44 protein-coding genes, 1 pseudogene and 1 riboswitch (2 of these 46 cut by a window edge) are annotated in these 57,671 nt (G+C 72.2%); of the genes and pseudogenes, 24 read left to right on the forward strand and 21 right to left on the reverse strand.

All coding sequences use genetic code 11. The features are described 5' to 3' along the window. From G448_RS0106665 to G448_RS15465, 3 genes are all read right to left on the reverse strand, one after another. Positions 1-716, reverse strand: the 5' portion of a protein-coding gene (locus tag G448_RS0106665) for an MFS transporter (RefSeq protein WP_026407359.1). The gene continues 580 nt to the left of window position 1, outside the view; 716 of the gene's 1,296 nt are visible here — the first part of the coding sequence; it begins with the start codon at positions 714-716; the stop codon falls past the left edge of the window. Positions 717-769: 53 nt separating this feature from the next. Continuing rightward, positions 770-1,153, reverse strand: coding sequence for an L-rhamnose mutarotase (locus tag G448_RS0106670; protein WP_026407360.1), 384 nt, complete (start codon positions 1,151-1,153; stop codon positions 770-772). A 323-nt stretch (positions 1,154-1,476) separates the two neighbouring features. After that, on the reverse strand, positions 1,477-1,989 hold the full coding sequence (locus G448_RS15465; protein ID WP_051268694.1) for a flavodoxin: 513 nt from the start codon (positions 1,987-1,989) through the stop codon (positions 1,477-1,479). A gap of 306 nt (positions 1,990-2,295) precedes the next feature. Between G448_RS15465 and G448_RS15470 the strand changes: the two genes are divergently transcribed. Beyond that, positions 2,296-3,339: a LacI family DNA-binding transcriptional regulator gene (locus G448_RS15470; protein WP_051268696.1), complete on the forward strand. Its 1,044-nt coding sequence runs from the start codon at positions 2,296-2,298 to the stop codon at positions 3,337-3,339. Positions 3,340-4,494: 1,155 nt separating this feature from the next. Further along, positions 4,495-4,950, forward strand: a complete 456-nt coding sequence (locus G448_RS17000; protein ID WP_245572223.1) for a hypothetical protein — start codon at positions 4,495-4,497, stop codon at positions 4,948-4,950. 220 nt (positions 4,951-5,170) lie between these two features. Here G448_RS17000 and G448_RS0106695 read toward each other — a convergent pair whose 3' ends face one another. After that, the gene (locus G448_RS0106695; protein WP_026407361.1) at positions 5,171-5,683 is read right to left on the reverse strand and encodes a SprT-like domain-containing protein; all 513 of its coding nucleotides are present in this window, start codon (positions 5,681-5,683) and stop codon (positions 5,171-5,173) included. 315 nt (positions 5,684-5,998) lie between these two features. Between G448_RS0106695 and G448_RS15480 the strand changes: the two genes are divergently transcribed. Both G448_RS15480 and G448_RS0106705 read left to right on the forward strand, forming a co-directional pair. Further along, a complete protein-coding gene (locus G448_RS15480; RefSeq protein ID WP_315560784.1) occupies positions 5,999-7,021 on the forward strand; it encodes a hypothetical protein in 1,023 nt (340 codons plus the stop codon). Between the two features lie 222 nt (positions 7,022-7,243). After that, positions 7,244-8,770 (forward strand): phospholipase D-like domain-containing protein, encoded by a 1,527-nt coding sequence (locus tag G448_RS0106705; RefSeq protein WP_026407362.1) that lies wholly within the window; start codon positions 7,244-7,246, stop codon positions 8,768-8,770. A gap of 69 nt (positions 8,771-8,839) precedes the next feature. On the opposite strand, the gene G448_RS0106710 is transcribed toward G448_RS0106705, so the two are convergent. Beyond that, a complete protein-coding gene (locus G448_RS0106710) occupies positions 8,840-10,156 on the reverse strand; it encodes a serpin family protein (protein WP_245572225.1) in 1,317 nt (438 codons plus the stop codon). 322 nt (positions 10,157-10,478) lie between these two features. On the opposite strand from G448_RS0106710, the gene G448_RS17005 reads away from it, so the two are divergent. Continuing rightward, positions 10,479-11,648 carry a glycosyltransferase gene (locus G448_RS17005; protein WP_051268700.1) on the forward strand — a complete coding sequence of 390 codons (1,170 nt, stop codon included), beginning with the start codon at positions 10,479-10,481 and terminating at the stop codon, positions 11,646-11,648. Positions 11,649-11,736: 88 nt separating this feature from the next. Then, entirely contained in the window at positions 11,737-13,086 is a 1,350-nt protein-coding gene (locus G448_RS0106720; protein WP_026407364.1) for an IS1096 element passenger TnpR family protein, read from the forward strand. A gap of 50 nt (positions 13,087-13,136) precedes the next feature. On the opposite strand, the gene G448_RS0106725 is transcribed toward G448_RS0106720, so the two are convergent. Then, positions 13,137-18,251, reverse strand: a complete 5,115-nt coding sequence (locus G448_RS0106725; protein ID WP_034494634.1) for a DUF3418 domain-containing protein — start codon at positions 18,249-18,251, stop codon at positions 13,137-13,139. Between the two features lie 240 nt (positions 18,252-18,491). Beyond that, positions 18,492-19,142 carry a CPBP family intramembrane glutamic endopeptidase gene (locus G448_RS18365; protein WP_169720828.1) on the reverse strand — a complete coding sequence of 217 codons (651 nt, stop codon included), beginning with the start codon at positions 19,140-19,142 and terminating at the stop codon, positions 18,492-18,494. Between the two features lie 1,007 nt (positions 19,143-20,149). On the opposite strand from G448_RS18365, the pseudogene G448_RS18745 reads away from it, so the two are divergent. Next, positions 20,150-20,424: pseudogene (locus tag G448_RS18745) on the forward strand (transposase); the annotation flags it as partial. Between the two features lie 355 nt (positions 20,425-20,779). On the opposite strand, the gene G448_RS15495 reads toward G448_RS18745, so the two are convergent. Both G448_RS15495 and erm read right to left on the reverse strand, forming a co-directional pair. Then, positions 20,780-21,232 (reverse strand): helix-turn-helix transcriptional regulator, encoded by a 453-nt coding sequence (locus G448_RS15495; RefSeq protein ID WP_084436433.1) that lies wholly within the window; start codon positions 21,230-21,232, stop codon positions 20,780-20,782. Beyond that, complete coding sequence (gene erm, locus G448_RS17485; RefSeq protein ID WP_084436435.1) at positions 21,229-22,047, reverse strand: 23S ribosomal RNA methyltransferase Erm; 819 nt, start codon at positions 22,045-22,047, stop codon at positions 21,229-21,231. The genes G448_RS15495 and erm overlap by 4 nt, the downstream gene beginning before the upstream one ends. Before the next feature lie 624 nt (positions 22,048-22,671). Between erm and G448_RS15500 the strand changes: the two genes are divergently transcribed. Continuing rightward, entirely contained in the window at positions 22,672-23,688 is a 1,017-nt protein-coding gene (locus G448_RS15500) for a potassium channel family protein (RefSeq protein ID WP_342663533.1), read from the forward strand. 309 nt (positions 23,689-23,997) lie between these two features. Beyond that, a complete protein-coding gene (locus tag G448_RS0106755; protein WP_245572226.1) occupies positions 23,998-25,209 on the forward strand; it encodes a PfkB family carbohydrate kinase in 1,212 nt (403 codons plus the stop codon). Positions 25,210-25,623: 414 nt separating this feature from the next. On the opposite strand, the gene G448_RS0106760 is transcribed toward G448_RS0106755, so the two are convergent. Next, positions 25,624-26,448: an alpha/beta hydrolase family protein gene (locus tag G448_RS0106760; protein ID WP_026407370.1), complete on the reverse strand. Its 825-nt coding sequence runs from the start codon at positions 26,446-26,448 to the stop codon at positions 25,624-25,626. Positions 26,449-26,626: 178 nt separating this feature from the next. Then, positions 26,627-26,713: riboswitch (SAM riboswitch) on the forward strand. Between the two features lie 4 nt (positions 26,714-26,717). Here G448_RS0106760 and G448_RS0106765 point away from each other — a divergent pair. Beyond that, on the forward strand, positions 26,718-27,824 hold the full coding sequence (locus G448_RS0106765) for a methylenetetrahydrofolate reductase (RefSeq protein WP_026407406.1): 1,107 nt from the start codon (positions 26,718-26,720) through the stop codon (positions 27,822-27,824). Positions 27,825-27,919: 95 nt separating this feature from the next. Continuing rightward, the gene (gene metE, locus G448_RS0106770) at positions 27,920-30,355 is read left to right on the forward strand and encodes a 5-methyltetrahydropteroyltriglutamate--homocysteine S-methyltransferase (RefSeq protein ID WP_211227973.1); all 2,436 of its coding nucleotides are present in this window, start codon (positions 27,920-27,922) and stop codon (positions 30,353-30,355) included. A 189-nt stretch (positions 30,356-30,544) separates the two neighbouring features. Here the strand turns inward: metE and G448_RS0106775 are convergent, their stop codons facing one another. From G448_RS0106775 to G448_RS0106795, 5 genes are all read right to left on the reverse strand, one after another. Continuing rightward, positions 30,545-31,507 carry a hypothetical protein gene (locus G448_RS0106775; RefSeq protein WP_026407372.1) on the reverse strand — a complete coding sequence of 321 codons (963 nt, stop codon included), beginning with the start codon at positions 31,505-31,507 and terminating at the stop codon, positions 30,545-30,547. A gap of 329 nt (positions 31,508-31,836) precedes the next feature. After that, complete coding sequence (locus G448_RS0106780; protein WP_211227975.1) at positions 31,837-32,754, reverse strand: copper homeostasis protein CutC; 918 nt, start codon at positions 32,752-32,754, stop codon at positions 31,837-31,839. Between the two features lie 117 nt (positions 32,755-32,871). Next, the gene (locus tag G448_RS0106785; protein ID WP_026407374.1) at positions 32,872-33,111 is read right to left on the reverse strand and encodes a hypothetical protein; all 240 of its coding nucleotides are present in this window, start codon (positions 33,109-33,111) and stop codon (positions 32,872-32,874) included. 402 nt (positions 33,112-33,513) lie between these two features. Beyond that, complete coding sequence (locus G448_RS0106790) at positions 33,514-34,734, reverse strand: AGE family epimerase/isomerase (RefSeq protein ID WP_026407375.1); 1,221 nt, start codon at positions 34,732-34,734, stop codon at positions 33,514-33,516. A 9-nt stretch (positions 34,735-34,743) separates the two neighbouring features. Further along, complete coding sequence (locus G448_RS0106795; protein ID WP_026407376.1) at positions 34,744-35,565, reverse strand: DeoR/GlpR family DNA-binding transcription regulator; 822 nt, start codon at positions 35,563-35,565, stop codon at positions 34,744-34,746. A gap of 167 nt (positions 35,566-35,732) precedes the next feature. Here G448_RS0106795 and G448_RS0106800 point away from each other — a divergent pair, with 167 nt between their 5' ends. From G448_RS0106800 to cydC, 7 genes are all read left to right on the forward strand, one after another. After that, positions 35,733-36,998, forward strand: coding sequence for an ABC transporter substrate-binding protein (locus G448_RS0106800; protein ID WP_026407377.1), 1,266 nt, complete (start codon positions 35,733-35,735; stop codon positions 36,996-36,998). Next, entirely contained in the window at positions 36,985-37,962 is a 978-nt protein-coding gene (locus G448_RS0106805; protein ID WP_026407378.1) for a carbohydrate ABC transporter permease, read from the forward strand. The genes G448_RS0106800 and G448_RS0106805 overlap by 14 nt, the downstream gene beginning before the upstream one ends. Before the next feature lie 2 nt (positions 37,963-37,964). Next, a complete protein-coding gene (locus G448_RS0106810) occupies positions 37,965-38,816 on the forward strand; it encodes a carbohydrate ABC transporter permease (RefSeq protein ID WP_245572227.1) in 852 nt (283 codons plus the stop codon). Between the two features lie 33 nt (positions 38,817-38,849). After that, positions 38,850-39,710 carry a ketose-bisphosphate aldolase gene (locus tag G448_RS0106815; protein WP_026407380.1) on the forward strand — a complete coding sequence of 287 codons (861 nt, stop codon included), beginning with the start codon at positions 38,850-38,852 and terminating at the stop codon, positions 39,708-39,710. A 12-nt stretch (positions 39,711-39,722) separates the two neighbouring features. Further along, positions 39,723-40,952 carry an ADP-dependent glucokinase/phosphofructokinase gene (locus tag G448_RS0106820; protein ID WP_026407381.1) on the forward strand — a complete coding sequence of 410 codons (1,230 nt, stop codon included), beginning with the start codon at positions 39,723-39,725 and terminating at the stop codon, positions 40,950-40,952. A 205-nt stretch (positions 40,953-41,157) separates the two neighbouring features. After that, the gene (locus G448_RS15505) at positions 41,158-43,215 is read left to right on the forward strand and encodes an ATP-binding cassette domain-containing protein (protein ID WP_051268703.1); all 2,058 of its coding nucleotides are present in this window, start codon (positions 41,158-41,160) and stop codon (positions 43,213-43,215) included. A 3-nt stretch (positions 43,216-43,218) separates the two neighbouring features. Further along, complete coding sequence (cydC, locus tag G448_RS0106830) at positions 43,219-45,048, forward strand: thiol reductant ABC exporter subunit CydC (protein WP_342663534.1); 1,830 nt, start codon at positions 43,219-43,221, stop codon at positions 45,046-45,048. 150 nt (positions 45,049-45,198) lie between these two features. On the opposite strand, the gene G448_RS0106835 is transcribed toward cydC, so the two are convergent. Next, complete coding sequence (locus tag G448_RS0106835) at positions 45,199-46,116, reverse strand: cation diffusion facilitator family transporter (protein ID WP_026407383.1); 918 nt, start codon at positions 46,114-46,116, stop codon at positions 45,199-45,201. A 249-nt stretch (positions 46,117-46,365) separates the two neighbouring features. Between G448_RS0106835 and G448_RS0106840 the strand changes: the two genes are divergently transcribed. Further along, positions 46,366-47,190, forward strand: a complete 825-nt coding sequence (locus G448_RS0106840; protein WP_026407384.1) for a trimeric intracellular cation channel family protein — start codon at positions 46,366-46,368, stop codon at positions 47,188-47,190. 92 nt (positions 47,191-47,282) lie between these two features. Here G448_RS0106840 and G448_RS0106850 read toward each other — a convergent pair whose 3' ends face one another. The 5 genes from G448_RS0106850 to G448_RS0106870 form a co-directional block, all read right to left on the reverse strand. Then, entirely contained in the window at positions 47,283-47,603 is a 321-nt protein-coding gene (locus G448_RS0106850; RefSeq protein WP_026407385.1) for a hypothetical protein, read from the reverse strand. Positions 47,604-47,692: 89 nt separating this feature from the next. After that, positions 47,693-48,907 carry an App1 family protein phosphatidate phosphatase gene (locus G448_RS0106855; RefSeq protein WP_026407386.1) on the reverse strand — a complete coding sequence of 405 codons (1,215 nt, stop codon included), beginning with the start codon at positions 48,905-48,907 and terminating at the stop codon, positions 47,693-47,695. A gap of 9 nt (positions 48,908-48,916) precedes the next feature. Next, complete coding sequence (locus G448_RS0106860) at positions 48,917-50,263, reverse strand: glycosyltransferase 87 family protein (RefSeq protein WP_026407387.1); 1,347 nt, start codon at positions 50,261-50,263, stop codon at positions 48,917-48,919. 169 nt (positions 50,264-50,432) lie between these two features. Beyond that, positions 50,433-51,710 (reverse strand): MFS transporter, encoded by a 1,278-nt coding sequence (locus G448_RS0106865; protein ID WP_026407388.1) that lies wholly within the window; start codon positions 51,708-51,710, stop codon positions 50,433-50,435. A gap of 135 nt (positions 51,711-51,845) precedes the next feature. Next, positions 51,846-53,099 (reverse strand): variant leucine-rich repeat-containing protein, encoded by a 1,254-nt coding sequence (locus G448_RS0106870; RefSeq protein ID WP_026407389.1) that lies wholly within the window; start codon positions 53,097-53,099, stop codon positions 51,846-51,848. A gap of 217 nt (positions 53,100-53,316) precedes the next feature. Between G448_RS0106870 and G448_RS0106875 the strand changes: the two genes are divergently transcribed. From G448_RS0106875 to G448_RS0106895, 5 genes are all read left to right on the forward strand, one after another. Beyond that, entirely contained in the window at positions 53,317-54,090 is a 774-nt protein-coding gene (locus G448_RS0106875) for a PP2C family protein-serine/threonine phosphatase (protein WP_026407390.1), read from the forward strand. A 74-nt stretch (positions 54,091-54,164) separates the two neighbouring features. Further along, positions 54,165-55,562 (forward strand): FHA domain-containing protein, encoded by a 1,398-nt coding sequence (locus G448_RS0106880; RefSeq protein WP_245572228.1) that lies wholly within the window; start codon positions 54,165-54,167, stop codon positions 55,560-55,562. A gap of 111 nt (positions 55,563-55,673) precedes the next feature. Further along, positions 55,674-56,516, forward strand: a complete 843-nt coding sequence (locus tag G448_RS15510; protein WP_051268707.1) for a hypothetical protein — start codon at positions 55,674-55,676, stop codon at positions 56,514-56,516. Between the two features lie 46 nt (positions 56,517-56,562). Next, positions 56,563-57,480: an LmeA family phospholipid-binding protein gene (locus G448_RS15515; RefSeq protein WP_245572229.1), complete on the forward strand. Its 918-nt coding sequence runs from the start codon at positions 56,563-56,565 to the stop codon at positions 57,478-57,480. A 103-nt stretch (positions 57,481-57,583) separates the two neighbouring features. Beyond that, positions 57,584-57,671: the 5' end (the start) of an AAA family ATPase gene (locus G448_RS0106895; RefSeq protein WP_051268710.1), read on the forward strand. Its footprint extends 1,169 nt past the window's final position; 88 of the gene's 1,257 nt are visible here — the first part of the coding sequence; it begins with the start codon at positions 57,584-57,586; its stop codon lies off the right edge, out of view.

Consider the following 57,671-nt stretch of genomic DNA (forward strand, 5'->3'; position numbering starts at 1 on the left):
GTGTAGATGACCGCGAGGAAGGCGAGGGCCGTGATGTTGACGCGGCGGTTGAAGAGCTTGCGGAAGGACGCCCACATCGACGGCGGCTCGGCGCCCGCGCCGCCCTTGGCGCTCTCCCATGTCGCGGACTCCTCCAGGCCCTGGCGGATGTACCAGGTGGCCAGGGCGATGACGACGAGGTGGGCGAAGACGATGCGGCTGCCGAGCAGTCCCAGCGGGGTCAGGGCGGCGGCGAGGCCGAAGCCGATGAAGGGGCCGCACGACCAGGCCAGCTGGGTGGCTCCGATGTGCTTGCCCCGCTGCGCCGTGGGCGCGAACTCGGCGATGTAGGTCCAGCCGGCGGGAACCGAGGCGCCCACCGCCAGACCGATGATGACGAACCCCGTGAAGAGCATCGGCAGGTTCATGGTGAACACGACGATGAGACCGCCCAGGGCGTAGAGGAGCAGGTCGTAGGTGTAGATGAACTTGCGGCCGTACTTGTCGCACAGCGGCCCGCCGATGAGGGCCCCGATGGCCGCTCCGAAGGCATTGGCGCTGAAGGCGGCCAGGAGGCCCGCGATGGTGCCGTCGTCGTCGGGGAAGTAGGCGGCGCCCCAGAAGCCGAGGGACGTGGCGATGGCGATGATGGATCCGGAGTCGATGTAGTTCGACATGGCGACCGCTGCGGTCGCCTTCCAGCCGGTCAGTGGTTTCCGGGCCGAGTTGCGGGCCATGCTCTCCTCCTTGGGAGTCGTGGGTGATGGATGCGGGTGGTGGGCCGGCGGCGTCAGGCCAGGTGGAAGTACTGGGGCAGGACGGCGGCCTTCCCGCCGTCGGGCTGGATGAAGTACTGGGCCATCTCCGCCTGCCAGCGGGCGTTGACCTCCTCGCGCTCCATGGCGGCCATGGCCGCGGCGACGTCGTCGGACTCGAAGTAGCCCACCACCAGGCCGTCCTCGGGGCGCAGGAAGAGGGAGTATCTGCGCCAGCCGGTGCGGGTGAGCGCCTCGCGCATCTCCTCCCAGACGCGCTGGTGGACCTCGACGTACTCCATGAGGCGCTCGGGACGCACCCGGAGCAGGAAGCAGCAGCGCTGCCGGGAGCGGGCGGGCGTGGTCTCCAGCAGCCGGGCGAGGTCGGCGGGAGTGGCGGTCGGGGCGGGGTCGGTCATTGAACGTCCTTGTCCAGGTTGTGCGCTGCCGTATGGCGGGGAGGCACGAGAGGTGATGTGCTGCGCGATGTGCGTTATGAATCGTTTCAACATCGACGCGAGAAAAGGTAGCCCGCTCGAGGGCTGGCGTCAAGGGCGAGGGGTGGGTCGGCAAGAGGGTCGGCGGCGCTGCTCGGCCCCGGGCCGCGGGCACTGCCCGACCATCCGACCATGAGGCCCCCGCATGCGCGGGGGCGGCGGAACCCCCAACATGGACCGCATCCAACACGCCATGAGGCCCCCGCATGCGCGGGGGCGGCCGGGCGGGCCCGGGCGGCGTCGGGCTACAGGTCGATGCCGAGCCGCCTCAGCCAGCGGGACACTCCGGCGGCGTCGATGCTCGTTTCGAGGCGGGTCCCCGGCTTCCAGTCGCCCGTGCTCGTCAGGGAGGAGAGGTCGCGCGCGCTGGGACCGACCCCCGAGGAGAACGATGTGCAGAACGGGACCACGACCTTGCCCGAGAAGTCGTTCTTCCGCACGAAGTCCCCCAGGACCCAGGAGGCCTCGCCCCACCAGATGGGATAGCCGATCAGGACTGTGCTGTAGCCGGCGAAGCCATCGGGGGCGGGGCTCACGAGCTCGACGTGGCGCCGACTGCGATCGATGTGCTCCTGCGAGACCCGGCTGCGGGGGTCGTTGTAGTTCAGATCGGGCTCGCTGTAGGCGGTGGCGGGCGCGAGCGCGAAGGCGTCGGCGCCGAGCGCCCGGATAATGGTCTTGGCCACCCTGCGGGTGTGCCCATGGGCGGAGTAGTAGACGACGAGCGTTGACGCTCCCGCCGCGTTCCGAGCGGTCATTGTGCGGACCTTTCTGGCGGACCTGATGGGGTGATATGCAGTCGACACTATCGATATCGCCGTGCGGCATGGTCGTTTTCACTTTCGTTCTCGCCGGAGCCGGACCGATCTCGGCGCGGAACTGAACCGATCTCGGCGCGGAACTGAACCGATCTCGGCGCGGAACTGAACCGATCTCGAGCCGGAACCGCCGCTCCCCGTCCCGTCTCTGCTCCGCCCCGTGCCCGCCGCCTCCTGCGGACGGTCGTCCCCGAAGACCGTTATCCTGGGCCCGGGATCAGTTGATGAGAGGGGAAGAGGGGCATCGTGGCGCATCCCTCGGTTCGCGACGTCGCCGAGAAGGCCGGCGTCTCCGTGGGCACGGTTTCGCATGTGCTCAACCACCCGGAGCGCGTGGCCCCCGCCACTCTGAGGCACGTGCGCACGGCGATCGACGAGCTCGGCTTCGTGCGTTCCGAGACCGCCCGACGCCTGCGGCACGGCGGCTCCTCACTGGTCGGGGTGCTCGTCCACGACATCTCCAACCCGTTCTTCACCGAGGCGGCCCGTGGTATCGAGGATCGCCTGCGCGAGGACGACCGGGTCCCCATGCTGGGCTCGACCGACTCCGATCCCGATCGCGAGCGCGAGCTCATGGGCCTGCTGGCCGGCCTGGACGTGCGCGGCGTCATCGTGACGCCCTCGACCTCCACGCTCGACAACCTCGAGGTCCTGGCCGGGCGCGGCATCCGGGTCGTCCTCATGGACCATCCGCCGATCTCGGCCGAGCTGCCCACCGTCTCCGGCGACGACGTCGCGGGCGCGCGCGCCGCCGTCGCCCACCTGATCGGGCTCGGCCACCGTCGCATCGGCTTCGTCAACGGACCGCTGTCGGTGCGTCAGTCCGTCGATCGCCGCGACGGCGTGCTGGCGGCACTGTCCGATGCCGGTCTTGATCCCGCCGAGGCCCTCCGGGAGATCGAGGCGATCAGCGGGGGCCATGGATACACGGCGGACGCCGGGGCGGCGGGGGCCGCGTCGCTCCTTCGGGCCTCCGCCCCGCCGACGGCGCTGTTCTGCGCCAACGACCAGCTCGCCATCGGCGCCATGCGCGAGATCCGTCGTCGTGGACTGTCCATTCCCGGGGACGTGGCCATCGTCGGTTACGACGACGTGACCATCGCCTCCGAGCTCATCACCCCGCTGACCAGCGTTCACGTGCCCATGCGCGACATTGGCCGTGCTGCCGCTGACCTCCTGCTCGCCGACGCCCCCGAGACGCGGCACGTGGCCTTCGCCCCCGAGCTCGTCGTGCGTGCCTCCACGGTGGGCGTGTCGGGTGGAGGGGGACCGATCTCGACGCGGAATTGAACCGATTTCGGTGCGGAACCGGACCGATCTCGGCGTGCGGCGCAGTGACCCGAGCCGCTCGGTGCCGTAAGGTGGATGCGTCGTGCGCACCGGAACGCCCCGGTGCCCTGTCGAAGGAGCCCCGTCGTGTCGGAGTCTCAGCAACCGCAGGCCAACACCCCCTCAACTCGGAAGTCGGACGCGGTTCCGCCCTCGTCGGCGCCCGCTGCCCAGGGCGGGCAGCCGGGGCGGACGGAGGAGTCCCAGGTGTCCGACCTCTCGTACTCCATGGAGACCGTCACAGTGGATCCCCGTGCGCTGGGCGTGGCGGGCGGCGCAGGGCGGCCGCAGGGGACGTCGCCCGCGCAGCCAGCCCCCTTCGCCCAACCGGCTTCCGAGCAGGGCTCGACGCCGTATGCGCAACCGGCCCCCGGACGGGCGCCCACGACCGGGGCGGGGAGCGGCGGCGCGAATCCGCTCCGCGGTGCCGACGCCGGCGGGAGCCGGGCTGCGCACAGAGCCCCGGAGACCGAACAGGCCGCCCAGTCCGATGGAGCTGCGGAGACGGTCTTCCTTCCCTCGGGAGGATTCGCACCGCCCGTGACGGATTCCGATGGGTCCCGGCCATCGCCGACGGACGGACCCGGCGCCGTCGGCTCCGCCTACGGGCAGCCAGCAGCGGCCGCGGGCCCGGCGAGGCCGACGCCCGCGAATCGCTTCGATGCGGAGGAGGCCACCAGGCAAGTGCCGCTGTCTTCGGCCGTTCCCGGCTCCTCGCCCGCGGGCTCGCCGCAGGCCGCCGCGCCCGCATCCCACTCGATGGGCGCTCCCGGTGGGTATGCGGGGGCTTCGAGCGGGTACGCGATCCCGCAGGGAGGGGGGTCCGCCGCATCCGGCCCGGCGATTCGCGCGGAGACGCCCATGCCCGTGTCGGGCCCGGGCGTGTCAGCGTCGGGTCTGACGGCTCCGGCGGGACCCGGCGTGTCCGCGTCGGCACCGTCGGGGCCTGGCGTACCCGCGTCGGCACCGTCGGGGCCTGGCGTGCCCGCGTCGGCGCCGTCGGGGCCTGGCGTGCCCGCGTCGGCACCGTCGGGCCCGAGTTCGGATGCGGGGCCCGCGACTCTCGCCTCGGCCTACCCGGTTCCGACGGCCCCCCAGCAGCCCTCGGCGCCTGCGATGGCGGTTCCGGCGGCCGGGGGTACGGCCCCGGCGGGGGCGGGCGTCGCCGATTCGTCCGGTGGCGGAGCCGCCTACCCGGCGTCGCCGGCGGCGGGGGGCGCGCCTCACGACTACGCTCCCGGGGCGGTCGGCTCGGAGGCCTTCGGCCCCGGATCGCCCATCTCCGCGCCCCAGGCCCCCGGGCTCCCCACCGTGGCATCGGCGCCGGCGGCTTCGGAGTCGCGGCAGGCCGCGCCCGGGGACTCATTCGGCGCCTGGATGCTGGCGGTCTTCCTCTCCGCGCTGCCCCTGATCGGCTTCATCTACCTCTGCGTCGTGTCCTTCGGCGGATCGGCATCGGCCTCGCGCCGCAACTGGGCGCGTGCCGTCCTCGTCTGGCAGGTGATCCTCGTCGTGGTGTCCGCGATCTCCTTCATCATCGGAGGCTCCGCGCTGCTGCGGATGCTCCCGTAGCACCGGACCTGGATGAGCCCGTGCCGTAGAACCTCGAACGCCCTTCGAGGCGGCTGCGGTTCGTGCCCGTACGAAGCACGCTCTGGCCGAGACCCGCAAGGCCCCGGGGTCGGGCGGGCCCGCGAGATATCAGTCGGGCCCGCGAGGGTCGGGCCGGGGGCGTGACCGCCGCCCGAGTACCATCGGCATACGGGTCGGGCCGGGACCCTCGCGCCGTCGATCAGTGCGACGCGAGCAGGGCGAGGGCGCGGGCGTAGCGCGGCCCGATCTGCTCAGGAGTGACGGCAACGCCGTCGTGCTCCCAGTCGAGCAGGTTCTCGATCCGGAAGGAGCGTGCGCACGTGGCGCACGCCAGGGGGACCGACGGGCGTCGAATCCGGGTCACCGTGTGGCCTGCCGGGCACCGTCCCAGCCACCGTCCCTCCACGCGCGGCGCCTCCGGGGCGATCAGGCGCCGTCCGGTCGAGCCTATGCGCTCGGCCTCGGCCCGCCATACGGCATCGTGCCCGTGACTGGCGCCGACGCGCGCGTGCGCGATCTCGTGGAGGATCGTCTCGCGGACCTCGGCCTCGTCGTACAGGCCCATGAGATGACGCGAGAGGGTGATCCGATGACGCGCGTGGTCGGTTTGCCCGGCCCGTCGCCGGGCGCGGTCCAGGCCCAGCTCCCAGTCCTCGACGCCATGGGTCGCCATGAGGGCGCGGGCCAGGTCCAGGACATCGGGCAGGTGCACGGCTCAGAGCGTAGCGTGCCGGCGGATCTTCGCACGCGCATATCCTCGTGCGGAACGGCGGAATCCGGGGGTCCGCGGTCTCGACCTCGGCGCATGTCCGCGCGCGGATGCGGCGACGTCGGCCGTCGGGGGACTCGCCCCGGGGGCGCGCTCGCGATAACGAGACGCACGCGGGAGGAGCGTCGTCGGGCGATGCGCCCCCGGGGCCGCGCTTCGTGGAATCCCGAGGTTGTCGGGTCCGCTCGGGTCGCGCGGACAGGGGGCCGCCGTGGCGAGGACTCGGTCCATCGCTCGGACTGTGGCAGCATGGCGCCGATGCCTCACCGTTCCCCTCCCTCCTCTCAGCGCCGCTCGTCTCAGGGGCGGCGGGGCTCCGCCACGGCGCGGTCCGCGTCCGCGCGCCGGGGCCGCTCGACGGGTGCGTCCAGTGCCGGGGGACGCACCCGGCGTCGTCGCGCGCCCCGCCGCAGCCCGTTGGCGCGTCTGCTGAGATCCCCACTGGGATTCTTCCTGGGCGCGTTCGCGCTCACCGTCGTCGTGGGGCTGTTCGCGGCCGGATTCATCGACCCCGCCCCGCTGCGGAACTCCGCGACAGTCATCAACCAGTCCAGTCCGACCCCCGTCAGCACCGACATGACCGGTTTCGACGCGGCGCGCATCATCGACGACGACGTCTTCTACGACTCGACCACCATGACGACCCGCGACATCACCACCTTCATCGAACGGGTCAACGAGGGCTGTCAGACCGGTAGCGACGGTACGCGCTGCCTGGCGGAGGCCACCTTCGACACCGAGGACCGCGAGGCGACCACGGCCTGTCCCGGCGGCTATCGGGGCGCGTCCGCCGAGAGTGCCGCGCAGGTCGTCTCCAAGGTGGCGACGGCGTGCGACATCAACCCGCAGGTGCTGCTGGTGCTGATCCAGAAGGAGCAGGGGCTGCTCACCGCCTCGGGCGATTCCTTGACCGCTCGCGACTACGAGGCCGCCGCCGGCTACGACTGCCCCGATCACGAGCGGTGCAATCCGCAGTTCGCGGGCTTCTTCGCGCAGCTCTACGGGGCCGCCACGCAGTTCCAGGACTATCGCTTGGCTCCTGAGGCCTATCAGGTCGTCGCGGGCGTCCCGGTGCAGTTGGCCTATTCCCCGGATACCGCATGCGGCACTGGCGAGTTGACGGCGGCCAACCAGGCGACCGCGGGTCTGTACAACTACACCCCCTACCAGCCCAATGCCACCGCGGCCTACGGCGGCAACGACTGCACCAGCTGGGGCAACTGGAACTTCTACGGATACTTCCGCGCCTTCTTCGGGGACCCGACGCCGTCCACCGACTGAGTCATCAGGAGGGCGCGCGGCTTTCGCCGGTCTCGGTGCGGGACTGAACCGATCTCGGCGCGGAACCGGACCGATCTCGGCGCGGAACCGGACCGATCTCGGTGCGGGACTGAACCGATCTCGGTGCGGAACCGGACCGATCTCGGCGCGGAACCGAGGAGAACCGGTCGCCCCCGGCGCTTGGTGGGCGGCTCCGCGCACTCCGCGTGCGAGGATGCGGTCATGGAGTGGCAGTCGGTTCTGACGACGACCTGGGTCGTCGTCGAGTACGCGATCAAGGTCATCGCGCTCGGCACCGTCCCGGAGAACCGACGCCCCTCGTCATCGACGGCGTGGCTGCTGCTCATCTTCCTGCTGCCGCTCGTGGGCCTGCCGCTCTACATCTTCCTGGGCAGCCCGTGGATCCGCGGCAAGCGCCGCGAGCAGCAGATGGCCGTCAACGAGATCGCCCTGGAGTCCACCAGGGACGTGCCCTACGCGCCCGACGGCACCAGGCGCTCACCGCACCTGGACTCGGTCCTGCGGATGAACCGCGCCCTGACGGGGCTGCCGTGCGTGACCGGCGAGGTCATCGCCCTGCACGGCGAGGCGACGGCCACCTACGCCGAGATGGCCCGCGCCATCGACACCGCTGCGCATCACGTTCACGTCGAGTTCTACATCCAGTCCTGGGACCCGGTCACCGACGTCTTCTACTCCGCGTTGGAGCGGGCCGCCGCCCGCGGTGTGACCGTGCGCCTCCTGGTGGATCATCTCGGGTCGCGCAAGTATCCCGGCTGGCGGAGGCTGGGCGACCGCTTCACCGCCGCGGGCATCCAGTGGCGGCTCATGATGCCGCTGCTGCCGCACAAGCGGCGCTTCCGCCGTCCCGACCTGCGCAACCACCGCAAGCTCCTCGTCATCGACGGCGAGCGCGCCTTCATCGGCTCCCACAACATCATCGACCCGTCCTACCGGCTGCGCTCCAATATCCGGGCCGGACGCACGTGGGCGGACCTGAGCGCGGAGGTCACCGGGGATATCGTCGTCGAGGCCGAGGCGGTCTTCGGCATGGACTGGTATTTCGAGTCCGGGGAGGTGCTCGACGTCGAGGACATCCTGCCGCAGGGCGGAGGGGCCGACTCGATATCGCAGGTGCTGAGGCAGGCGGCGCCCGTCGGCACCCCGGCGCCTCGGCCGGGGCGGCCCAGCGCCGTCGTCAACGCCATGCAGCTCGTGCCCTCGGGGCCCGGCTACCCCACCGAGCCGAACCTGCGGATGGTCCTGTCCCTCATTGAGAACGCCACCAAGCGGGTGTCCATCACGAGTCCCTACTTCGTGCCCGATGAGGCGCTTCTTGCGGCGATGACGACAGCGGCCTATCGCGGCATCGAGGTCGAGCTCTTCGTGGGCCTGGAATCCGACCACCTCATCGTCAACCATGCGCAGCGCTCCTACTACCAGGCCCTGCTCGCCTCCGGGGTGCGGATCTACCGGTACCCGGCGCCGACCGTGCTGCACGCCAAGTACATGACGGTCGACGACGAGATCGCCGTCATCGGCAGCGCGAACATGGATTTCCGCTCCTTCGCGCTGAACTACGAGGTCATGCTGCTCGCCTTCGGCGGCGATCTCGACGACATGCTGCGCGCCAACGACGCCTACTACCGCACCGCCTCCTCCGAGCTGACCGCCGAGAAGTGGGCGACCGAGCCCTGGTGGCGCTGCTACATCGACAACGTCTGTCGACTGCTGTCCGCCGTCCTGTGAGACCGGGCTCGGACCGGCCCGGCGCAGCGCGGCTCGGCCGCGGCCGACCCGGAGGCGGGGGGCGGGCCGTCAGGACGGGTTGTTGATGGCCTCCTCGAACAGCGCAACGCCGGTGGACAGGTCCCGCAGCCGCATGACGTAGGGGTGGTTGATGCGGAAGTCCGTGGTGGGACCGGGATTCGGCGCGGTCACCCCATCGCCGTGCTTGGAGACGGCGGCGGCGACGGTACCGTCCTCGCGCACGATGAGCCGGACCTGCTGCTGGTAGGCGATCGTCTCGAACACCGGGTTGACGCGTCCCATCGGACGGATGTCGGCGCCCAGGGAGTCCAGGACCGGGAGGATGTCGACCCCGTCCGCCGGGGTCGACAGGTCGATGCGCGGCATCGACAGGTTCACCTGGGGAAAGATCCCCTCGGCCTCCGCCTCGTCGAGCAGGGTGCTGGCCGCGGCCCACGTGCCGGCCGGCAGCTCTTCCGGGAGCGAGCCCTTCTGCGGCAGAACGAGGTCCAGGATGAAGCTTCCGGAGTAGGGCACGCGCAGGACCTTCCAGGTCACCGAGTCGGTGCGCCCCTCCGTGCATGCCATCGCGCTCGTCTGCGTCATCATCTGGACGCGGGTGACCCCGCCGTCCGCACGGGTGAAGTCCGCCTCATCGCTGTTCTTCTCGTCGAAGAGCTTCTTCCACTGCGCGGCGAAGAGCACGACGTTCTGCAGCGCGACCTGGGTCCTGTCGGCCTTGAGCGCCGAGGACTCGATGAGACCCGCCGTGTTCCGGTCGACCCACGCATCCAGCGCGTCCTGGGCCTGATCGGCATCGACGCGTCGCAGATCCGCGGAGAACCAGTGGCGGACGCCGTCGATGAAGCCCTGGTTGATCTCGGACCGACCGTTGCGATCGATGATGACCATCTGGTCGGCGAGGTGCAGGAGAGGGTTCTTGGGGGCCTTGTCCTCCGGGTCGAAGCGGGAGACGTCGCCGTCGTGGGCGAGCAGAGCCGTCTGGATCGCGGACCAGGTCGTGTTGCGGGCCTCCTCGTCCGCGGCCCCGAGGAGCCTGTTGAGCCCCTGGGATGCCGGGTCCGTGGCGCCGAGCGACGCCGTCGCCAGGTTGAGGGCGAGGGAGGCCGGGCTCGCTAGGGCATTGGCGTGCGATCCGTCGGCCAGCTGGGCCGATAGGAGCGCTGCCCCCAAGGCATTGCAGGCATCGACGGCGGCCTTCGGGTCGGGCGCCTCCGCCAGGGGCACCTCGGTGCGGGTCTGCTCACTCGACAGCACGGTCCCGCCGATATCGTGCTTCTCCCAGAGCTGGCCGCAGCCGGAGAGGGCGCCCGCGGCGACGGCGGACAGCAGCAGCATGGCGCGGCGGCTCGGAGCGGTTCCCACGCGCGCCGTCCACGTGGATCGGCGGCGGGTGCGGGTCGGAGGCGGCGGTCGGCGGTGCTCATGGATGAAACCTGCGCTTGTCGGACGGCCCGGGCAAGGGGAGGAGTCCCCGGGGAGAACGGTACTCACGAGCGCCCGGGGTCGCCTTCGCCAGTCGTTCCGACATGCCGGATCGGAGGAGGCGCCGTCGGACCGATCTCGGTGCGGAACCGGACCGATCTCGGCGCGGAACCGGACCGATCTCGGTGCGGAACCGGACCGATCTCGGCGAAGGGGAGGAGGGGCGCCTGCCGCCCGGAACCGCTCGGCTAATGTTGGGGCCATGGTTCCCGAGAACGCCGATCGCGTCGCGAGCGCAGGCGATGCCGCCGAGCGCCTACCGCTGGAGCGGGTTGTCTTCCTCATGAACGACATGCATCGTCCCAACGGCATCGTCAGCGCCACCGATCTGCTCGCCACCGAGATGAGGGCGCGCGGCCTTCCCGTCGACATCTGGTGCTTCGGCGCCTGCGATCCCGACCTGCGCGAGCGCCACCACGTCATCGACGTCGTGCCCGGCCGCCGCCTGACCACCAAGATGCCCGGTTTCGCCCGTTCCAAGGCGTTCCTCAAGCCGCTGCGCCGTGTCATAACCCTGGGCTGGTGGCCCTGGGCGGTGGCCCGCCTGCGCCGCCTGGCGGGCCGTTGGGAGAAGGGGACCCTCGTCATCGGCGCCGGCCTGGAATCGGTGCGGCTGCTCGATCAGGCCGGCGTCCGTCCCGCTCGCCTCGTCTCCCAGGTCCACACCGATGTGCCGGCCCTCACCGAGACTCAGCGCGCTCTGGTGCGGGGGGCCGCGACCGTCTCGGCCGCCGTGACCGCCCTGACCCCCGAGGGCGCGGAGGAGCTGCGCTCCTGGGGCGCGAACGCGGTCCCCATGGTCAATCCGTGCCCCGATCCGGGGGACACCGCCGATCCGGCGTCCTCCCGCACCGTCGTCTTCATCGGGCGCCTGTCGGAGGGAAAGCAGGTCGATCACCTCATCCGCGCCTTCGACGTCGCCGCCCGGTCCGGCTGGCGTCTGCGGATCTACGGCTCCGGGCCCCGGGAGGCGGACCTGCGGGGCCTGGCGGCGAGCGCCGACGGCGACGTCGAGCTGTGCGGATCCGTCGATGACGTCGGGCCGGTCCTGGCGGATGCGGCGATCCACGCGCTGTCGTCGCGCTTCGAGGGGCTGAGCATGTGCATCCTGGAGGCGAATGCCGTCGGCGTGCCCTCGGTGATCTACGACTGCTCGCCCGGGGTGCGCCTGGCCGGCGGACCGGCCGCGTCGCTCGTGCCCAACGGCGATGTTGAGGCCTTCACGGCCGCTCTGGTCGACCTCATGGACGACGATGCCGCACGCGCGGACGCCGGTCGGCGCGCCCGTGAGTACGGCCGGCGCTTCAGCGCCCCCGCCGTCGTCGATCAGTGGCTCGCCCTGTGGGACGAGCTCGCCGCGCGACCGGTGTGATCTTGCGGTGTGACTCTTCCAGGACCAGTGGGTGGACGCGCCGGGGCGGGGTCTTGGTCTGCGCCGCATGCGCTGCCACCATGGCACCATGGCACGGCGTTGGCAGATCATCTCCGTTGAGCTCCTCTCCGGGAGGGGGCAGATCCTCGTGCCCCCTCCCGGCCGGGACCTCATCGTGCCGCCATCGACCACCTTCGAGCAGCTCGGCGTGGCGATCGACCTCGCCCTGGCCCGCTGGGATCTGGGACACCTGCGCGACTTCACGCTCGCCGACGGCACCCGCATCATCGACGACGCCACCGACCTCGAGCTGGGTCTCGGGGGGTTCAGCGGCGGGGCGCTCATCGACAGGGTTCTGCGCCACAATGCCAGGGTCAAGGACCATGTCGATGTCGGCGAGGTGTTCCGGTACGTCTTCGACTTCGGGGACGACTGGACCTGCCGGTGCACCGTGACCAGGCTCGGGGACCCCGAGAAGGAGGTCGGCGTCGTCGTGCAGGAGCCCACCGCGATCTGGGGCTGGGGCGTCCTGCCCGACCAGTACGGGCGCATGCGGCACGACGACGAGGACTTCCTCGGCGACGACCCGGCGCTGACGGCCAAGCAGGCGCGCGCCGAGGAGAACGAGGTGAACGCCTTCCTGATGACCTTCGGCCAGGTCGAGCCCGAGCGCCTCGACCTGCGGGCGGTCCGCGTCGCCCGGGCGTCGGACGACGCCGCCGCGCTGATCGCCGCGCTGACCGGTGTCAACGCCGACCATGCGCTCCAGCAGATCGGGCAGGCCCTCCTCGAGGTCTGGGACGGGATTCACGGGCCCGGGCGCCCGCGCGGGAGCAGAGCCGTGAGGGGGGAGCTCGCCTCGGTCATGGCGACCCTGAGCAGCCGGCTCCGCTGGCGCGACGAGGACGGCGACGCGATTCTCAGCGCCGAGCTCCTCGCCCGGATCCAGGGGCATGACCCGGTCGGACGGCCGCTGCCGGTCGATCTTGAGGAGCTCGCCGACACCATGGCCTCCTACGGCGACGTCAACGGCGGGTACCTCGACCTGGACACCGGTCAGGTCCTGCTCGCCGCCATGGTCTCGGCGCGCGGGATCAACCTCGACAAGGGGGACGATGAGTTCGGCATCGAGCCCGGACGCCGATGGGTGGTGGTCGATGACAGCGCGAAGGCGATCACGACCGCGGACCGGCGCGGCTTCATCCGCCACCTGCAGAGCAGCGGGCGGCAGGACGAGCGCGCCGCCGCGAGCACGCTGTCGGCGGCGATGCAGGCGCAGCACGCCCGCGGCTTCGACGATGCCATCGACGAGCTCGGTCTGGCCCCCGTGTGGGTCGGCTACCGGGACGACCGTCGCTGGGGCAGGGCCCGCGAGGCGCTCGCCGCGCACGGGGTGCGTCCCACTGCGAGGCGCTCCATCAACGAGATCGTGAGTTAGCACGGCGTGCGGACGGCCCGCATGCGGCTCGCAGGCGACCCGCATGTGGCTCACACCGTGGCGACCAGCCTGCTGATCCGCTGGCGGCTGACCTTGCGACTGGTGCCCAGCGTCTGGGCGAACAGGCTCACCCGCAGCTCCTCGAGCAGCCAGCGCGCCTCGGTCAGCACCGCCTCGCGCTCGGCATCGGGCGCCGCGGCGGCGGAGCGCTCCCGCGCCTCGGCGACGATGGCGGTCGCCTCGGCCACCTGGTGGGCCAGGGCGGCGTCCTGGCCGGGGGAGGCCTCCGCCTTCTCCACGCGCAGCGCCAGCGCCCTGAGGAAGCGCGGCAGGTGCGTCAGCTGCTCGGCGGGCGTCGCCGAGATGAAGCCGTCGAAGACCAGCTCGGCGGCGTGCTCGCGCACCTCCTGGAGCGTGCCGAGCAGCGACAGGGACGTGTGGGCCCCGACGACGCGATCCACCTCCCGCCGGGCGGCGAGCGTACGGACGACCGTCTGAGCCACCCGGTGGACTTCGTCCTCGAGCTCCTGACGCATGACGTCGACGAGATCGGCGAAGACCTCGCGCTCCCGCACGCGGGCCGGGTCGCCGGCCACTGCGGCCACCGCGGCCGACGACCCGGCGGCCCACCGGCCGGCCACGATGCGAGCCGCAGCCAGCTCCATGTCCTCCACGAGCGCCTCGGTGCTCCGGTAGGGGCTGGCCGCCAGGGTCAGGGACTCGCCCGCGCTCCACCGGCTCGTCACCCGTCCCGTGGGCAGGAAGGTCCGCGCCAGGGCGAGCGCCGTCACCCCGGCCCCGTGAGCACGCGCCTGGGAGGCGGCGTCGGGCAGGATCCTCAGGTCCGCGCTGCGGGCGCCGGTGGCCACGAGGGCCGGGTAGCCGCGCACGATCAGTCCCGCCGTCCCGGTCGACTCGATCGTCTCCGGGATCGTCGAGCGATCGGGCGGCTCCAGACCGGGCACGTCGCTCGGCCAGTCGGTCAGGCCCCCGCGCTCGGCCGGACCGCGACGGATCGAGCCGCGCCGTCCCCGCGCATCGGCCTCCGCCTCCGGACCGCCGCCCGGTGAGCCGCCGCCGGGCACCGGTCCGTCCGGGGCGTCGACGCCCGGCCCTCCGTTCGAGCGGCCGGTCGAACGGACCGCGGCGGCGCCGGTCGGGCCGCCGGCCCTCCCACCGGCCCCGCGCGATCCCCGGCGCCCGCTCCTGCGCCGCTTCCCGCCTCGCGTGCGGGTGCTCTCACGGTCCTCTGCCTCGGCCATCGCCTGCGCCAGCGCCCCGCGCACCGCCGAGCGCACCGCATGCTCCGTGCGCCCCGACATGCGCTGCTGGAGCGCCACGAGATCCTTGCCGCGGTCGATCTCCCGGCCGTGCGCGTCCAGGGCGACGAAGGCGATGCGCAGGTGGTCGGGCAGGCGCTGCTCGACCTCGGCCCAGTCGGCGTCGGCGATCTCGACGTCGCGCAGCTGGAGCACGGCCGCCTCGAAGGCCTCCCGGAAGGGGATCGCGGGGGCCGACGGCGAGCCCGGCGCTCCCCCATCCCCGGCGTCCGGGACCCGCTCGCGCATGGTCGCCCATACCCGCGCCCCGACGTCGGGGGCGGGCACGAGCCGGCGGCGCACCCGCTTGGGCAGGGCTCGGATGGTCGCGACCACCAGCTCGGGCCGCATCCCGGGCACCAGCCAGTCGAAGCCGTCCGGCGTCAACCGCCCCAGCACCTCCACGGGCACCTGCACGCTCACGCCGTCGTCGGGGGCTCCCGGTGAGAACACGTAGTTCAGGCCCAGGGTGAGGTCCCCCTGGACCCAGCTGTCCGGGTAGCCGGACGCGTCGTCGCCGTCGGGCAGGAGCAGTTCCCGGGTGTAGTCCAGCAGGTCGGGGCGGCGCTCCCGTTTCCGCTTCCACCAGACGTCGAAGTCGTTCGCCCCGCGCACGTCCTCGGGCAGGCGGTCGTCGTAGAAGTCGAACAGGGCCTCGTCATCGGCCATCAGCCCGTGGACGCGGCGGCGGCGCTCGACGTCGCCGAGCTCCTCGATGAGCTCGCGGTTGCGCTCCACGAAGCCGTGCCGGGCGTGCCAGCCGCCCTCGACGAGCCCGTTGCGGATGAACATCTCCCGGGCGACCTCGCGGGCGGCGGGCGTGCCCACGCCGGCGAGGGTCGCGGGCCGGTCGGCCACCAGCGTCATCCCGTACAGCAGGACCTTCTCGTGGACCATGGCGGCGCCGTGGCGCGTGGACCAGTAGGGCTCGCCGTACACGTGCCTCGTCAGGCCCGCCCTCTCGCCGGCCTCCTCGACCCACCGCGCGTCGACCCTCGCCACCGTGCGCGCGAACAGGCGGGAGGTCTCCACCAGCTCGGCCGTCATCACCCAGTCGTAGGTCTTGCGCCGCAGACCCGAGCCCGGCCAGATGATGAAGCGGGTCCCGCGCGCCCCGGCGTACTCGCGCCGCCGCTCGTCCCAGGTGCCCACGTTGGAGAGCAGGCCCACCAGCAGCGAGCGGTGGATGGCGTCGGCGTCGGGCGTGTCCGCGCTGCGCCCGAGCGCCACGACGGCCGCCGCCACGTCCCCGTGCGCGACCGCTGCCGCCTGAGTGCCCGGCTCCAGCGCCGCCCCGGCCGCGCGGATCGAGCGCGCCGTCGGCAGCTCGACGGGGGCGGCGCCCAGGCCCAGCGGGCGGGCGAGCTGCCGCAGCTGGGCGTGGACGTCGAACCACTCGCGCACGCGCAGGTAGTGGAGGAACTCCGAGCGGCACATGCGGCGGAAGGCGGAGCCCGACAGCTCGCGCTGCTGGGTGCGCAGGTAGCGCCACAGGTTCAGGTAGGTCAGGAAGTCGGAGGCCGGGTCGGCGAAGCGCCGGTGCATGGCGTCGGCCGCCTCCTGACGGTCGGCCGGGCGCTCGCGCACGTCCTGGATGGACAGCGCGGCGACGATCACCATGACCTCGCCGGCGCAGCCGAGGTCGCCCGCCTGGAGGAGCATGCGGCCCAGGCGCGGATCGATGGGCAGACGGGCAAGGCGCCGGCCGACGGCGGTCAGACGCGGGCCGCGACGGGCGCTCCGCGCGGTCCCGACGCCGCCGGGGCCGTTGCTGCGGCCCGTGCCGTTGCGGCCGCCGCTGCGCTCGGGGAGGCCCCGGCCGGCGCCGTCGCGGGCGGCGCTCCCGCGGCCGGCGCCGGTCTCGATCGCCCCGATCTCGGTGAGCAGCTGCACGCCGTTGCGCACGGCCCTGGGGTCGGGGGAGTCGAGGAAGGGGAAGTCCTGGACCGCGCCGAGCCCGAGCGCCGCCATCTGCAGGATGACGGATGCCAGGGAGGTGCGCAGGATCTCCGGTTCGGTGTACTCCGGTCGGGAGAGGTAGTCGGCCTCGGAGTACAGGCGGATGGCGATGCCGTCGGCCACGCGTCCGCAGCGCCCCGCACGCTGATCGGCACTGGCGCGGCTGACCGGCTCGATCGGGAGGCGCTGGACCTTCGTGCGGTTCGAGTAGCGGGAGATGCGCGCCAGGCCCGGGTCGATGACGTAGCGGATGCCGGGCACGGTCAGGCTCGTCTCGGCCACGTTCGTGGCCAGCACGATGCGCCGGGCGGAGTGCGCCTCGAAGACGCGGTGCTGCTCCGCGGCGCTCAGGCGCGAGTACAGCGGCACGACCTCGACCGCGCCCGGGACGCGCGAGCGCCCGTCGGGGGTGTAGCGAGGCCCCAGGTGATCGATGAGGGCGGACTCGGTGTCGCGGATGTCCCGCTCCCCGGCGAGGAAGACGAGGATGTCGCCGCCGCCCGCGGCCATGAGCTCATCGACGGCGTCGAGGATGCCGGTGACCTGGTCGCGGTCCTCCCGGTGGGCGGTCCCCGGGCCCGGATCGCCGCCGCGGCCGCCGCCGTGAGTCGTTCCGCAGTTCATTCCGTGGCCGGCCCGGCTGCGCGAGGACGGGGAGGGCGCCGACGACGGTGGTCTCCCGGTCGCCGACGACGGTCCGCTCCCGGCGGCCGAGCGGAGCGCGTCGCGGCGGGCCCGCGCCGCGGCCCGGACCGCGGGGTCGGGGGACGTCAGGGCGTCGAGCTCGGCGTCGGTGAGCTCGCCCGCCGGAGCGGGGGCGGCCGGGGCCGATGGGGCTGCGGATGCAGCCGGATCGCGAGCGGGGCGCGCGTCCGGGGAGTCGGGGGCGTCATCCCCCGCGATGAGGGGGCGGTAGCGGATCTCGACGGGGTAGGTGCGTCCCGACACCTCGATGACGGGGGCGGGCGCCCAGGCCGCGGGGGAGCCGAGGTCGGCTTCGGCGTCCGCGTCCGCGTCTGCGTCATCGCGGCGACCGTTGCGGCCGGCGCCGGAGTCTGCGTCGGCGTCGTCGCCGGGTGCCGGAGCCCGGGCGACGGCGTGTCCGAAGTGGTCGGCGAAGCGCGCCGAGTCGATGGTGGCGGAGGTGATGATGACCTTCAGGTCCGGGCGGGAGGGGAGGAGCCGGGCCAGGTAGCCCAGGATGAAGTCGATGTTGAGGCTCCGCTCGTGGGCCTCGTCGACGATGATCGTGTCGTAGCGCGAGAGCATCGGGTCGGACTGGATCTCCGCCAGCAGGATGCCGTCGGTCATGAGCTTGACCAGCGTGGTGGGGCCGGTCTCCTCCGTGAAGCGCACCTGGTAGCCGACCACGCCGTTCCGGCCGATGGGGGTGCCCAGCTCGTGGGCGATGCGCTCGGCGACCGAGCGCGCGGCGATGCGACGCGGCTGGGTGTGACCGATCATGCCGGTGACGCCCCTGCCCAGCGCCAGGCAGATCTTGGGGATCTGCGTGGTCTTTCCGCTGCCCGTCTCCCCGGCGACGATGACGACCTGGTTGTCGCGGATCGCCTCGGCGATCTCGGCGCGGCGGGCGGAGACCGGCAGCTCGTCGGGGTAGACGAGCGCGGGCACGCTCGCGGCCCGTTCTGCGAGTTGCTCGGGGGTGAATCCCGACCACTCACGACGACGTCGGGAGGAGCGGCGACCGGGACGGCCGGCGCCCCGGCGGTTGCGGCCACTGCGGCGCGCGCCGCTGCTGGAGCGGGATGCCGCGGGCGCATCGGCATCCGCGCCGGTGCTCGTGGCGTCGTCGAACTCGCCCGCGACGGCGGGCAGCGGCATGTCCTCCGGGTGCTCGGCGGTGTCGTCGTTATCGGCGTTGTTCATAGGCCGACTCACCATACACCCGGGCTTCATTCGTGCTCGACCGTCGGGACGGCCCAGGCTCCTCATCGAAAGCCCGGTGGATCGGGGAAGAGAGGGGGAAGGCCGGCGCGTCGAGTCGGGGCTCTCTGCACGAGGCCGGCATTCTCGCGCGAGTCGGGCGTCGTCGTCGGACTCGCGCAGGAATGCCCGAGTGGCGGCTGACGTCGACCTCGTGCTCTCCCCGTCCGGCGGTGCAGGATCTTACTGCGGTGCTGTCTTGGCCGGCCTCTCGAAGCCGAGGCGCCCCCGAGTCGCAATGATCGCCACGGCGGCAAGGACCGCCATCCCCGCGGTGGCGGGCCAGATGGTGGTCGCCTGCTGGCCGGTGATCCCGGACCACGTCGCCAGGGCCCAGTTCATGGAGTTGTGCGCCAGGATCGCCAGCAGGACCGAGCCGTGCGCCAGGTTGGTGATCCAGGACATGACGACGGCGCCGGTGATGGTGAAGGCGAAGAAACCGAGGACATCGGTCACATTGTTGTGCGGAGTGTCCCACGCCGACACGAAGAACTGGGGCAGGTGCCAGCCTCCCCAGATGACGCCGAGCACGACGGCGGCCCGGAGCGGACGAATACGCTCCTGCAGGACGGGCAGGGCGAAGCCCCGCCATCCCACTTCCTCCTGGATGGGGCCGCCGATGAGGAAAACGACCCCCTGGATGAGGGGGCCGATCACCACGGCCGGACCGACGAAGGACGGGGTGCCCGCCTCCTTGCCGGGCAGCACGGCCGAAGCGGTCATAATGGCCGCGGGTATCGCGATGAGGGCCAGGGCGTAGGACACCGGCGGAACGCGCCACCGCTTGAACGAGGAGGTCCAGGCGCGCAACGAACCGGTCGTCAGACGAGTCATGATGAGTGAGGCGAGAAGGGGTCCGGCCAGTAGCCCCAACTGACCCACCCCCGCCGCTGCCGGTTTATAGGACTCCGCGGGAATGAGTTTTTGCAAAGGGATGAAGGGCACCCGGAAGATCCATGATCCCGTATAGGCGAGGACGACGAATCCCGTCAGCGGATGAGATCGCAACCAGCGAATCATCAATACTCCTTCGCTTAACCTCGAGTTCTCATCGTTGGGGTGATGAATAAGGGTGATGGTGCTCCTTGCCCTGGGATAATGCGGATTGCGTATGTCCGCGCATATCCGGTGGGGGGGGGAGCACCTTCGTGGTGAAGAGTACCGGGTCGTACCCGGCTGCGGGCGTGGACTCCGACGAGGTGTCGGCGGCGGTCTGGCCGGGGATGTCGAGGCCGTCGGGACCGCCATTCGTCGGATCACCGGGGAGCCGGGGGCCATCACGGGGCTCTGCGCGCCTGGGCGGGGTGAGTCCGGGATCGAACCGGGGCGCCCGGTCCGGTACCGCCGGGCGGTGAGGCGCGGTGGATCAAGGGTGCTGGAGAAGGAGGTCCGAGAGCTTGGAAGAGCCGTGGATTCGGCTGGTTGTCGCGACAGCTTGATGAGAGAGGCGAGTTGGCGTGGTGTCTGAGGAGTTGAGTGTGGGTGCTGGTGGCGCTTGTGGGGGGTGAGGTGTTGGCGGTGGCGTGCTGATCGGGTGCTGCGGGCGCCGATGCGCTCGCCCGAGCCTCCGCGGCCCTCGCGTGAGGTCCAGCGTGACTTCTGGCGGTTGATCGCCTCCGGTGCCGGCACTGAGGGCGCCGGCGCCCGGGTCGGTGCGTCGGCTGCGGTGGTCTTTCGCCGGGTCCGTCATGCTGAAGGGATGACTCCTGTCAGCTTGTAAGGAGCCCACCGGTCGTTGCCTCTGCTTCTGCGAACGCGAGGAGATCGCGTTGCTGGGGGCGCAGGACTGTGGTGTTCGTGCCATCGTTCGGTGCATCGCCGCGCTGCGAGCGCCGTGTCCCGCCGGCTTCACCGCGCGCACCGGCATCAAGATGTTCTTCGCCGACCTCCGCTGCCCGTGGCAGCGCCCCACCAACGACGACTCGGGCGGCCTGCCGCGCCAGTATTTCCCAAGGGAACCGACCTGTCGCGCTGGAGCCCGGCAGACCCCGAGACCGTCGCCAACACACTCAATAACCGTCCCAGGAAGGTCCTCGGCTACAAGACTCCGGCCGAGGTGCTCAACAAGCAGCTGCAATCAATGCGGCCAACATTCCATGGCCGACGCGATCGGTGACGCTGATCTGCTATCCCTGATACAGCTCTTCTTCACCCACCTCACGACTCACCGTCGGGCTGGTCAGGTCATCGGCATGCGAGCACCGAGAGACCCCGCATACCTGGTCCTCTCGGAGCGGATGTGTGTTCTGCTGGAACAGGCAGGCGCCGCCGATCCGCCTGGGACCGCCTACAGGTTGTCCAATCTGGTGATCGGCAGCGCCCTGACTGCTCCTATAACGCTTGATGAAATAGCATGTGGGCATCGACTCCGAGCAGGCTCCCGTCTATGCGCGGCTTCATGCGATGCACCACATCAGCCCACAAGTGATCCTTGCCGATGACATCAAAGCGCTCTTGTCTTGCGGGGCCGTCTAGCTCGAGGTCCGCCGGCGGCTGCCTTGTTCACAGCATTGCCACCGCGGGAGTGCCTGTTTGGTCGCTTCGCGCCGATAGCCGGATGGGCTGGCACCGACGATGGCGGTGAACTGGCGTGCGGCGTGGCCGCGACTGCTCCACCCGACCCGCGTCATGGCCACACCGATCGGAAGATCGGTCTCCACCAGGAGGCGGGCCAAGCGGTGAGTCCGAACATGAGCCAAGTACTGCATGGGCGGCATCCCGAAGCGCTGGCTGAATATCCTGCCCAGTTGCGACGTGGACAGGTGCACCAGGGCGGCAAGGTCATGGAGTCGCCAGGCCCGTTCGGGACATTCGGCGAGGAGCCGTGCTGCACGTTGTACGGCGATCTCACTCGGGCTCGCATCGGGTGCCCTGTCGTGCTCGGTCTCGTCGAGGCACGCTTGCCGTCGGGGTTCGATGCTCATCGACGGCGCCTTCCCGAGCGCGTGTTCGTGGGGCGTGCCGGTGGTGATGAGCCGGTTGTCTTGAACAAGTCCACCCAGGCCTCGACGGGCAAGTCCTTCGGCAGCCCGGCAGCGATCACGCCGTGACGACTCAGCCATGCCTGTGCAGCCCGTACTGTGCTCAGCGCGGTGCTGCGTGCAAGGATCTGAGCGATCCCGCGACCGGGCCCGGTGTAGACGCGGTGAACCAGCGCGTGGAACTGGCGCTGCTGTGCCAGGGGCAGCAGCGGGCGTTTGCGGCGGTGGATGGTGAGGATTCCGCCGTCGACTCCGGGGCGTGGGGTGAACGCACGGGCTGGTACGCGGGCGTGCAGTGTGAACTCGAACCAGGGTGCCCATTGCGCGGTCATCATCGTTGCACCGCCAACGCCAGCTCTGCGCCGGGCGACTTCCCATTGCACGAGCAAGATTGCATTTGTCCATGCGGACGCGTGCAGCATGCGCCGAAGCATGGCTGTGGTCTGGTGAAACGGCAGGTTGCCGACGAGCACATGGAGAGACGTTGGAAGGCGATAGGTCAGGAAGTCGTCGGCAACGACGTCCACGTGTGACGGGAGGCGTTCGCCCAAACGTCGCGCAAGTCGCGCGTCGATCTCAACCGCGGTGACTGGTCGTCCGAGATGAGCCAGTGGGATGGTGAGGGCTCCGTCGCCGGGGCCGATTTCGATGATCGGACCCTCTGTGGCGGCCACCAGCTGAGTGATCGTGGAGATGGTGGATTGGTCGGTCAGGAAGTTCTGGCCGTGTTCATGACGGCCGTGTCGATAGGTAGGCACTGTTTGCTCCGTGGTTGTTGCGGAGCCGGGCGCGCTGAAAAAGCCGCCCGGCCGTGATCGCCGAGGGCGGGAGCAACAGGCAGTTGAGGTGTGCTCGCCGCCGTTAGCGGGTACGCAGACGCACTGAAGCAATGCTGTAAACCAACATGACGATCAGTTTAGGCGGCTCAACCGCGACGAGCGACCCGATGACCCGTCCGCACTCGACGATGCGCAGATCCGTATCACCAGAGGTCGGATCCTGCCCCAGGCCCGCACGTGGCTGGAGAACACTCACGACGGGAGACACCCCAGGATCTGCCACGCCTCTTACGGATCGAGGTTGGCGGGGTGCCGGCTCACCCGTCCGACGAACGGGTGAGGGGCGGTTTGGGCGACCGTGTCGATGCGCGTGATGTCGCCGGTGACGGCTACAAGTACCTGTCGCGGCTGGTGATGGAGGCCGGTCGCTGTCGAGCCGTTGACCCGCTATTACGCCGAAGCAGGCACCCCGCCGGGCCGATCTCGGGCCGGAACCGAACCGATCTCGGGCCGGAACCGAACCGATCTCGGGCCGGAACCGAACCGATCTCGGCGAGTCGTCGGGCGGCCGGGCGTCGCTCACGATCGCTTACGATGGAGGGCATGTCGGAGCGGAACAGCGGTGCTCGCCTGCGCGTCTGGGAGCGCGCCTCCGAGTGGCCGCTGACCGCCGCCGCCCTGGTCTTCCTCGCCGTCTACGCGTGGGAGGTCATCGTCGACCTCCGCGGCGCGGCGCGGGCCGGCGTCGAGATGACGATGGACGTCGTGTGGATGGCCTTCATCGCCGACTACGTCGTGCGCCTGGCGCTCGCCCCGAATCGCGGCCGCTGGTTCCTCCGGCACCTGCTCGATCTCGCCGTCGTCGTCCTGCCCGTGCTCAGACCATTGCGGCTTCTGCGTCTGGTCGCCCTGCTGGGGGTGCTCCAGCGCGGGGCCGGCATCGCGCTGCGCGGTCGGATCACGGCGTACACGGCGGGCGGCGTGAGTCTGCTCATCCTCCTGTCCTCCCTGGCGGTGCTCGACGCCGAGAGGGGCGCGCCCGGCACGCCGATCACCACGTTCGGCGAGGCGGTCTGGTGGTCGCTGGTGACCATCACGACCATCGGGTACGGCGACCTGGCTCCCGTGACGGCGGTGGGCAGGTGCGCGGCGGTACTGCTCATGGTCGGCGGCGTCGCGCTCGCCGGAGTCGTGACGGCGACGCTCGCCTCCTGGATCGTCTCCCTCGTGGCCGAGGAGGGCGCCGAGCAGGAGGCGGCCACGCGCGCGCAGGTCGAGGCTCTTCAGCAGCAGGTGGCCGCGCTGTCCGAGCGCGTCGAGCTGCTGGTGGAGGCCTCGACGCCGCCTCCCGCGGCTCCCGCCGCCTCCGCTGCTCCTGCCGCCCCCGCCGTCCCCCCGGAGCCGGCCCGCCCGCCGGAGGACGTTGCGGGAGGTGCTGGCGGCTCCAACGGCGCGAAAGGTCCCGGCGGCCGCGGCAGTGCGGGACGTGCCGGCCCCGACGTCGTAGGAGGCGCCGGCGACCCCGACGGCGGCGCCGTTCGCACGGGCTGCGTGGAAGGCGGTGATGGCGCTGTCGGCGCCGACAGGGCTTGTAGAGCCGACAGCGGCGCGGCGCGGTGAGCGCGCCGGCTCGGCCCGGCCTCGGACACTGCTGATTCGGCCGATTCGGCCCGGCCTCGGAGTCCGCCGGGGAATCCTCGGAGCCTTTCGAATTCTCGGTGTTGCGGCGCGAGCGCCTGTGCCATGCTTGAGCGCATGGCAGGTCCTGACCGGCCCCAGCCGGTTCGTTACGGCACAGTCCCTAACAGCATGACGCCGGCCCCGGACGGATCGACGTACGGGACGGCGCCCCGTCCGGGTCGGAGTCGGGCGGTCCCATCCCCATCGGGGCGGTACGCGCCCGCGGGCGGGAGGTACGGCCCGGGCGGCATGATGTCCGGGTCGTACGCCGGTGCTCCGGGGACGGGTGCGGAGTCGAGCGCTCGGTTTACCGGGGAGGAGGGCACGGGACCCGCCGGGAAGCCGGGCACGGGATCCGCCGAGGAGGCGGGCGGGCGCCGACGACGCCGATCGTGCCGGGCGCTGCCGGCTGGCCGGCCCGTTGGCCTGTTCTGCGGGCTGACCGTCGTCGATGTCATCCAGCTCGTCGAGGCGCCGCCCGGACCCGACGACAAGGTCGTCGCTCTGGATCAGCTCGTCGCCGCCGGTGGCCCGGCCACCAACGCCGCCGTCGCCTTCGCGGCCCTCGGCGGCCGTGCGATTCTCGCCGCGCCCGTCGGCGCCGGGCCCCTGGCCGAACTCGTGCGTGCCGACCTGGCCGCGACCGGCGTCGAGCTCATCGACTGCTCGGGCGGCCCGGGCGGTTCCGACCGCTCCGCGCTCGACCTGGGCGCGCCCTCCGCGGGCGCGCCGGAGATTCGCGGCGAGGACGCGCCAGCTGCGGGCGCGGGCCTCCCCGCTGCGGGCGCGCCGGCGCCCATCGTGCCCGAAGCCCCGGGGCTGTCGGTCTCCTCGTGCGTCATCACCGCAGCCACCGGCCAGCGCTCCGTGGTCTCCACCAATGCTCGCGCCGTCGCCGTCACTGCCCCGTTGGACCGGTATGCCGCGCGAGTGGACCGCGGGCGCAGGCCCCCGCCCGACGTCGTCCTCATCGACGGGCACAACCCCGCCCTCGCCGAGGTTTCCCTCGATCTCGCCGCCCGCGCGGGCGCGCTCACCGTCATGGACGCCGGGTCGTGGAAGGACGCCGCCGCGCGACTGCCCGGACGCTGCGACGTGGTCGCGGCGTCGGCGCGCTTCTACCCGCCCGGGCCCACCGGCTCCGTGACGGCGCCACGGGACGTCGCCCACTGGCTGCTCGACGCCGGAGCTCGCGGCGTCGTCATCACCCGCGGGGCGCGGCCCGCCCTGTGGTGGTGCGCGGGCGGTCACGACTCCGTCTCCCCGCCGCAGGTCGCTGCGGTCGATACTCTCGGTGCGGGCGACGTGTTCCACGGGGCCCTCGCCCATGCCCTGGCCGGGACTCGGCGCGACGACCTGACCGGTCCCGCGCTGGGGGCTGCCGTGGAGCGCGCCTGCGACGTCGCCGCCGCCTCGACGGAGGTCTTCGGGACGCGCGCCTGGCGGCAGCGGCTCGACTGAGCATCCCCGGCGGGCTCGGGGCGTCCGGTCGTGCGCACCCGGTACAAGAAGATCAAGGCGAGCATCCCCGGCGGGCTCGGACGCTCGCCGGTTCGCGGCGCGCGGTCGTACCCGATGGCGCGTGGTCGTACCTTAGAGGGGCTTTAAGGTACGACCGCGCGGCCCGGGGTACGACCGCGCGAGGCCAGAAGCGCTCGCGAACGTGTGAGGAAGGCCTTGCCAAGGTCCCGGGTCCGGCCGCGCGAGGTCCTCAGGATCGGGGCGTCGTCGGTGGGGCCGCTCAGGTCCCGGGTCCGGCCGCGCGAGACCCTGAGATCCCTGGCCTGAGAGTCCGGGAGCGCCCGACCGCGGGGTCCCGCCCATCGGCGCGCCTCCCGGGTTCGCGCTCCGGCTCCCGGAACCGCGCTCCGGCCCTCAGCGCAGTCGACGCGTGATCCACTCGATGGCCAGCCGCGCTACCTCGGCCTGCGCCGCCCTGGCGTCGTCGGCGCGCACCTGCTGGAGCCGACTGCCGTCGCGCAGCAGGGGGAAGCCCTCGGCGGCGGCCTCGGCCGTGTCGGGGAACTCATCGGTCAGCGCCCCGTGGAGCACGAGGATCGGCCACGGCAGATCGGCCATGGTCTTGTCCGGCGACTGCAGCGAGACGTCCGCCAGGGTCTCCTTGCTCAGCACGTCCCACCGGCGCGAGTTGGGGTTGTCGTCGGGCAGCCGGGTCAGACCGTGCCGGTCGAGCTCGTCGAGCTGGGCCGAGGAGAAGACGTTCTCCCACAGGATGGACTGCGGGCCCACCACCGGCCCGACGGCGACGACGGTGCGCACCTGCGCCGGGCGGGCCAGCAGCGCAGCGGTCGCCCCGAGCCCGTTCGCGTGGATGGCCTGCCGGGTGAATCCCCGGTCGGCCAGCCAACCGCTGACGGCCTGAATGTCCTCGACCTCCCCGGCGAGCGTGATGACGTCGTCGTCGGACTCGCCCAGTCCGGAGAAGTCGAACTGCAGGGTGGCCAGGCCCTCCCGCCGGTAGCGGGCGGCCATGTCGTCGAGGCGGTGCGCCAGCCCGTGCCTGTCGGTGAGGAAGTTGTGCGCCAGGATGACGAGGCCCTCGGAGCGGTCGGGCGCCTTCCGACCGTCCTCCAGGGCGGCGCCGAGCGCGGGGAGATCCAGCGGATCCGCGGTATCCGGTACGCCCAGCGTCGCGGCGAGGGCGATGCCGCGGGCCGTGGCGATACTGACCTCCATCATGTGGCAAACCTAGGACAGGCGACGGCGATGGTCACAGCCTCGGCATTGGGGAGCTCTCCGATTCGCTGGCAGCGTGATACGTTTACATGACGCGATCGACCGTCTATTGACTCTCCGGTCGTTTTCCCGGCTGACGGACGTTGTCGTCCGATCCACCGAGACGCGCTACACTCATCGCGTTCCATCCAGAGCGGCCGAGAGACCCGGCTTGATGACGCCGCAGCAACCCCCTCGCGGTGGGTGCTTCTGCCGGGACCGATGGAGAGCGAATGACGTCCGTGCCCACCGACCAGCCGAGCGGCTCCCCGTCCTCGCCCCGGGCGGGCCGCGGGCGGCCCGCCCCGACGGCCCCCGCGCCGTCCTCGTCCCCCACCCTGTCGCTCGAACTCTTTCCGCCGCGCCCCGGGCGTCATGCCACGCAGACCTGGGGCGCGCTCGACCGTCTGCTGGCGACCCGTCCCGACTTCGCCTCGGTCACCTACCGGCCCTCCTTCGTGGCCGTCGACCCCGACGGCGCCGGTCCGCGCTTCCGCGTGCGCCGCGAGCACAACCCGGCCGAGGACGTCATCACCCATGTGCTGTCCCGCTCCGATGTCCCCCTCATGGCGCACCTGACCTGCATCGGCTATCGCAAGGACAGGGTTGTCGAGATCGTCCGCCTCTTCCTCGACATGGGCGTGCGCCGCTTCCTCGCCCTGCGCGGCGACCCGCCGCGGGGCTGCGCGGCCGGGGACGTCGTCGGGGAACTGCCCCACGCCGACGACCTGGTGCGCGTCATCCGCGAGGTCGAGGCCGAGTACTTCGACGACGGCGCCCGTCACATCCAGGTCGCCGTGGCCGCCTATCCGGCCGACATCGACCACGGCGCCGGCGTCGAGGTGCTGGCCGCCAAGCAGGCCGCCGGAGCGGATCTGGCGATCACGCAGGTCTTCTACGATCCCGAGGACTACCTGGCACTGTGCCGCGCCGCCCTCTACTCCGGGGTGACCGTGCCGATCCTCCCCGGGATCATCCCGCTGACCGATCTGGGGCGCCTGACCCGCCTGGAGGCCCTGACCGGTGTCGGCGTCCCGGCCGACCTGGTGCGCACCCTGAGGCGGACCGATGGCGCGGTGGCCGCGGCGGCGGGCATCGACGCCACTCTCACCCTCGCCTCCGCGGTGCTCGACGGCGGCGCCCCGGGCGTCCACCTCTACACCTTCAACCGCGTGCGTCCGGCGCTCGACGTCATCTCCCACCTGCGCCTGGGCAGGATTCTCGCCGGGTCCTCCCCGGACACCGCCGTCCAGCGAGAGGTCCGCCGCGACTACCTCAACGCGACCCCCGGCGGCGATCGGGGACCGAGCGGCCGAATGCCCGGGGCGTCGAGACTCTGAGCCGGATCTGCGCCGGACCCGATCAGGACATACGCTCGGACCACGCTCGCGGTAGTCCCGCATCTCCGCTGACGAACCCCAAGGAAAAGACACTCATGACCGTGCCCACCAGCCCCCTGCCCGCCGCCACGATTCTCGGCTACCCCCGTATCGGCCCCGATCGCGAGCTCAAGCGCGCCGTCGAGTCGTACTGGAAGGGCGATCTTGACGTCTCCGGGCTGCGCGAGCGTGCCGCCGACCTGCGCGCCGCCACCCGCGCGCGCCTGCGCGGGCTGGGTCTGACCGGCGCCTCCGCCATCCCCGCGGACTTCACCTACTACGACCAGGTCCTCCAGATCACCACGGCCTTCGGCGCCCTGCCGCAGCGCTTCGCCGATCTGCGCGGCGGCGCCGACGACGGCGCGGCCCGGCCCGACGGCGCCGCGCGGACCGATGACAGCGCCGCGCGGGGAGACGGCGCCGGAGCCGACGGCCACCCGGGCACCTCCCTACCGGGCTTCTTCACAGCCGCCCGAGGCGAGGGGGAGCGCGCCGCCCTGGAGATGACCAAGTGGTTCGACTCCAACTACCACTACCTCGTCCCCGAGCTCGACGCCGCCACCCCCATCGACTACGTCCCCGGTTTCGGGGCCGTCGATCCGACCGATGGCCCGACCGCCCAGGTCCTGGAGGCGCTGGGGGCCGGCGAGGAGGCGCCTCGGCCCGTCCTCGTCGGCCCGGTCACCTACCTGTTGCTCTCCAAGGCGGCCGACGGCGCCGACCCCGGCTTCCGACCTCTGGACCGCCTGCGCGACGTGCTCGGCGCCTACGGGCATCTCCTGGCCGACCTGTGGGCCGCCGGTGCCGAGTGGGTCCAGCTCGACGAGCCCGCCCTGGTCAGCGACGCCTGGGAGGTCCCGCGCGAGGATGTGCTGGCGGCCGCGGCCGATGCGTACACGTGGATCGCCGCCATCACCGAGCGCCCGCAGGTGCTCGTGGCCGGCACCTACGGCGCCCTCGGCGACGCGCTGCCCGTTCTGGCGGGCACCGGTGTCGAGGCCGTCGGGCTCGACCTCGTCGCCGGCGAGGCGCCCGCGGCGGACGAGCTCGCGCTCCTGGAGGGCAAGACCGTCGTGGCCGGCGTCGTGTCGGGTCGCAACATCTGGCGCACCGATCTGGAGGCCGCCCTGACCGAGCTGGAGGCTCTGCGGGATGCGCTGCCGACGGGCACGCCCGTTGTCGTGGGCACCTCCACCTCGCTGCAGCACGTGCCGCACGACGCCGCGCGCGAGGCCTCCCTGCCCGCCGACATCCGCTCCTGGCTCGCCTTCGCCGACCAGAAGGTCGCCGAGGTCCAGGTCCTGGCGCGCGGACTGGCCGCGGGGCGCGAGGCCGTCGCCGGCGAGCTCGCCGAGGACACTCGCCTGCGCGCCGAGCGCGCCGCCCACCCCGGGGTGAACCGTGGCGAGGTGCGCGCCGCCGTCGTCGCCGTCACTCGGGCCGATCGCACCCGCGCGCCCTACGACGAGCGCAAGGCCGCGCAGGATGCGCGACTCGGCCTGCCCCTCGTGCCGACGACGACTATCGGATCCTTCCCGCAGACCTCCGGGATCCGCCGGGCGCGCGCCGCCCACCGCCGCGGCGAGCTGGGCACGGCCGGCTACGAGGACGCCATGCGCGCCGAGATCAGGAGGGTGGTGCGCCTCCAGGAGGAGATCGGGCTCGACGTCCTCGTCCACGGCGAGGCCGAGCGCAACGACATGGTTCAGTACTTCGCCGAGCTCCTCGACGGTTTCGCGGCCACCGAGCACGGCTGGGTCCAGTCCTACGGCTCTCGCTGCACCCGCCCCTCGATCCTGTGGGGCGACATCTCCCGGCCCGAGCCCATGACGGTGGCCTGGTCCGCCTACGCCCAGTCGCTGACCGACAAGCCGATGAAGGGCATGCTCACCGGGCCGGTGACCATCATGGCCTGGTCCTTCGTGCGCGACGACATCCCGCGCGCCCAGGTGGCCGATCAGCTGGGCCTGGCCCTGCGCGCGGAGGTCGCCGACCTGGAGGCGGCCGGCATCCCCATCGTGCAGGTCGATGAGCCGGCCATCCGCGAGACCCTGCCGCTGCGGCTGGCCGACCGGCCCGCCTATCTGGAGTGGTCGGTGGGGGCCTTCCGCCTGGCCACCGGGGGCGCCGCCGCGGCCACCCAGATCCACACCCACCTGTGCTACTCCGAGTTCGACGTCGTCATCGACGCCGTGGACCACCTGGACGCGGACGTGACCTCCATCGAGGCGTCCCGCTCGCGCATGGATATTCTGCCGGCCGTCGCCGCTCACGGTTTCGAGCGCCGGCTCGGCCCGGGCGTCTGGGACATCCACTCCCCGCGGGTGCCCAGCGCGGAGGAGTGCACCGAGCTGCTCCAGCGGGCCGTGGCGGCGCTGGGCGTGGAGAAGGTGTGGGCCAACCCGGACTGCGGGCTGAAGACGCGCGCTTACGCCGAGACCGAGGCGAGCCTGCGTCACCTGGTGGAGGCGGCCCGCCGCGTGCGCCCCTGAGCCCGGCTTCGCCCCTTCGTCGAGATCGGTCGGGTTCCGCGTCGAGATCGGTCGGGTGGGGCCTCGCCCGGCTACTGGAACCACGAGTCGGGCTTTCCTGCGCGAGTCGGACGACGGCGTCGTCGGCCTCGCGCCGAAATGCCGGTCTCGTACAGAAATGCCCGACTCGTGGCGATGGGAGCGCGGCACTCACCACCTGACGGCGCCGGGGCGTACGCCGACGGTCGCGAGCTCGGCGAGCATACGAGCGCCGTTGTCGTACCAGGCGTCGCCCCACGTCCAACGCGCCATCGGGTAGCCCAGGCGCCACAGCGCTCGCTCGCGTCCGCGCTCCTTGAGAATCGTCTCCTCGGTGGCGCGCCCGTAGGACTCCCGGTGGTACTTCGCGTTCCCGTCGAATTCTGAGACCGGGTGGGGTTTGACGACGCTCTCGGGCCAGAAGTAGTCGGTCCGGGCGATGCCGACGTCGGTCTGGATCTCGTGCTGGAGCACCGGACGCGGGATTCGCGCCTGCCACATCCGTACGCGTGAAAGGGACTCTCCGGGTGACTCGGACAGGGGGTCGGCCAGGTGCACGGCGATGCGGGCGACGCGCAGACCGCGTGCGCGAGTGGGAAGGCGGCCGAGGGCGTCGATGAGTTCCTCGCGCGTGCACAATCGGTGGCGCAGTGCATGGTCCATAGCGCATACGCCTTGGACGAGGCCTTCCCAGCGAGCCAGGTCGATGCAGGTGGTGGCGACGCTGGTGACGGGGCACCTCCCCACGGGAACGATGACGGGTGTCTGACGGACATGCCGTCTCAGGAGGGACGTGCGGGTGCGCTGATTCTTCTCCCCGAGGCACTGGACGCGCTCGGGAAGGCGCCCGATGACGGGCAGTCCGAGAATGAGTGCGGCGGATGCTCCGGCGAGGACGAGGTCACCGCCGTGCTTGCGGAGGGCCGCGTCGATCAGTGCGAGGTGGCGGTTGTCGGCGGTGGCCCGGTGCCAGTCGCCGGTGGGGGCGTAGACGCCGGGGGCGACCTTGCGCCACGTGGCGTCGCGTTCAGGCCGCGGACAGCCCAGGTTCAAGCACTCGGAGGTCAAGCGAGCAACCGGGGCGGGCCCGTCGACGCCGCGGGCGGTACGTGGGGCGGAGTTGTTGAGGCTCACGTACTGATAGTGGGATGCGGGGCGCCGGCCTGCATCCACTCTCCACAGGCGGGGGCAGGCGGGGTACTGCGAGGACGCCTGTGGAGCCCGGCGCCTGCGTCTGCCGCCGTCGGGGCGGGGCGAGGTGGGATCCGCTTGGGCCCGTTCCCGTCGAGTCGGGCTTTCCTGCGCGAGTCGGACGACGGCGTCGTCGGCCTCGCGCCGAAATGCCGGTCTCGTACAGAAATGCCCGACTCGTGGTGGGGGAGTGCGGATGCGCGACGGCGGGAGCGAAGCGGGCGCCCACGGCGAGTGCGTGGCGATGGGAGCGCGGCGCGCGCCCGCCGGCGTCAGGGCAGGCGCAGGGCGTGAGCCGCCTCGACGGCGCGCCGGACCTGCGCCTCCTCGGTGCGCTGGGGATCCTGCCACGTCGCGCCGGGCACGGAGCAGCGCATGTGGAGCTCGCGGACGCCGCTGGCCTCCACGATCCGGGCCACGGAGTCCGGCTGCACCGAGCCGGCCGCGATCACCCGGGGGCCGCCGCCCTCGCGTCCCGCCGCGACCATGCCGCGCAGGACCTCCGCACCCTCGACGGCGGTACTCGCCCCGCCGGAGGTCAGCACGTAGTCGACCCCGAGCCCGCCCAGGTCGCCGTAGGCCTCGATCGGGTCGCGGGTGATGTCGATGGCCTTGCTGAAGGCCACGGGCGCCCCCTCGGCGAGGTCGATCAGCAGGCGCAGCAGTCCGCGGTCGATCGTGTGCTCCTCGGTCAGCGCCCCGATGACGAAGCCGAGGTCGACCGCCGGGGGCAGCGCCGGTCCGGCTCCGCCGACCCGCTGGGGACGCGTGAACTCACTCATCTGTCGGGACAAGGAGGCGATTCGGCGCACGTCCGCCGTCATCGCGCGGATCTCGTCGGCGTCGAAGACGAAGGAGCCTCCGCGCGGACGGATCATCACGCGCAGTCCCAGGGGCCTCGCCGCCGGTCCGGTGGCCCAGTGGTTGCCCGCCACCGCCCGGCGGTGCCCGATCTCCTCTGCGGCGGCGAAGATGGCCGCCTCGACGGCGCCGATGGACGGTGTCGTCCCGCCGGCGGCGAGGTTATCGCACAGCTCGGCGCGATCGGCGCCCGCGCGCGCGGAGACCCTGACGCCCTCGATGTCCTCCACGCAGGTCTCGACGACGACGTGCGGCGGCTGCCGCCACGAGGATGGCCAGTCGGCGGGGGAGCGGTAGCGGAGGGACGGCGCTGTCCGAGAAAGCCTCATTGCATTCATGGCCCGAGTCTGACATGACCCGGTGGGTGGACGAAATCGCCTGCCGATCCCCTCTCGATCGGCGACCGGAGGGGCCAGCGCCCGAGGCCCGGGGCCCGGCCCCGGGCCTCAGACCTGGCGGGAGCGCGTCGTCGGCTCGCGCGGCTCGGCCGCGCTGCTCGCGGCGACCACGTTCGCCGGTTGCGAGACCAGCTTGTCGGTGTCCACCGCGGACACGTAGTTGCGTCCGCCGATCAGGACCCCGAACAGGACGAGCAGAGTCGTGCCGATGAGGACGAGCACCTGGAGGGCGCTGAATCCCTCGACGGCGGCACGGATGCGGGCGCTGCGTGTCAGTGACGCGGACATAAGGCCTCCCGGTCATAGTCGAGACGGAGCGGGCGCCCCGTCGTGCAACTATGACAGCGGACCAGCCTGTTGAGTGGGAGGAGAGGCGCTGAGTGTCGGCTATGAGAGCGCGGGGCCGACCAGCGCCGGCTGGCGCCGGACGGGGCCGGCGCCAGCCGGCGTGCGGGCGCCGTTCACCGGCGAGGAGGCCGTGAACCGTAAGGCGACCGGCGCCGGGAGGCGTGCGGGCCGCGTCGTCGTGCGCGGGCCGGGGCCGGACTCGTTGGCCCGCTCCGCGGCCCGCCGCCGCTCAGCTGCGTCGTGCGGTCGGCGCCCTCCGGGGCCGGCCGGCGCCGCGCACGGGCGCCCTCCCACGGGTGGGGCCCCGGAGCGGGCGGCGGGTCGATCCGCTTCCCGATCCCCTCACCGATCCGCGCGGTGCACGATGCCGTACGCGAACGACGGCGAGATCGGGATCGTCCCGATCACCATGGCCTGCAGGGCGTGGTAGATGTCGGGCTTGCCGACCCACGTCCCGCTCGCGGGGCGGTTCTTCTCGTCGAGCTCCTCGTGCCACTCGCCCGGCCTCTCGATGAGGTGGGCGCGCGCCCAGGAGGCGAACCCGTCGACGTCGAGGTCGTAGGAGGTGTCGCCCGTGGCCTCCCGGAGCGTCTCGGCCGCGCCGATCGCCTCGCACAGCACCCAGTACATGCGCTGCGCGACCACGGGGCGGCCCTCGAAATCGACCGTGTAGATGAAGCCGGGCATCCCGTCCGGGCCCCATCCCTCCAGCAGCGCCCTCCTGTACATGTGCTGCGGAATGACGTCCAGCGCGGCGGGATACGGCAGGTCCCGCTGGGCGCACGCGGTTCGCACCTCCACCATCAGGCGGGACCACTCCAGCCAGTGCCCGATCGTGGAGCCGAACGGGCGGAACGGGTCGGCCGGGAACTCCCGGTTGTAGTCCAGCAGCGGCGACCAGGACTCGTCGTAGTGCTCGGGCAGGCGGAAGTCGTGGTCGGCGAACTGCGTCGAGATGCGCGAGGTGATGCGCAGCGCCCGTTCGAGGTGGAGCGTCCGCCCGGTGGCGGCGTACGCGCCCAGGAGCGCCTCCACCGTGTGCATGTTCGCGTTCGCTCCCCGGTACGGGTCCACGGCCAGTGTCCGGGGCGATCGGGAGTCCACGACCATTCCGGCGTCGTCGTCCCACCACAGGCGGTCGAAGGCCTCCAGCGCGGCCTCCAGCAGCTCGCCGGCGCGCGGCACCTCCGCCAGGAGCGCCGACGCGGCGGCCAGGATGACGAAGCTGTGGTCGTAGGAGACGAGCCGCCCCTCCTCGGGGGCGCCCTCGTGCGCGACCGCCGACCTCCACGCCCCGGCCTGCCGGTCGCGCAGCGGCCCGTCGAGCAGGGCGGCGACGCCGTGCTCCGCGAGGCCGAGCCCGTCGGGGTCCCCGAGGAGATGGCCCAGCGCGAAGCAGTGGGTCATCCTCCCGGTGATCCACAGGTGGGTCCCCCGGGAGGCGTCGACGGAGCCGTCGTCGGCCAACCACCCGAATCCCTCCGGCACCCGCGCGCGCTTGCCGAAGCGCAGGAGATGGCGGGCCTCCTCGTCGAAGAACGGGCGGGTCGTGGAACTGGTCATGAGTTCTCCTCAGTCTCGGTGCTTGAGTCGATGCTTGGTGTCCGGCGCCAGGACCTCGACGGAGCTCTTGGCGAGGGCCTTGCCCAACGCGCCCGTGGGGGCCGTGCTGGTCACGAGGTAGTCGGCGATCTCCAGCCCTCCGATCGTCGCGAACAGACGGCGGTCGAGCTTGGTGGAGTCGGCGAGGACGGCCACCTTCCTGGCCCGGGAGGCCATCTGCGCGAGCATGGCCGCCTCGGCCAGGTTGGACGTCGAGATGCCGCCGGCGTCGATGGCGCCCACCCCCAGGAGCGCGAGATCGACTCGGATGTCCGTCTCGACGCCGGAGACGGGACTGGCGAAGACGACGGGGCCGACCGTCACCTGCCCCGACAGCCTGACGTGCCCGCCGATCACGTACAGGTCGCGGCAGGCGTCGGCGCTGATCTCCGCGGGCACGCGCAGCGAGTTGGTCGCGATGATGAGCTCGCGGCGGCGGCTCAGGTGCTTGACGAGCGCGAGCGTCGTCGTTCCCCCGTTGATGAACAGCACGCTGCCGTCCTCGACGAGCTCGGCGGCGGTCAGGCCGATCTGCTCCTTCTGATCGGGCTGGAGCCGGGAGCGGTCGTCGAGCCCCGTGTCGTGCCAGGGGATCGCCGAGTTCGACATGGCGCCCCCGTGGGTGCGGATGATGAGCCCCTCGGAGTCGAGCTGGTCCAGATCGCGGCGGATGGTGTCGGCGGAGACGGCGAAGTGCTCGGCGAGGGCGGTGACGGTCACCTGCCCGTGCTCGGCGACGTGCTTGGCGACGTCGGCCTTGCGGCCGGCAGGGAGTCGGGATGCATCGCTCATGAGAGCAGGGTAGCGGATCTGTGCGCGTATGTGCCGTTCGTTGCGGGCGCGTTATCTAGGGGACGGTCGACAAGTGCAAGAAGTCGCGCTACTATCCTCTCCGGCGGCATGAACTAGCAGAAAAACGCACAATGCCGCGACTCGAATCAACGATGATGGAGTGAACGATGCGTCGACGTGAATTTGGGCAGCTCGCTGCCGTCGTGACCGCCATGACGGCGATGGGGCTCGCGGGCTGCGGCTCAGGAGGCGGTGCGGGAGGGGATGTCACCCTCGAGTTCGCGCAGTGGTGGGAGCCCGAGCTCCCCGACGGCACCTTCCGCGCTCTGATGGACAAGTTCGAGGAGCAGAACCCGGGGATCAAGGTCGAGCTGCTCTCGGGGCCCTACGCCTCGACCAAGGAGCAGCTCGTGGCCGGGGCGGCCGCCGGCACCATGCCGGACGTCGTGGGCATCGACGGCGCCTGGGTCAACGACTTCGCCAAGCAGGGGGCGATCGCCGACCTGACCGCCCTGATGGGGCAGGAGGGGTACGACGACTCCGAGCTGGCGAGCCAGATCCAGGTGAACGGCGCGACCTACATGATCCCGGTGGTGAACTTCGTCTACCCGATGTTCGCCAACACCGACCTGCTGACCAAGGCGGGCGTGAGCGGGATCCCCGCCACCCGCGATGACTTCGCCGCGGCCGCGAAGGCCGTCACCGGGGGAGACGTGTCCGGATGGGCGCTCCCGCTGTCCCTCGAGGCGCCCAACGGGATCCAGAACGACGTCATGTCCTGGGTCTGGGCCTCGGGCGGCTCGATGCTGACTGGCGACGGCAAGCCCAGCTTGAAGGGCAACGCCGACGTCAAGAGCGCCTCGGAGTTCATCAAGAAGCTGTGGGACGACGGCGTCGTCTCCCCGGGGGCCTTCACCATGAAGGAGCAGGACAAGGTCGAGGACTTCACCAACGGGCGCGTCGGCCTGATGATCGACTCCCTCGCGCACGTGAACACCATCCGCCAGGGCAACCCGGACCTCGCCTTCGACATCGCCGCCATCCCGGCCGCCGCCGGGTACTCCGGGCAGCGCGGCATGCCGTACGCCTCGTGGGGGATCGGGGTGTCCGGGACCACCGAGCACGCCGCCGCGGCGTGGAAGCTCGTGGCCTTCCTGATGGGGGCGGACGTCAACGCCGAGCTCGCCAACGACGCCAAGGCCTTCCCCGGCAACAGCAAGGCCACCCCCGAGTTCGTCAACAGCGACGAGATGTTCAAGAAGGCCTTCGAGATCTGGGGATCGGGCACTCCCGCCAACGAGTTCACCGGGCTGCCGGTCTCCGAGACCCTCATGCGCGAGTTCGACGAGCAGTTCCAGAGCTACCTCAGCGGCACGATCGACGTCGACACCATGCTCTCCAACGCACAGGGCTCCTGGGATGAGAAGTTCTGAGCCCGGACCCGGAGCGGATCGCCCGGGGCGCTCGGGCGATCGGGCGCCCTCGGCGCGCGGCGGCGCGCCCCGCGCCCTGCCGCGACGGGAGCGCCTCAAGCGGGCCCTGGTGCCCTACGCCTACCTCTCCCCGACGATCCTCCTGCTCGTCGTCCTCATGGTCGTGCCGATCGTCATGGTCATCGGCTACTCCCTCATGGACGGCGTCATCACCGTCCGCCAGTCGCATGTCGTCGGGCTGCGCAACTACGTCGAGATCCTCACCGGGGCGAAGTTCCGCACCGCGCTGTCGAACACGTTCTGGTTCGTCGGTGCGAGCGTCGTGGCGCACATGATCATCGGCCTCGGCTTCGCCATGCTCCTGAACTCGGAGTCGGTCTCGCGCGCGACGAAGACGATCTTCCGCACGCTGTTCGTCCTGCCCTGGCTCCTGACGATCGCCATCGTCGCCATCCTCTGGCGCCTCCTGCTCAACCCCAACGGGATCGTCAACGCGATCCTGTCCGGCATCGGGGCGATATCGAGCCAGCACGAGTGGCTGGCCGATCCGGGGTCGGCCCTGGCCGTGGTCACCTGCATCAACATCTGGTCCGGGTACCCGTTCTTCATGATCTCGATCCTGGCGGGTCTCCAGGGGATCCCCCGCGACCTCTACGAGGCAGCGGAGGTCGATGGGGCCGGACCGGTCAGGAGGTTCTGGTCGATCACCATCCCCCAGCTCAAGCCGATCATCGTCTCCATGGCGCTGCTGGACCTCATCTGGACGTCCCAGCAGTTCGCGCTGATCTGGATGACGACCGGCGGCGGCCCGCTCAGCGCCACCGAGATGCTCTCGACGTTCACCTACAAGCTCGCATTCTCCGAGTACGACTTCGCCGGCGCGTCCGCGAGCGCGGTGATCGTCCTGGTCCTGTCGATGATCCTGGCGTTCTTCTACGTCCGCAGTCAGAGAGCGAGGGATTGATCATGATGTCGAGGAACTCGAAGAGACGGCGTCGGCTCGCGAGCCGGATCGGGACATGGGCCGGCCTGCTGCTCGGGGGCGGGTTCGCCGCGTTCCCGGTGCTGTGGATGCTCGTCTCCTCCTTCAAGCCGAATGCGAAGATCTTCTCCAGCCCGCCCCGGCTCATCGAGGAGGGCTCCTCCTTCGCGGCCTACGCCTCCATCTTCCACGACGCGGGGAAGATGCGGTTCTTCATCAACAGCTACTTCGTGGCGCTGTCCGTCACCGTGCTGACCCTCGTCGTCGCCATCCTGGCGGCCTACGCGTTCAGCCGGTTCGACTTCCTGGCCAAGAGGCTGATCAACGTCGTCGTCGTCTCGGTGCAGGCGGTTCCGCCGATCACCCTGCTGATCCCGTTCTTCGGGCTGATGGTCGGCCTCAAGCTGTACAACACCTATCAGGGCCTGATCCTGACCTACATGGTGTTCACCCTCCCCTACGCGATCATCATGCTGACCGGCTACTTCAACACCCTGCCGCGCGAGCTCGATGAGGCGGCCAAGGTCGATGGGACATCCTCGTTCGGAGCCCTGTGGAAGGTGCTGGTCCCGATCTCGGTGCCCGGAATCGTCTCCGTGGGGATCTACACGTTCATGATCGCATGGAATGAGTACCTGTTCGCGCTCACGCTCACCAGGACGAATAACATGCGCACGGTCCCGATCGGAATTCAGCTGCTCATGGGGCAGCACTCCTACGAGTGGAACGAGATGATGGCGATGTCCGTTCTCGGCTCCATCCCGGTCATCCTCCTCTTCGTATTCTTCCAGCGCTACTTCATCGGTGGCATGACCGCTGGATCCGTCAAGAGCTGAGCTTGGCGGCACACACAGAAAGGTAGAACCCATATGCTGACCACTGGTAACGATATTCTCGCCGTCGCTCATGAGCACTGCTTCGCGGTCCCGGCGTTCAACATCTCGAGCTACTCGATGCTCCGCGCCGTCGTGGACACGTGCGAGGAGAGGCGCTCGCCGCACATCATCGCGATCCACCCGGACGAGCTGAGCCACATCCGCCCGGAGATGCTGGCCTCCATCGCGCTGATCGCGCACAGGTCCTCGGTCCCGACCGCCATCCACCTGGACCACGGCGCCACCTACGAGCAGGTGCTGCTGGCGATTCAGAGCGGTTTCACCTCCGTCATGATCGACAAGTCCTTCGCCCCGTTCGAGGAGAACGTCGCGCAGACCTCGCGCGTCGTTCGGGCGGCCCACGCCGTCGGGGTGTCGGTGGAGGCCGAGCTGGGGACGATCGGGGTCTCGGACAAGTACGGGGAGACGGGGTCGGAGGAGATCCTGTACACCGACCCGGACGACGCGGAGCGCTTCATCGAGGCCACGGGCGCGGACTCCCTCGCCATCGCGATCGGGACGCGGCACGGGCTCTACCCCTCCGAGGTCAAGCCGGAGCTCAAGCTCGACCTGCTGGCGCGGATCAAGGAGCGCCTGGGGATCCCCCTGGTGCTTCACGGCGGCTCGAACAACTCGGACACGGAGATCGCGGGGGCCGTTCACGGCGGGATCAACAAGATCAATATCTCCTCCGACATCAAGGCCGCGTACTTCCAGCGCATGCGCGAGGTGCTTCAGGACGTCCACCTGCGGGAGCCGAACGCGATCGAGCCGCCCTGCGAGGAGGCCCTGCGCCAGTGCGCGGCGCAGAAGATCGACCTGTTCGAGTCGGCGGGCAAGGCCGACCTGTTCTGAGCGGGGGCTGACATGACGGGGCGCATCGTTCTCGGACTCGGTGGGACGGTCGATTACGAGCTGGAGTGGGACGCCGCGGCGTTCCAGCGGCTCGTCGACGACCACGGGATCCATCTCGCCGAGGTCGAGGAGGATCCGCCGTCGGTCGTCGCCGATGGGCGCGGCGTCGTGGTGGCGATCCTCCGGTCGATGCGCCGGGCGCGCGGCTGCGAGTGCTACGTGGAGGACAAGGAGCAGCTGCTCGCCTTCGGCGCCCGCTTCGGCCATGAGGTGACGCTGGGTGGGACCTGCGTGCGGGCGGCGCTCGCCATGAGCCGCGTCGGCGTCGATTCGACCGTTCACCTGGTCTCCATCAGCGACGAGGTGCGCCGTCGCCTGCCGGCGGGGGTGGCGTGGACGTGCAGCGCCGAGGAGGACTCGCTGGACCCGCACGTCATCGTCCAGTACCCCCGCGGGGCCTCGGTGCGGCTGGCCGATGCGACGATCGTGGCCGGTCGTCCCAACCGCGTCATCCTGGTCAACGACGAGCCGAATGAGCGCATGGTGCTGAGCCGGGAGCTCCCCGCCGTTCTGCGGGGGGCGTCGGCGGTCCTCATCTCGGGCCTCAACACGATGAAGTCGGCCGACGAGCTGCGGGCGAGGCTCGCGGAGCTGGCCGGCATGCTCCGCGACGTGCCGCGGGCGGTGCCGGTCGTCTACGAGGACGCCGGGTTCCACGACGAGGCCCTGCGGGCGGTCGTGCTGGAGACCGTGCCGTCGCTGGCCGATGCCCACTCGCTCAACGAGGATGAGGCCCGGCAGTACCTGGGGCGGCAGATGGACCTGACGGCGCCCGGTGATGTGGCGGCCATGATGGAGGGGCTCGGGGAGATCCTCGGATCGCCGACCGTCATGGTCCACACCAGCCGGTACGCGGCCTGCATCGGCGCCGAGGCGGGCCTGTACCGCGATGCGGCGCGGGCCGGGTGCCTCATGGCCTCCACGCGCTTCGTCAACGGCGACCGCTACGGTCGGGCGGAGTACGACGCCGTCGCCGTCTCGCCGCGGGAACCGGTCGGACTCGCGCTGGCGGCCGCCCCCGAGCTGCGACGGGCCGGGGTGCTGATCGCGCCCGGCTACGACGCGCGGACGTCATCGCCCACGACGATCGGCCTGGGGGACGCGTTCATCGGCGGGGTCATGGCCCACCTGGCCGCGCGGGCTCGCGCCGTCGCGTCGGAGGGCGAGCCGGGACGGGGCTGACGGCGCCGTCGTCGGACTCGCTCCGACGCGCCGACAGGCGCTCGCGACGACGGCGGAGCGCGTCGTCGCGAGCGCCTGTCGGCGTCCCGTCGGCTCTTCGCGGACGTCGCGTCGTGTCATACGATCTTCCTGCTGCGGGGTTAGGCGCGCCTATCATCGACGCTTCCTCTGGGCCCCCGCGGCTCACCACCGTTCAGGAGGCCCCATGACACCGGAGACCGTCCGCCCCGTTCCTCGACGCGGCCGCCGGGGCGGTGGAGCCGCGAGGCCCGGCGCGTTCGGCGGGACCCGCGTCGGCACGTCCGCCGGGCGACGCGCCAACGCCGTCTCCTCCGCTCTCACCCTGGTCGCCGGCCTCGCCCAGGGATGGGCCCTCATCGGTCTCGGCCGCAGCCTCGGCGCGCTCCTGCCCGGCGCCGGTGCCGGGGACTGGCGCCCCCGTCTCGCCTCCGCGGCGGCGGCCGCCGTCGTCGCCAGCGCGGGGCGCCTCGCCGTCGAGGCGATCGCCCGCTCCAGCGCCGCCGAGCAGGAGGGTGCGATCCGCGCGCGCCTGCTCGACCACCTCCTGTCCCTCGGTCCCGCCCATGCCGCGGAGAGCCGCTCCGGGGCGACCGTCTCCCTGCTGACCGACGGCGCCGAGCGCGTGGCGCTGTACCGGCAGACCTTCCTGGCCCCCACGGTCGCCGCGGCCCTGTCCCCGGCGCTCGTCCTGGTGCTGCTCGCCGTCGCGGTCGACTGGCCGACGGCCGCCGTGCTCGCGGTCGCCGTCGTCCTCGTGCCCGGCACCATCATCGGCCTCTACTCCCGACTCCGGCGGTCCTCGGCACGGTCGCGCGCCCAGCGCTTCAGGCTCGCCGCCGAGTACCTCGACGCCATTCAGGGACTGACCGCCCTCACCCTCGCCCGGGCCGCGCGCCGCCGGGCCATCCGCCTGCGCCGCGCGGGGGAGGACAACCGCCGGGCGGTCATGGGCCTGCTGGCCGGCAACCAGCTCGTCATCCTCGTCACCGACTGCCTGTTCTCCCTGTTCTTCGTCACGGCCGCCGTCGGCATGGCCCTGGAGCGACTGTCCTCGGGCGCCATCGGAGCGGGCGACGCCGTCGCCATCGCACTGGTGGGCTACGTGCTCCTCGAGCCCCTCGACCACGTGGGCGCCTTCTTCTACGTGGGCATGGGGGGCATGGCCAACCAGCGCGTCATGCGCCGCCTGCTGTCCGTCGAGCGCAGCCGCGGCGCCGAGCCCGACGACGGCCTGCCGCCCGTCCCCGAGACGGCGGACGACGACGGGCCCGCGCTCGTGCTGTCGGGCGTGACGGCCTCCTGGGCCGGCGGCGGAGCGCCCACGCCCGGGGCCGCCCGGACCCCGGCGGGAGCGGGCGCTGCGTCCGGGGCAGGCGCGCACGGGTCCGCTGCGCATCGGCCCGCCGGGGCGGCGCGGGCGGCGGCGCATCCGCACGGCGGTGATCCCGAGCCCTCCGGCGGCCCCGGCTCCGGCAAGGCCCAGGGCGGCGCCTATCGAGCCCCCGGCGATCCCGGCCCCGTTCTGGCCGGCGTCGATCTGACCGTGGAGGCCGGCGAGCGCATCGCCGTCGTCGGACCCTCCGGAGCGGGCAAATCGACGCTCGTCGCCCTGGTCAGCGGGGACCTGCTGCCCGCGGCCGGAACCGTGCGCGTCGCCGGCACCGCCTCGACCGCCGGCACCCAGGACGCCATCCGCGCCGCCAGCGCCGTCGTCGCCCAGTCCACCTGGCTGTTCACCGGCACCATCGCCGACAACCTCCGCCTGGCCGACCCAGGCGCCGCCGACGAACGCCTGTGGCGGGCCCTGGAGACCGCGGGCCTGGCCGACGAGGTCCGCCGCATGCCCGAGGGCCTGCACACCCTCCTGGGGGAGCAGGGGCTGGGACTGTCCGGCGGTCAGGCGCAGCGCGTCTCCCTGGCGCGCGCCTTCCTCGCCGATCGCCCCCTGCTCATCCTCGACGAGCCCACCAGTCAGGTCGACCTCGACTCCGAGGCCCGGATCGTCGAGGCCATCGGCCGCCTCGCGCGGGGCCGCACCGTCGTGACCGTCTCCCATCGCGCGGGCGCGCTCGTGACCGCCGACCGGGTCGTGCGCGTCGCCGACGGCGCGGTGAGCGCGACGGGCCCGGCCCGCCCGACCGGTCCCTCCGCCGGGGACGCCCCGGACCCGGTGCCCGCCGGGGACGCCCCGGACCCGGTGCCCGCCGGGGGCACCCCGGACCCCGTGACGAAGGAGGGCTGAGCCGTGACCGCAGCCGCGATGAAAGAGCCCTCGACGATCTCGGCCGCCGGGCCGGCCGCGCCCCCGACGCGCGCGGCGGAACGCATCCCGCCCCCGACCCGGACGGTGGTCATCGGATGGCTGCTGCGGGTCACCCGCCCGGTCCTGGCGCCGCTGCTCTGCTCCACCCTGTGCCGCGTCGCCGACCTCCTGCTGGGCGTCGGGCTCTTCGCCCTGGGCGCTCACGCCGTCGTGTCGACCGGGACGGCGCTCGCCTCCGGCGGGCCGGTCCCCTCCCCGTGGACCGCGCTCGGCGCCATGGCCGTCATGAGCCTGGCCAAGGGGGCGCTGCGCTACGGCGAGCAGTTCACGGGCCACTTCGTGGCCTTCAAGGCCCTCGAGCTGCTGCGCGGCGAGATCTTCCGCGCCCTCATCCCGCGCGCCCCCCGAGTGAGCGCCACCTCCCGCTCGGGGGACCTCCTGGCCCGCGCCACCAAGGACGTCGACCGCATCGAGGTCTTCTTCGCCCACACCATCGCCCCCGTGGTCTCGGCCGTCGTCGTGCCCGTCACCGTGCTGGTCGCCATCGGCGCCGGGGTTTCCTGGGAGCTGGCGGCGGTCGCGCTGCCCTTCCTCCTGGGCGCCCTGGCGGTCGTGCCCCTGGCCGGCAGGCGTCACGGCCTGGCCTCCGCGCGCCGCACGGCAGAGGCCCGGGCGGCGCTGACCCAGCACGTGACCGACTCGATCCAGGGACTGAGCGAGATCGTCGGCTACGGTCGCGCCGACGAGCGCCTGGCGGAGACGGCCGCCCTGGACGACGACGTCGCGCGCGCGGGCCGGCCCGCCGCCGTGTGGGCCGCGGTACGACGCGGGGCCGTCGCGCTGCTCGTGCTGGCCGGACCGCTCGCCGTCCTCGCCGTCGGCGCCCCCCGGGTGCGCTCCGGGGATATCGGCGCCGCCGCGCTCGCGGCCGCCGTGGCCGGTCTCGTCCGCCTGGCCGAGACCGTGCGGGCCGTCGAGGAGCTCGCCGCCGCGCTGTCGTCCTCCCTCGCCGCCGCGGAGCGGGTCTACGAGCTCGTCGACTCGCCCGTCGAGGTCCCCGACGGCGAGCACGAGCTCGCGGCGCGCCCCGCCCATGACGTCAGCTGGGAGGACGTCGTCTACACCTACCCCGGGGCGGGCTCGGCGTCGCTGCACGGCGTGAGCCTGCGCGCGGCCGAGGGGGAGTGGACGTGCCTGGTGGGCGCCTCCGGCTCGGGCAAGACGACCCTGGCCGGACTCGCGGTGCGCACCGACGTGCCGCAGTACGGGCGAGTGGCGATCGACGGCGTCGATGCGGCGGAGCTGACCGGCGACTCGCTGCGCCGGGAGGTCGCCCTGGTGCCCCAGCGGGCCCACCTCTTCCGGGCCTCGGTGGCCGACAACGTCCGGCTCGCCCGGCCGGACGCCGATGACGAGGAGGTGGTCGCCGCCTGCCGCGCCGCCTGCGTCCACGACGACGTGGAGGCGATGCGGGCCGGCTACGACACGCTCATCGGGGAGCGCGGCGCGACGGTGTCGGGCGGCCAGCGTCAGCGCCTGGCACTGGCCCGCGCCCTGCTCGCCCGTCCGAGCGTGCTGATCCTCGACGAGTTCACCAGCCACCTCGATCCCGGGCTCGACGCCGCCGTGCGCGCCTCGGTGCGCCGGTGGGCGCGCGAGTGCACGGTGATCGAGGTCACTCATCGGCTCGCCCACGTGGACGGGGCCGACCACGTCGTCGTGCTCGACGACGGCCGGGTCGTCCAGGACGGCGGTCCCGACGAGCTCATGGCCGTCGACGGCCCGCTGCGCCGGCTCATGGATCGGGGATGAGCGCGTGCGACGACCGCCCTCTCGTCGACGTCCGAGAGGGCCGCGGCTGAGGCCGGAGGCCGTTCGCAGCGGTTTCCTCCCGGCGGTCTCCCCGCTCCACGGCCACCGTCGGCGCGGTGACCCCGAGCCCGTTGCCACCCGGCTCGCGCCTCAGACGTCCTCGACGTCCTCGTAGCTCTTGGGGTCCTCGATCGGCTCGAGGTGGGCCGAGACCCGCAGGTTCGGGTCCACCTCGACCAGCTCGTCGATCATGCGCTCGGTGAAGTCGTGCCCCTCCTTCACGCTCCACGTGCCCGGCACGAGCACGTGCATCTCCGCGAAGCGCCGGTTGCCCGCCTCGCGGACCCTCACCGCGTGGAAGTCGATCCGCCCGTCGAGGCGGTGCCGCCCCAGCACCGCCTCGATCCGCTCCTGCGCCTCCCGTCCGGGCGCCACATCCATGAGGCCTGCCACGGACTCGCTGATGAGCTTGAACCCGGTCCACATGATGTTCAGGCCCGCGCCCAGGGCGACGATCGCGTCGAGCACGGGCGAGTCGAAGACCGCCACGAGGCCCACGCCCAGCAGAACGGCGGCGGAGGTCACGACGTCGGTGGCCAGGTGCGTGGCATCGGCCACCAGCGTCGCGGAGTGCTCGCGCCTGCCCACCCGGTGGAGCACCCAGGCCGCGGCCCCGTTGATGACGGAGGCCCCCACGGAGATGAGAAGGCCCGCGCTCAGCCGCTCGGGCATGACGGGGGCGACGAGCCGCTCGATCGCGGAGATGATGATGAATGCCGCCGCCATGAAGATCATGACGCCCTCGGTGATGGCCGAGAAGTACTCGGCCTTCGAGTGGCCGAACTGGTGGTCGTCGTCGGCCGGCTTGATCGAGATCTTCAGGACGACCAGCGCCACGATGGCGGCCACCAGGTTGACCACCGACTCCGCGGCGTCGGAGAGCAGGCCGACCGAGCCGGTGATCCAGGCCGCGAAGGCCTTGAGGGCGATGGTGGCCAGCGCCGCCGAGATGGACAGCCAGGCGTAGGCGCTCAGGTCCTTGGGAGGGGTGTAGCGTGACGAGGGCACGCGGCGAGTTTTGTCGATGACGGTCCATGAGGTCCACCTGCGTCATAACCCTCCCGACGCCCCTTCTGATAGACACGCCCGACGACTCTCCCGGTGGCGACAGGCTCGTGCCGCGGAGGGGGCGCCCCCGTGCGGCACTCGGCCTCCTCGACTCCGCCCGCCGGTCCGCAGGAGGAGCCGCCGCGCGGGCCCGGGGACGCGTGGCCGGGGGTGGCCGGTCGGGACGGCCGGGTTGGTTAGGGTGGCCGCGTGCTCCCCGCCCAGATCGCGATCCCGGACACGCTGCCGGAGACCTTCCGCGTCCTCGACCTGTCAGGCGTGCTCCTCAACGGCATCCTCGGCGGGCTCATCGCCAGGCGGAAGAACTTCGACCTGGTGGGCTTCGCCGTCCTGGCCATACTCACCGCGACCGCCGGCGGCATTCTGCGGGACGTCATGATCCAGGCCGGCCCTCCGTTCGCGCTGACGGATCCGTACTACCTCTACACCGCCTGCGCCGGGGCCCTGGTCGCCTGGTGGGTGCCCTTCACCTCCCGGTTCGCCCGCCGCTTCCTCGTCGTCGCCGACGCCGTGGTTCTGGGCACGTGGGCCGCCACCGGTGCGGCCAAGGCGCTGGGCAACGGGCTGGGCGTCATGCCCGCGCTGCTGCTGGGATGCCTGACGGCGGTGGGCGGCTCGATGATCCGCGACGTGTCCGTGGGCGAGACCCCGGCCGTGTTCGGCGGGAACAAGCTCTACGCCGTCCCCGCCCTGTGCGCCGCGGGGACGGTGGTCGTCGTCGTCCGCACGAACCTGCCGGACGCCTACGCGATGCCGGCGGCCACGCTGGTCGGGGCCGGGACCTGCCTGCTGGCCTACTGGCGCTCGTGGCGACTGCCGGTGGTGGGGGACCGGGAGAGGCGTCGCGCCGATCGTCCGGCGGCCGGCGTTCCGACCCTCGCCGCCCGTGCCAGGGACCTGACGCTCCTTCGCGGCGGCACGGCGCTCTCGGGCTGGCGCCGAGCGCTGCTGCCGCGCCGCCGGGCGCCCGAGCCGCTGCGGCGGCGCAAGCCCCTCGACGTCGAGGACCTGTGAGCGGGTCCGGCGCCGGGGCGAACGGGGCGCGCTGAGCGACTCGGGCGGGCGGACTCGGGCGATTCGTCGGGGCGGCGACGCCGGGGCCGGGCTCAGTCGAGGGGGCGGACCTCGGCGTCGTCGACGCGGACGGCGGGGGAGGCGGGAGCGGGGCCCGCCGCCGTGCCGCGGAAGAGGCGATCCTTGACGGCGTCGGCGACCTTGTCGGTGACGACCTCGCCCTGCCGACGCACGAACCGGCCCGCCCGGCTGGAGGCGGCATCGACCTTCTCCCGTACGAAGGGCCTCTCGGCGACCCGCGACGCGGCGCGGGACGCGGCGGTCTTCATGCGCTCGTACTGCGCGCGGCCGGCTCGCGTTCCCAGGACGTATCCGGCTCCCAGGCCGATGATGAACGGCAGCTTGCTGGCCATGACGATCTCCTCACACTGGTGGCGGTACCGGGGCAGAGCCTACTGGGCGCGGGGGGCCTCGGGCGCGGTCTGCCCCGCTCCGGCTCCGCTCAGGCCGTCGCCCGTCCCTCCGACTCCCCGGCGATCGACTCGCCGCCGAGCATCCCGGGCGGCAGCAGACGAGCCAGCTCGTAGCCGTCCGCGCCGACGACCACGGGCACGTCCGCCTCCGCGAGCGTGCGCGCCTCCGGCCCCAGGCCCATGGGATGGGCGAGCTGCGTCCCGGCCAGCACCTGCTCGGTCGGCGTCAGTCGACGCACCGCCACGGCCGCCACGCGGTCGGAGTGCTCGCGGGCGGCCTCGCCGTAGATGAGCGGGTCGTGCTGCCCGTCATCGCCCACCAGGAGCCAGGTCACGTCGGGCAGGTCGATCATGAGGCGCCGCAGCTCCGTGCGCTTGTGCTCGATCCCCGAGCGGAACAGCCCGGTGTTGGTGGGGCCCCAGTCGGTCATGAGCATCGGGCCCGCGGGGAAGCCGTGGCGCTCGAAGAAGGAGCGGTGGGTGGGCACGACGTTCCACGCGCCGGTCGACAGGTAGATGACGGGCGTGCCCGGGTGCGCCCGCTCGATCCGGGTGAGCAGCTCGGCCATGCCCGGCACCGGTTCGCGCGACGAGGTGTACTTCACCAGCTGGTTCCAGGCGGCGACGAACATGCGCGGCACGTGCGAGACCATGGCCGTGTCGTCGATATCGGAGACGATGCCCAGGCGCGGGCCGGGCGCCACGATCAGGATCCGGGTGGTCACCGTGCCGGCGCCGGTCGCCTCGATGCGCGCCTCGTGCCAGCCGGGCCCCAGGCCGTGCCCGCGCACGACGACGTCGATGTACCCCTCCTGATCCGCCCGGGTGCGCACGCTCACCGCCCCGAAGCGGATCGTCACGGGGAGGTAGGGCACGGGGGCGTCCACGAACAGACGCCACCCCCGTTGGGCCTCCAGGAGGTTGGTGGCGGCCAGCTCGCGCACGTCCTGCACGTCGCGCACCGTCGTGGGCACCCCCTCGGGCACGGAGCGGAACAGCGGGCCCTCGGCGGGGGCGCGCCGCGGACGCAGCACCATGCGCGCCAGCACACGGGCCATGTCCGACGTCGCCGCTCCGCCGTCGGCCCGCGCGCGCAGGAGATCGCGGCCCGCGTGCTCGGGGCGGGCCGAGCCGTAGCCGTCGTAAGCGATGACGCGCGGGCGCCAGCCGCGCCGCCTGAGCACGGGGATCACGTCCCGGTGGAACCGGTCCTCAACGGCGCGGATGACGTCGAAAAGTGGCACGAGCCGATCTTACGGGGCCCGGCCCCCGTCCGGGACGCGTCGGGGAGGAACCCGCGGTGCGCGTGCGACGCGTCCCGCTGCCGTCCACAGGACGACGCCGGTCGCCAGCGCCCACCAGGTGTAGGACGAGCCGACGACGGTGGCGGCGAAGGACCAGTTCTGCTCCACATGGTTCTGCCCCGGGAACCACCACTGCATCGCCAGGGCGAGAACGGCCGCGCCCGCCAGGGCGGAGGTCGCCAGGGCGGGCGAGCACCAGCGCCACGCGGCCGTCGCCAGGCTCATGAGGGCGGGCAGGCACCACACCCAGTGGTGCGACCAGGAGATCGGGGAGATCAGCAGGCCGGCGGTCATGGCGACGCTCACCTGCAGCGACAGGAGGAGGCCGTCGTCGGGCGATCCGGTCCCGGCGCCGGGCGGCTCGGTCCCGTCGTCGGGCGATCCGGCCCCGGCGCCCGGCGCCGCTGCCAGCCTGCGCAGCAGCAGCCAGGCGCCCAGGGCGACCGCGATGACGGCGAGCGCCCACGCCGGTGTCCACGCCTGCTCGGGCAGCCACCTGGCGGCCGCGCCCTTGAGGTTCTGGTTGCCCGCGTAGTCGGGGAATCCCGCGCGGGAAGGATCGAGCATCGCGGAGAAGAAGAACTGCGCGGACTCGGCGGGCCAGGCGCACCAGCACAGGACCGTCGCCGCGGCCGCGGTGCCGACCATCGTGGCTGCGGCCCTCCACTCGCGGCGCGCCAGCAGGACGACCACCGCGATCGTCGGCGTCAGCTTGAGTGCCGCCGCCAGCCCCGAGCCCACGCCGCGCCAGCGCGATCCCTCGGGCAGCGCCAGCAGGTCGACGGCGACCAGCATCATGAGGATCGCGTTGACCTGCCCGTACTCCATGGTCTTGTAGACCGGCTCCAGGAGCAGCACGCCCGCCAGCGCGAGCCATGGCGCCATGGCCCGTGCCGCCCGCCCCCCGGCTCCCAGGGCGCGCGCGGTCGCCCAGGCCGTCACCGCGGTGCACACCGGCGTGGCCAGGACCATGAGCACCTGGGCCGTGCGATCGTCGCCCCAGGTCAGGGGCTTCAGCGCCCAGGCGGCGAAGGGCGGGTAGGTGAAGGGCCACAGGCGCTCGGTGGGATTGGCGTACCAGTCGTACAGGCTCCCGCCCCTCTGCCACTGCTCGATGCCGTGGTAGTACACCCACGCGTCGAGCTTGAACGCTCGGAGGCCGTCCTTGCTCCACAGCCAGGGATAGGCGCTCGCCAGGAGAGCGACCCAGCCCAGGACCCGGGCCGGGCAGGAGGTCAGCAGTCGGGCCGCGCCGAGACGGGAGGTGGTCGTCTCGTTCCGCATGCTCTCGTCCACTCGTCGGAGTCTACGGCGTCGCCCCCGTGCCCCTCCTCACCTCGCTCTCGTCCCCTTCGCCGAGATCGGTCCGGTTCCGGCTCGAGATCGGTCCGGTTCCGCGCTCCGAGGGGCGCCCGCGGCGCGGCGGTCGGCGGTGCCGAGGAACGCCGCGGCGTCATCGGCGCGATCAGCGCGGCAGGCTGAGATGCTTGCGCGCTCGGCGCAGGACCGGCAGCCCGGCCAGAGTCGCCGCCACGGCGAGCCAGGCGCTGACGGCGACCACCAGGTACCCGCCACGGCTGCCCCCTGCGTCGACCGCGCGGCCGCCCAGCATCGATCCCAGCGACACCCCGACGTTCAGCGATGTGCTGATCCACGCCAGCCCCTCGGTGAGCTGGGAGGGCGCCACGGTGACCTGGACGATGTTGTTGCCGGTCGTGATGGTCGGAGCGATCGCCATGCCCGTGGCGGCCATGAGCGCGCCGAGCGCCACCAGGCCCGGGGCGAACGGGAGGGCCGAGGCACCGACGGCGAGCACAGCCGTGCCGGCGAGGAACTGCCTCCACAGCGGCCACCCCCAGGAGCGCGCTCCGTAGACCAGCGCAGCCGTGAGCGATCCGATGGACCACGCCGCCAGCAGCATCCCCGAGGCCGACGTGCGCCCCGCCTCGGTGGCGAAGGCCACCGCGGCGACGTCGTTCGCACCGAATAGCGCCCCCGAGAACAGGAAGGCCACGAGGACGGCGAGCACCGCGCCATGGCGCGGCACCGATCGCTGCGGCTGGGCGTCGGCATCCTCCCGGGCCTCCTCGGCGGGCTCGTCCCGCGACGCGTCCGCCGGGCGCGCGCGGCGGCGCCGCGGATGGGGCGCGGGCTCACTCCCGCGTTGGGACAGGAACCACGCTCCGCCGCCGAGCTGGAGGATGAGCGAGACGAACCATCCACTGGTGACCGGCAGAACGGACGAGGTGCACAGGGCCGTGGCCAGAACCGGGCCGATGATGAAGGCGACCTCGTCGAAGGCGGCCTCGAGCGAGAAGGCCGTGTGCACGTCCTCCGGGCGGGTGACGATCGCAGTCCATCGCGAGCGCACGAGCGATCCCATGGAGCCGGACAGGCCGCCGGCGAGCGCCGCCAGCACGATGAGCACTCGCAGGTCGGCGCGCGCCCCAGTGGCCAGAACGAGGCCGAGCAGGGATGCGCTGGAGACCGTCAGCGCCGGCAGCATCACCTTGGACTGCCCGTGCTCGTCCACCAGCCGCGCCAGCACGGGCGCGCCCAGGGCCGCCGCGACGATGTTCGCCGCGGAGACGATCCCCGCCGCGGAGTAGCTGCCGTACAGGACCCGGACGGCGAGAATGGTCGATATCCCCTGCATCGACATGGGGAACCTCGCCAGGAGCCCCGCGATGGAGAAGGGGGCCGCGCCGGGGATGCGCAGGATCCGCCCGTAGGTGGAGGACATGGGTCGATGGGCCTGTCTGGATCGGTCGTGGGCGCGCTCGCGGGAGGGGCGGGAGAGGCGGAGGCGACGCCGGCCTCCCGTCAGTCCCGTTAGTTCTGTCGGTGCTGACTTCGTGCTGACTGCGTGTCGGCCCCGTCAGCGCTGGCCGGACTGCTTGGTGGACTTCGAGTCCTCGCGGGACATCTTGAAGCCCTGCCCGCTGATCTGGCTCCAGCACTCGATGCCGTCTTCCGACGAGGTGCAGGCGAAGGTGCTGTTCTTCGCGGCGGAGCCGTAGTTGAGGGACGCGCCCGAGCCGGCGAAGGACGAGCCGCAGCTGCCGCTGGCCACGCCGTCCTTCCCGACGGTCCATGTGACGGGCGCGCTCGAGGAGTTCCCGCAGGAGGCGTCCTGGGGCACGAAGCTGTGGTCCTTGATCGTGCAGCTGACCGAGTCCGTCCCCAACGTGCAGGTGATGTTGCCGCTGGGAGCCGTGAAGGAGCTCATCTCGACGGCATCGGCCGGCGCGGGGGCCACGAGCTTCTGCGAGGGGCTGGCCGAGGGGCTCGGTGTGGGGGAGGCCGACGCCGACGGGGTGGGCTTCTTCGAGGGGCTGTCGCTCGTGGGGTCGTCCGCCTGCTGCGAGGTGCCCGTCTGATCCCCGTCATCATCGGCGTTGTTCCCGCCGCCGTGATTCGACAGGACGAACCACACGACGAGCGCCACCACGGCGACGATGGCGATGGCGCCGAGGATCCACAGCCACAGGGTCGGGCGGGGCCCGGCGTCCTCCTCCTCGGCCGCCTCGCCGATGCCGAACAGGCCTTCCGGGGTCGGCTGAGCGGCCTGCTGCTGGGGGGCCTGGGCGTATTCCGGCTGGGCGGCTTGGGCGTACTGGGGCTGGGCGTACTGCGGCTGGGCGTACTGCGGCTGGGCGGCCTGGGTGGGCTGCTGGTACTGCGTCTGCTGGATGGCCTGGGTGGGCTGCTGGTACTGGGTCTGCTGGATGGCCTGGGTGGCCTGCGGCTGGGTGGGCTGCTGGTACTGCGTCTGCTGGATGGCCTGGGTGGCCTGGGTGGGCTGCTGGTACTGCGTCTCGGCGAGGGGCTGCTGCTGGCCCGGGCCCTGGGGGGACTGGGGCCCGATCTGCCCGGCGGACAGGACCTGGGTGGAGCCGTCGGCGGCGGCGGTCGTCAGCGGCTGCGCAGGACCGTAGCGCCGGGCCAGAGCGGCGTCGACGGCGGGATCGCCGAGCGTGCCGAGCCACTCCAGCAGCGCCGGGTAGGTACGCGGGTTCGCCGCGATGTAGGGGCGCAGACCCGGATAGTTGTTGGCGAGCTCGTGCAGCGTCGCGAGCTCCGCATCGGGGTTGCTCGCCGCGGCGACGAGGTCGTCCTGAGCCTGAGACATGAGGTGAGTCCTCCACAAGTTCACGGTTCCCGCCGTGCACGCCTGGTGCCGTATGGACGTTATTCATAGGGAGACGGAACGGGTCACCGGTGGGTACCGGTCTTCAAAGAGCCTACCTGAGGTGAGCCGAGTCGCGCCCGTGCAGGTATCGTCGGCGCCATTCAACCGTCGGCCGTGATCGCGCCCCGGCCGCCGCCCCAGCATCGAGGAGATGTTCATGAGCGAGATCCCGGCCACGCCCCGGCCGCAGGGCGACGCCCTGGTCCCCGTCGTCGGGGCGGCCACCGATGTCGGGCGGTTGCGCAGTGTCAACGAGGACGGCTATCTCGCCCTGCCGCCCGCGTTCGTCGTGGTGGACGGCATGGGCGGGCACGCGGCCGGACGCGCCGCCACCCGGGCCGCTCTGAGCGCCCTCGCGTCGCTGTCCGGTTCCGTCGTCGCCGACGAGCGAGTCATCGTCGAGGCCGTGCTCGCGGCCGGTGAGGCGGTCGCCGCGATCCCCTCGCACGCGGCCCACCGGCCCGGGGCCACAGTGGCCGGCGCCGTCCTGGCGCACCGGACCGGGGCGGCGACATGGATCACATTCAACATCGGCGACTCGCGAGTCTACCTTCTGCGCTCCGGAGTCCTGACCCAGATGTCCCACGACCACTCCCAGGTCCAGGCGCTCATCGACGCCGGTCAGCTCACGCGGGATCAGGCCCGGCGCGACCCCCGGAAGAATGTCGTCACCCGGGCGCTGGGGGCGGGGCTGGACCAGGAGGCCGTTCCGGAGACCCGTATCACGCCCGCTCAGAACGGGGATCGCCTGCTCATCTGCTCCGACGGTCTGAGCGACGAGCTCGACGACGAGGCTCTGGCCACTGTTCTCGGCGCCGGGATGCGCCCGCAGCACACGGCCGAGGCGGCGGTGGCCGCTGCGCTCGAGGCCGGTGGCCATGACAACACCACCGCCCTGGTCGTCGATCTCGTCCCGGAGTCGGATCTGTGAGCCCCGCGAGCCCGGGCGCTCCTGCGGGTCCCGGGGGTCCTGGGGCCCACGGGAGCACGCCGGCGGGTGGCGTCGTGGGCGTTCCGGAACGCGTCGTCGGCCGCTGGGGGGAGGCGCTTCTGGCCCCGGGGGCCCCGTCGGAGGCGGCGCGGGCGGTGCTGGAGGCGCTGGGCGGACCCGCCGAGCCGTTGACTCCGGAGGCTCCGCGGGCTCGGCGCGCCCGGGGATCGGACGACCCCCTCCCTCCCGCGGTCGCCTCCGCCGCCACCGCCGACGAGCCTGCGAGCACCGCTCGGCTCCGATGCCCGGAGGCTGCGAGGGCGGTCGCCGACGACTCCGCCGGGACGGCCGGGTACGCGGGGATGCGTCCGGCCGCGGTACCGCCCGCCTTCCCCCCGCAGACCCTGGTGAGTCCCGCGGCCCTCGCCGTCGGGGGGCCGCCCGAGGCCCTGCGGCCGGCCGTGGGCGCGGCGCTCACCGGCCCGACCGCGGCCGGGACCGCCGATTCCCCCGATTCCTCCGACTCTGTTGAGTTCGTCACATCGGACTGCCCGAGCGCGGCCGAGACCGGGGTGTGGATCGATCCCGACGATCTGCCGATGAGCATCGGGCCCGATGCCGACGACGCCCCCGGCGCCGACGACGCGCTCGCGGATCGCGAGGTCCCGCGGGAGGCGTCCGCCGCTCCCTCCTCGACTGCGCTCCCGCCCGAGCCGATCTCGCGCTACCCCGAGCCCGAGCCGGGGTCGGGGCGCCGCCGTCGACGCGTTGCCGCGAGTTCGCCTCCCGAGTCGTCCGCGCCCGCCCGCGCCGCGGAGGAGACGGGCGGCTCCGGCGCTCCGGACGGGAGCGCGGCGGACCGGGAGGGCGATGCGGCGTCGCCCGTGCCGTTCGCGTCGTCCGCCCGGGGACGGGCGGGACCGATCGGGGCGCCGGGACCGGACTCCGGGTCCCCGCCCTCGGCGCCGTCAGAGCCCTCGGCCTCAACGGGCGCTCTTGTCCAGGAGGTCGTGCCCGTCCCCATGATCACGGCGGCCATCTGCGTCGTGGGCCATGCCAACCCGCCGGACGCCCACGTCTGCCTGTGCTGCCCCGCGCCCCTGAGCGGACAGCTCGTTCCCGTGCCGCGGCCGGTCCTGGCCATGCTCGCCCTGTCCACGGGGATGAGCGTGCCCGTGCGCGGGGACATCGTCGTCGGGCGCGCGCCGCGCGAGCAGCCGGGGGGCGAGCCCGGCGCCCTGCTCCTGGAGGTGCCGAGCCCCACCCACCTGGTCTCGCGCTCCCACCTGTCGATCACCACGGCGGGCTGGAACGTGCTCGCACGCGACCTGAGCTCCAACAATGGCACGGTGCTCCTGCGACCGGGGATGCCGGCGGTCCTGCTCGCGCCGGCCCTGCCGACGCCGCTGTACGTGGGGGACCTGCTGGACGTCGGGGACGGTGTCGCGCTGCGGGTCGAACCACCCATCTAGCCGTTCGGCGGCCGTCTGCCCGTTATCCTGATCCAGCGGCTGAACAGCCTTGCCCGAGCACTCGCGCTCTCGAGCCCTGCATACTGCTCCTGAACAGCAAGGAGACCTCCTATGAGTGATCTGACCTGGACCGAGCGGCCGGAGATCGATCCGGACCGCCCCGACGAGCTCGTCCTCGACTTCTCGGGCGAGATCCACCGCATCGGGACGGATGACGCCTTCGTCATCGGCCGTGGCGGGGATCTCGACATCGATGACAACCCCTACCTCCACCGGCGCTTCCTCGTCCTGGCGCACGAGAGCGGATTGTGGTGGATCGCCAACGAGGGCACTCGCCTGTCCGCGACGCTGACCGACGGCGACGGACTGGTGCAGTCCCGACTCGCCCCGGGCGCCCGCCTGCCGCTGGTCTTCCAGCGCGTCATCCTCACCTTCTCCGCGGGGCCGACGACCTACGAGATCGATCTCATCACCGCCGGCGAGGAGCATTTCTCGGGGATCGACGGCGTCCAGCAGTCCACCGGCCAGACCACCATCGGGGTGACTCCGATGACCAAGTCCCAGCTGCTGCTCGTCCTCGCCCTGTCCGAGCCGGTGCTGCGGCGCGCCGGCACCGGGGCCGCCGAGATCCCGTCGTCGTCCGCCGCCGCCGCGCGCCTGGGATGGCCCTTGACCAAGTTCAATCGCAAGCTCGACAACGTCTGCGAGAAGCTCGACCGTGTGGGCGTGCGGGGACTGCGCGGCGGGCGCGCCGGGGGCGCGGCCTCCAACCGGCGCACCGCGCTCGTGGAGCACGCCGTGGCCACCCTCATGGTGACGGCCGAGGATCTGCCCATGCTCGACCAGGAGCACGCCGACAACGAGGCCGCCGCGCGCGGGACCGGCGCGAGGACGACGGGCACGACTGCGGTCGGGGACGGCGGGCGCGCCGATGCCGGGAACGGGCGGGGCTGAGCGCGGTGAGCGGCACGGAGCGGGTCGAGCGGGCAGGGCGGGCGCGGTGAGCGCGGCCAACATGGCGGGCGCAGCGGGCGCAGCGGGCGCAGCGGGCGCAGTGAGCACGGCCGACGACGACGAGACCGGTGCGGACGGAGAGGGCGTCGTCGGTGATGACGGCGGCCCGGGCCGGGACGGCGCGCTGCGCCGTCCCGGTGCGCGTCGTCGCCGGGGCCGTGTCATCGCCGTCGTGGTCCTGCTCGTGCTCGTCCTCGTGGCCGGGGGAGCGGGCGCCGAGCTCTACACGCGCTCGCGGGTCGCCGCCGTCGTGCGCTCGGCGCTGCCCGGGCTGTCCCCGGACGCGCGGATCACCACTGAGGGCCTCGTCCTGCCCCAGGTCCTCGGGGGCAGACTGGATTCCCTGGCGGTCACCGCCGGCGAGCTGGAGCTGTCCTCCGGAGATGACGCCGCGGCCGGGCGGGACGGTCTGACGCTGCTCGACCTGGATGCCACCCTGACGTCCATCGGTCTGTCCGATCCCTTCCCGACGCGGAGCGTGGACGCCACGGCATCGGTGGGGTGGGACCGGCTCACGACCATGGTGGCGGCCGCGGCCCCCGATATGCCGGCCCTGACCGTGCAGGCGGGCGCGCTCGGCTCCGCCGATGATCCCGGGACCGCGACCGCCTCGACCAGTGTGCTCGGCGGGCTCGCCGCCTCCATGACGATCGCGCCCTCGGTGTCCGACGACGGCGGGCTGCTCCTGAGTGTCACATCGATCACGGTCCGGGGCATCGAGTTCGATCCCGGTGCCACCTTCCTGGGCCGCCCCGTCCTGTCCTACGTCGGGCTGGAGTCCTCCGAGATCTCGGTCGGCGCCGGCTCGTTGCCGCAGGGGCTCAGCCTGTCCCGGGTCTCGGTGACCGACAAAGGGCTGCGCCTGTCCTTGTCCGGATCCGACGTCGAGATGGCTGATCTCTGAGCCGGGGTGTTGGGATCCCCATCGATGCGCCTGGGCTCGGCCCGACGTCTCGTATAGCCTTCCAGTGGCGCCGTGGTCACCCTTCCGGCGCACGAGGAGTTTCATGAGCAACCAGCCAGTGCAGTCCTACGGCATGACGACCGTCCCCGGCGGACAGGCCACCATGCCGTCGGCCACCGTCCCCGAGGCCG

Source organism: Actinomyces gerencseriae DSM 6844 (genome assembly GCF_000429265.1).
In the GTDB taxonomy this organism is placed as follows: domain Bacteria; phylum Actinomycetota; class Actinomycetes; order Actinomycetales; family Actinomycetaceae; genus Actinomyces; species Actinomyces gerencseriae.

Coding starts and splice junctions, on each gene's coding strand:
- G448_RS0106670 (WP_026407360.1), bottom strand. CDS start 1,153: ATGACCGACCCCGCCCCGACCGCCACTCCCGCCGACCTCGCCCGGCTG.
- G448_RS15465 (WP_051268694.1), bottom strand. CDS start 1,989: ATGACCGCTCGGAACGCGGCGGGAGCGTCAACGCTCGTCGTCTACTAC.
- G448_RS17000 (WP_245572223.1), top strand. CDS start 4,495: ATGGCGGTTCCGGCGGCCGGGGGTACGGCCCCGGCGGGGGCGGGCGTC.
- G448_RS15480 (WP_315560784.1), top strand. CDS start 5,999: ATGCCTCACCGTTCCCCTCCCTCCTCTCAGCGCCGCTCGTCTCAGGGG.
- G448_RS0106705 (WP_026407362.1), top strand. CDS start 7,244: ATGGAGTGGCAGTCGGTTCTGACGACGACCTGGGTCGTCGTCGAGTAC.
- G448_RS17005 (WP_051268700.1), top strand. CDS start 10,479: ATGGTTCCCGAGAACGCCGATCGCGTCGCGAGCGCAGGCGATGCCGCC.
- G448_RS0106720 (WP_026407364.1), top strand. CDS start 11,737: ATGGCACGGCGTTGGCAGATCATCTCCGTTGAGCTCCTCTCCGGGAGG.
- G448_RS0106725 (WP_034494634.1), bottom strand. CDS start 18,251: ATGAACAACGCCGATAACGACGACACCGCCGAGCACCCGGAGGACATG.
- G448_RS18365 (WP_169720828.1), bottom strand. CDS start 19,142: ATGACTCGTCTGACGACCGGTTCGTTGCGCGCCTGGACCTCCTCGTTC.
- G448_RS15495 (WP_084436433.1), bottom strand. CDS start 21,232: ATGAGCATCGAACCCCGACGGCAAGCGTGCCTCGACGAGACCGAGCAC.
- G448_RS15500 (WP_342663533.1), top strand. CDS start 22,672: ATGTCGGAGCGGAACAGCGGTGCTCGCCTGCGCGTCTGGGAGCGCGCC.
- G448_RS0106755 (WP_245572226.1), top strand. CDS start 23,998: ATGATGTCCGGGTCGTACGCCGGTGCTCCGGGGACGGGTGCGGAGTCG.
- G448_RS0106760 (WP_026407370.1), bottom strand. CDS start 26,448: ATGATGGAGGTCAGTATCGCCACGGCCCGCGGCATCGCCCTCGCCGCG.
- G448_RS0106765 (WP_026407406.1), top strand. CDS start 26,718: ATGACGTCCGTGCCCACCGACCAGCCGAGCGGCTCCCCGTCCTCGCCC.
- metE (WP_211227973.1), top strand. CDS start 27,920: ATGACCGTGCCCACCAGCCCCCTGCCCGCCGCCACGATTCTCGGCTAC.
- G448_RS0106780 (WP_211227975.1), bottom strand. CDS start 32,754: ATGAGGCTTTCTCGGACAGCGCCGTCCCTCCGCTACCGCTCCCCCGCC.
- G448_RS0106785 (WP_026407374.1), bottom strand. CDS start 33,111: ATGTCCGCGTCACTGACACGCAGCGCCCGCATCCGTGCCGCCGTCGAG.
- G448_RS0106790 (WP_026407375.1), bottom strand. CDS start 34,734: ATGACCAGTTCCACGACCCGCCCGTTCTTCGACGAGGAGGCCCGCCAT.
- G448_RS0106795 (WP_026407376.1), bottom strand. CDS start 35,565: ATGAGCGATGCATCCCGACTCCCTGCCGGCCGCAAGGCCGACGTCGCC.
- G448_RS0106800 (WP_026407377.1), top strand. CDS start 35,733: ATGCGTCGACGTGAATTTGGGCAGCTCGCTGCCGTCGTGACCGCCATG.
- G448_RS0106805 (WP_026407378.1), top strand. CDS start 36,985: ATGAGAAGTTCTGAGCCCGGACCCGGAGCGGATCGCCCGGGGCGCTCG.
- G448_RS0106810 (WP_245572227.1), top strand. CDS start 37,965: ATGATGTCGAGGAACTCGAAGAGACGGCGTCGGCTCGCGAGCCGGATC.
- G448_RS0106815 (WP_026407380.1), top strand. CDS start 38,850: ATGCTGACCACTGGTAACGATATTCTCGCCGTCGCTCATGAGCACTGC.
- G448_RS0106820 (WP_026407381.1), top strand. CDS start 39,723: ATGACGGGGCGCATCGTTCTCGGACTCGGTGGGACGGTCGATTACGAG.
- G448_RS15505 (WP_051268703.1), top strand. CDS start 41,158: ATGACACCGGAGACCGTCCGCCCCGTTCCTCGACGCGGCCGCCGGGGC.
- G448_RS0106850 (WP_026407385.1), bottom strand. CDS start 47,603: ATGGCCAGCAAGCTGCCGTTCATCATCGGCCTGGGAGCCGGATACGTC.
- G448_RS0106865 (WP_026407388.1), bottom strand. CDS start 51,710: ATGTCCTCCACCTACGGGCGGATCCTGCGCATCCCCGGCGCGGCCCCC.
- G448_RS0106870 (WP_026407389.1), bottom strand. CDS start 53,099: ATGTCTCAGGCTCAGGACGACCTCGTCGCCGCGGCGAGCAACCCCGAT.
- G448_RS0106875 (WP_026407390.1), top strand. CDS start 53,317: ATGAGCGAGATCCCGGCCACGCCCCGGCCGCAGGGCGACGCCCTGGTC.
- G448_RS15510 (WP_051268707.1), top strand. CDS start 55,674: ATGAGTGATCTGACCTGGACCGAGCGGCCGGAGATCGATCCGGACCGC.